Below are 56,139 nucleotides of genomic sequence, written 5' to 3'. Positions count from 1 at the left end.
GATTGTCGTGCTGGCTATCGTCAAACCGTTCTGAGTGCCCGCCGGAATCATCGGGCAGCTGTAAATCGAGAATTGACCGCGGTGGGGCCGTGCCATATTGCGGTTGCATCACCGGCTAGAGGTCGCGCTTCACAGGCGACCGGGTCTGCTTTCTCCAAGCCCAATCGGCCCGCCGGCATCCCAACCAAGACGGAAATACCATCATGCATTTGAAAGAACTGAAACAGCGGACGCCGGCAGAATTGGTCTCGATGGCCGAGGAAATGGGCGTCGAAGGCGCCAGCACCATGCGCCGCCAGGACCTGATGTTCGCGATCCTTAAGGAAGTGGCCGAGGATGGCGAGGAAATCCTCGGCATCGGCACCATCGAAGTGCTTCAGGACGGCTTCGGATTCCTCCGCTCGCCTGAAGCCAATTACCTGGCCGGACCGGACGATATCTACGTTTCGCCCAACCAGGTCCGTAAAATGGGCCTACGTACTGGTGACACCGTCGAAGGCGAGATCCGTGCCCCGCGCGATGGCGAACGCTATTTTGCCCTGACCAAGCTGCTCAAGGTGAATTACGACGATCCTGAAGCCGTCCGCCACCGCACCAATTTCGACAACCTCACCCCGCTATACCCCGATGAGCGACTGAATCTCGACACCAAGGACCCGACGGTCAAGGACAAGTCGGCGCGCGTGATCGATCTCATCAGCCCGCAGGGCAAGGGCCAGCGCGCGCTGATCGTCGCCCCGCCACGGACCGGCAAGACGGTTCTGTTGCAGAACATCGCGAAGGCCATCACCGATAACCATCCCGAAGTGATCCTGCTGGTGCTGCTGGTGGACGAGCGGCCGGAAGAAGTCACTGACATGCAGCGGAGTGTGAAGGGTGAAGTGATTTCCTCCACCTTTGACGAACCAGCTTCGCGCCACGTACAAGTCGCTGAAATGGTTATTGAAAAAGCCAAGCGGCTGGTCGAACACAAGCGCGACGTGGTGATCCTTCTCGATTCGATCACCCGTCTTGGCCGCGCGTATAACACTGTCGTCCCGTCATCGGGCAAGGTGCTGACCGGCGGTGTCGATGCCAATGCGCTCCAGCGGCCCAAGCGCTTCTTCGGCGCGGCGCGCAATATCGAGGAAGGCGGCTCGCTCTCGATCATCGCCACTGCGCTCATCGACACCGGCAGCCGCATGGACGAAGTGATTTTCGAAGAGTTCAAAGGCACCGGCAACAGCGAAATCGTGCTTGATCGCAAGGTGGCCGACAAGCGCATCTTCCCGGCGCTCGATGTCGGCAAGTCCGGCACCCGCAAGGAAGAACTGCTGGTCGATCAGGCGCAGCTCAGCAAGATGTGGGTCCTGCGCCGCATCCTGATGCAGATGGGCACGATCGATTCGATGGAATTCCTGCTCGACAAGATGAAGGATTCCAAGACCAACGAAGATTTCTTCGCGACGATGAACCAGTAGTCGCCTGCCCTGGCGGGCAGCTTGCCGGATGAGAGAGAAGGGACGCCTGCCATGAAAGTCCATATCGAGATCGACTGCACTCCTGAAGAGGCGCGGCAATTCATGGGACTGCCTAATGTCGAGCAGGCCAATGCAATCTATGTCGATACAATTGCGAAGGCGATGCAGGGCGTTTCGAACACCGAGCAGCTCGAGCAATATGCGCAGCAGCTGGCGCCGATGGGGCAAATGGGGCTAAAAATGTTCCAAAGTTTCGTCGAAGGGGCGAGCCGGAATATGACAGGCGGCGCCGCGCCGTCGGAGAAGACTGGTGATGCCGATTAACCTGTTGTAATGATTACAATATTTGCCCTATCTAGCGGCGCACCGCCTGCCGGGATAGGGGTGATTCGCATGACCGGGCCGCAAGTTCAGTCAGCCCTTTCCCTGGTTGCTGGCATGGTCCCGCCGCCGCGCAGGGCTACGCGGGCCAACTTTCATGACGCAGCCGGCGACTTGCTCGACGACGGGTTGGTGCTGTTCTTTCCCGGCCCGCATTCGGTGAGCGGTGAGGACCTGGCGGAATTCCATTGCCATGGAGGTCGTGCGGTCATTGCTGCGGTCGAGCGGGCGCTGGGTAAAGTGCCGGGGTGCAGACGCGCGGAACCGGGCGAGTTTACTCGCCGCGCCTTTGCCAACGGTCGGATCGATCTGGCCGAAGCTGAGGGTTTGGCCGACCTCCTCTCTGCCGAAACCGAGATCCAGCGGCGCAGCGCCATTTCGATGGCCAGCGGTGCGCTTTCACGGCAGGTGGAAGGCTGGCGGGAACGGGTCCTGGTGCTCTCGGCACAGGTCGAAGCTGTGCTAGACTTCGACGACGAAGGTGATGTTTCCGGCCTTCCGCAGCACTTTGCGCTGGAACTGTCTGCGCTGGCGAGGGAACTGCGGGAGGCGCTCGCAGCACCCCATGCGGAGGTATTGAGGGAAGGCTTTCGGGTTGCTCTTGCCGGCCCCCCGAATGCGGGGAAATCGACTTTGTTCAACGCCTTGACCGGCAGCGAGGCTGCGATAACCGCAGACATACCGGGCACTACGCGGGACGTGCTGACCCAGTCGGTTGCGCTTGCTGGCATACCTTTCACCTTCGTCGACATGGCCGGACTGCGCGCGCCGGGAGAAGACCGGATCGAGGCCATCGGAATTGCGCGGGCGGGGGAGGAGGTTAGTCGGGCAGACCTTGTCTTGTGGCTTGGACCGGAAGGGAAGGGGCCCGCTGGTGCCTGGGAAATTGACGCGCAATGTGACCGTCAAGACCATGTCGCAAAACATCGGTCCGACTTTGGCGTTTCAGCACTTACTGGCGAAGGCCTTTCAGACCTTCGTGATGCGCTGCTCAACGCGGCGCAGGCGGCTATGCCCAAACCGGGTACTGCGGCAATCAACGCACGCCAGCGAGTACGGCTTGAGGAAGGGCTTGCCGGACTTGCAACGGCGGCACTGGCTACCGATCCGCTGCTCGTTGCCGAAAGCCTTCGCCTGACGCGAGTTGCCTTCGATGGACTGACAGGGCGCGCGTCAACGGAGGACGTGCTTGACGCGTTGTTCGGGCGATTCTGCATCGGCAAGTGACTGTTCCACGTGGAACAACGTTCAGCACAATCGGTTTTGACCCGCATAGATCCCGGCGTTAGTGACGGGTGATGGAGATGTTTGATGTCATCGTTGTTGGCGGCGGTCATGCCGGATGCGAGGCAGCGGCTGTTGCAGCGCGGATGGGCGCGCGCACCGGGCTGATAACATTCGATGCAAGCAAGCTCGGAGCGATGAGCTGTAACCCGGCGATCGGCGGCCTTGGCAAGGGCCATCTTGTACGCGAGGTCGACGCTTTTGACGGGTTGATTGGCCGCGCGGCGGATGCGGCCGCAATTCATTACCGGATGCTCAATCGCTCCAAGGGCAGCGCGGTGCAGGGGCCGCGCGTGCAAGCCGATCGCCGGTTGTTTCGGGCCTCGGTGCAGGCGATGCTGGCGCAGCAGGACAATCTGTTGATTATCGAGGCCGAGGCCTCCGAGCTGCTCAGCGAGGGAGGCCGAATCGTCGGCCTCCGCCTGAGCGACGGGAGTGAGATCGCGGGGCGCTCGGTTGTCCTTTGCACGGGCACGTTCCTTGGCGGCACGTTGTTCAGAGGCGAGGAGCGATTTGAGGGCGGGCGGATTGGCGAGAACTCTGCGCAGAAGCTGGCGGTTCAGCTCCGCTCCGCAGAATTGCCGATGGCACGGCTCAAGACGGGCACGCCACCACGGCTCGACGGGCGTACGATTGACTGGGCGCGATTGGAGGAGCAACCCTCCGATAGCGAACCCTGGACGATGTCGCCGCTCACCCCGCGACGCGCAAATCCCCAGGTTTTTTGCGCCATTACCCGCACGAACCCCCGAGCGCACGACATCATCGCCGCAAACCTTTACCGCTCACCGCTGTTTACCGGCGCCATCGGAGCGGCAGGTCCGCGCTATTGCCCGTCGATCGAGGACAAGATCCACCGTTTTGCGGACCGCGACGGCCATCAGGTCTTCCTCGAGCCCGAAGGCCTCGACACACATCTGGTATACCCAAACGGCATAAGCACTTCGCTTCCGATCGACGTGCAACTTGCAGTGCTGCACTCGATGGAGGGGTTGGAGCACGTTGTAATGGAAGTGCCCGGCTATGCGGTCGAGTATGATCATATCGATCCGCGCGCGCTTGGCCCGGATCTCCAGCTCAGTGCGATGCCAGGCCTCTACTGTGCCGGGCAGGTCAACGGCACGACCGGCTATGAGGAAGCGGCCGCACAGGGTCTGATGGCGGGTATGCACGCGGCTTGTAACATTCTGGAGCGGGCTCCACCCGCCCTAGATCGTGCCAACAGCTATATGGCGGTGATGATCGACGATCTCACCCTTCATGGGGTCAGCGAACCATACCGGATGCTTACCGCGCGAGCTGAGTACCGGCTGCGACTGCGGGCTAACAATGCCACGACGCGGCTAACGCCATTGGCCGCAGATTCAGGTTGTTTGGGTGCCGAGCGGCAGGATTGGTTCGCTCGACGGGAGGAGGAGCGATCCTCGTGGAACGACGTGCTCGATCAGGCAGTAGCGGCAGGAGAGCTGGCGGATGCTGGGCTAGCGATCAAGCGCGATGCCGGGCGCAAACCTCTGCGTGAATGGCTGACTTTTCCCGAGCTCTCTATGGAGAGCCTCTTGCCCTGGCTCGATCCGGTATATGACCCCACCTCCGAGCTGGCCGGGGAACTGGCGGAGGATGCCGTCTATGCGCCCTATCTCCAGCGGCAAGATGCTGAATTGCGTGATTTACGCAATAGTGAGGCCTTGGTCTTGGGAGAGGGGTTCCCCTTTTCGGAGGTCCCGGGGCTATCGAACGAGATGGTCGAGCGCCTGTCTACGGCCCGCCCGCGCAACCTCGCCGCAGCTGGACGAGTGCGAGGAATAACTCCGGCGGCGCTTGCGGCATTGCTGGTCCATGCGAAACGCCGTAATCGGGTGGCATGATCGATAGCGAAGAAGCGGCTCGTGCATTTTGTGCGGGGCGGTGCGATGATGCCGCGATGGCGCGGCTGGAGCAATTTGCGGCGCTGTTGGCGGAAGAGAATGCAAGGCAGAATCTTGTGTCGGCAGCGAGCCTCGATTCGGTGTGGCAGCGGCATCTGGCTGACAGTCTCCAGCTGCTTGACCACGTTCCACGTGAAACTTGTCGATGGCTGGATCTTGGTTCGGGTGCAGGCATGCCCGGACTGGTGATTGCGCTCGCCCGACCGGAAATTTCGATGGGCTTGGTTGAATCGCGGAGAAAACGGATCGATTGGCTGGAGGGAATCAGGGTCCGATTCGACCTCGTTCGCTGTACCGTTTACGGTTCTCGTCTCGAAAATGTGGATAGCCACAACGCTTCGGTAATCACTGCGCGGGCCTTCGCGCCATTGGGCAAGCTGCTGAACTTATCCGCCCGGTTTTCCACACACTCTACCCGCTGGGTGTTGCCGAAAGGGCGGTCGGGCGCGCAAGAACTGGCTGAGCAGCCCGCGAACGTCCGAAACATGTTCCACGTGGAACAATCCCGGACGGATCCCGAAGCGGGCGTTCTTGTCGGCACAGGGAGGCCACCGCTACCATGATCGTCGTTGCCATAGCTAACCAGAAGGGCGGTGTGGGCAAGACCACCACGGCGATCAATATCGCCACCGCCATGGCCGCGAGCGGCTGGCGGACACTGCTGGCAGACCTGGACCCCCAGGGGAACGCATCGACCGGCATCGGCATTCGCGCCGCCGATCGTGACCTTTCTAGCTATGATGTATTGGTCGATCAGGCTCCACTGGCCGATTGCATCATGCGAACGACCATTCCCGGCCTCGATCTTGTTCCGGCCACTGTCGACCTCAGTGGCGCGGAAATCGAACTGGTGGGAGTAGAGAATCGCACTCACCGGCTGCGCGATGCCTTCGCCCGCCACACCGGGCATGATATCTGTTTCATCGATTGTCCTCCCTCGCTTGGCCTCTTGACCCTGAATGCGCTCTGCGCGTCTGATACCTTGTTGGTGCCGCTGCAATGTGAATTTTTCGCCCTAGAGGGCCTCAGTCAGTTGCTACAAACTGTCGAGCAGGTGCAGCAGCGCTTTAACCCCGATCTTGGAATCGTTGGCATTGCCTTGACGATGTTCGATCGCCGCAACCGATTGACCGATCAAGTGGCGGACGATGTCCGCGAATGTCTCGGCAATCTGGTCTTCGAGGCGGTGATCCCGCGCAACGTGCGCTTGTCCGAAGCGCCAAGTCACGGTCTTCCGGCACTGGTTTACGATCATTCGTGCACCGGAAGTCGCGCATATATGGCCTTGGCGCGTGAACTGATCGGACGGCTCCCGGCACAGAAGGTGGCAGCATGAGCGAAAACGATATGGATACGCCTGCGCAGGCCCATCCGCCACGGCGCAAGCTGGGACGCGGACTGGGTGCGCTGATGGGAGATGCGCGGCGCGAGGAGCCGCTGGTAACCCAGCGTCCTCCATCGAGCCCGGGTGGCCAAGAGGTCGCGAACGGTGGCGTGATCCGCACCGATGGCCTGGCAATGTTGGCCGTCGCCGATATCGAACCGCACCCCGACCAGCCACGGCGCCACTTCGATGAAGAGGCGCTGGCCGAGCTGGCTGCTTCTATCGCCAGCAGGGGCGTAATCCAGCCGGTGATTGTCCGTCCGCAGCCGCGTGGCAAGTATCAGCTGGTTGCGGGGGAGCGCCGCTGGCGTGCCTCACAGAAGGCACAAATCCACGAAATCCCGGCGATCATACGCGATCTGGATGATCGGGAGGTCATGGCGCTCGCGCTGATCGAGAATATCCAGCGCGAAGACCTCAATCCCATCGAGGAAGCCCGCGCGTACCAGCGGTTGGCCCAGTTCGAGGATATGACCCAAGCCGAAATCGGCGCAATGGTGGAAAAATCGCGCAGCCACGTCGCCAATCTGCTGCGATTACTCTCGCTGCCGGGAGGAGTGCTGGACCTGCTCGAAGTGGGCAAGCTCGACATGGGCCATGGGCGCGCGCTCATCGGGCTGGAGAACGCCGAGGAGATCGCCAAGCAGGCTGTTGCCCAGGGACTCTCGGTCCGCGAAGTCGAGAAGTTGGCGCGCAAGAGCCGTAACGGTGGCGAATCGCCTGCACGCAGGCAGGCCCGGCCTTCCCGCGATCCGGCGCAGGACGCGGATATCGCGGCGGTGGAGAACCACCTCGAGGAGTTTCTCGGCCTGCCGGTGAAGATTGTGACAGATGAAGATCCGCGGACCGGTTCGGTCACCGTGCGGTTCCGCACCCTCGATCAATTAGACCTTATTTGCCAGAGACTTACTGGTGGTGGAATTTGATTTCCCGCTAAATAGACGCCGCGCAGGAAGTTGCTCGGCGCAAATTTGGGGATGTTTAAATCAACCTCAGTCCGTAGGCGTCAGCTTGCCGCGCGGGCGGGGTGCAGGGCGGGGTTGGGGACGCGGGCGCGGAGTGGGACGCGACACCGCCTGTTCTACCTCAACCCATTCCTCGGTCACCACTTCGCGGCAAGTGCGGCAATCGTCGCCGCGGCGATGTCCTCGCCGCGAGCTGGCCGCCACCGGCACCATCACTACCTGTTGCGCCTGCGCGAATTCGCCTCCGCCCAACTCGTGGCGGCGCAGATAGGCGTCGCAATAGCGCGCGGCCCAGATCTCGTTGCGGCTGAGTTCGCCGTCCCCGTCGCCATCGAGCACCGAGCCGATTGCTGCTCCGGCCAGTCCGCCAAGCCCCGCGCCGACCACCGTGCCCAACAGCCGGTCGCCATCGGCAATCCGGTTGCCCGCGACGCCGCCGAGCACCGCACCAAGCAAGCCGCCAATCAGCCTGCCGTCCTCATCGCGCTCGTCCTCATAATATCCGCCACCGTCGGCCATGAGGTACTGGCAATCCATCAGCCACTGGTCCCGCTCGGCAGCGGAATAGGCAAGGCGCGGGCCTTCATCACGGTGATGCCTGCCTCGATGGCGCCGATGATGGCTATCACGATCATGGCGTCCGTCGCGATATCCCCACGTGTCGTAATCACCATACCCGGTCCATTCCCCGCGATAATCGACACCGGTGGTGCGACCCTCATCATCAGTATAGGTGCCATCCCATTCGCCGCGCCAGCTTTCGTCTTGCGTCCATTCGCCCTGCCATTCGCCGTCATATTCGCCTTGATGCACTTCCAGCGGCGGCAGTGGATCGGCGACGCCATGATAGCGATCGTCCTGCGCGGCAGCAGGAACCGACGCTGCGAGCACGGCGGAGCCGGCGAGCAGAAGGGCAGAGCGGATCGACATCGGGGTGATTTCCCTCATACAGAGCGGGCGGACGCCCATTAACTCCATATTTACCAAGCAAAGGCGCGGAAAACCAAGCGGGCCGATATTGCTGTCCCGTTACGGGGCAAAGATCGCGCTAGATGCGGCTGGCAAGCAGTGCCGCAAGGGCCTCGATCCCGGTGCGATCCTCGGCATCGAAACGGGCGAGGGTGGGGCTGTCCAGGTCGATCACTGCGATGACCTTGCCATCGCGCAGTACCGGCACGACCAGTTCGGAACGGCTACGCGCGTCGCAGGCGATATGGCCTGGGAAAGCATGGACATCCTCCACCAGCTGGGTCTCCCCGCTCACCGCAGCCGCGCCGCAGACGCCCACACCGAGCGGGATGCGGATGCAGGCGGGGCGGCCTGCGAAGGGGCCGAGCACCAGTTCGCCATCGACCATCCTGTAGAACCCGGTCCAGTTGCAGTCCTGCAGGAAGTCGCCAAGCAGCGCCGCGACATTGGCCATATTGGCCACGGCGTCGGGTTCACCCGCCGTCAACGCATCGGCCGCCTCAAGCAGCGCGGCGTAGAGTTCGGTTTTGGGCGCATCGGCACCCGGGGCAAAGTCGTACATCGCCCAAGACTTAGTGCGCGAATGGATTGCCGCAAGGCTTGCCCTCGCTTATCGTCATGCCATGCGCACTCTCAAGAAGATCCTTATCGCCCTGCTGGTCCTGCTGGTTGTTGGCGGAGCCATTCTGTGGTGGCTGACTCGCCCCGTTCCCTCGCAATATACCCTCGAGGAAACCAGCGGCACCGATCCGGTACTGGCCGAGCCGGACGAACAGCTTATTCCGACCGTCAGCATCGCCAAGCCGATCGGCTGGGGTGAGGATGGTGCGCCGACACCCGCCGAGGGGCTGGAAGTCAACCGCTTCGCCGAAGGGCTGGAGCATCCGCGGGTGATCTACACACTTCCCAACGGCGATGTGCTGGTTACACTTACCAACGCACCCGAACGCCCACTGGCAGGCGGCTGGCTGACCAATCTTGTTGCCGGGTTCCTGTTCGCCGAAGCCGGTGCGGCGGTGCCTTCGCCCAACCAACTGGTGCTGCTGCGCGATGCCGATGAAGACGGTCGCGCCGAAGAGCAACACGTGCTCCGTGAGGCCGATCTCGATTCGCCTTCCGGAATCGCCTGGTTCGACGACAATCTCTATATTGCCAATCACAATGAGGTGTTGCGCTTCGACTATGCGCTGGGCGGCAATGCCGTCACCGCGGAACCAGAAAAGATCGTCGACCTGCCCGCAGCGGGCAACCACTGGATGCGCAACATAATTCTCTCGGAAGACGGCACCCGGCTCTATGTTGCGGTAGGCTCTGCATCCAACATCGGCGAAAGCGGGATGGAGATTGAGGAAGGCCGCGCAGCGATCCACGAAATCAATCTCGAAACCGGCTCGATGCGGCTGTTCGGCGCGGGACTGCGCAATCCCAACGGCATGGCGTGGAACCCGTGGACCGGCGAGCTGTGGACCACGGTGAACGAACGCGACATGCTCGGAAGCGATCTGGTGCCCGATTACATGTCCAACGTGCCGATCGGGGCGCACTACGGTTGGCCCTGGGTCTACTACGGCGATGTTCTGGACGAGCGGGTCGAAGCGCCGATGCCGCGCTTCCTCACCGAATATACGCGGGAACCCGAATATGCGCTGGGTGCCCACGCGGCAGCGCTGGGGCTCGTGTTCACCGAGGAAGGTTCGCGGTTAGGCAGCGCGTTCGGCCAGGGGGCCTTCGTGGCCCGCCATGGATCGTGGAATCGCTTTCCGGCGGCGGGTTATGATGTGGTCTTCGTGGAATTCGACGCGCGCGGGAATCCGGTGGGGCTGCCGCGCAATGTGCTGCAAAGCTTCCTGACCGGCGATGGCGAGACCTTCGGCCGCCCGACGTGGGTCGAATGGGATCGCACCGGGGCGCTGCTGGTGAGCGACGATACCGGCAATATCATCTGGCGGGTGACTGCTCCGGGTGCTGATGGTGCAGCAGCGATCCAGCGGAACGCCGGCGAGCGCCTCCCGCCGCGCAGGCAATTGCAGGGCGACCCCGCCCGGGCTTTCGAGGAAGGCGCCATTTCGCCGCAGGATATCATGTAGTCCTGCATGCGGGCGCGGCGGTCAGAGTCGCTGCCCCGCGCGGCCTGCAAGATCGGTGATGTAATGCCAGGCAATCCGGCCTGATCGTGCGCCGCGCCGCTTGGCCCACTCCAACGCCTCGTGCTCGTCGAGCGCGAGCCCATATTCCCCGGCATAGCCGCGCAGCATGGCGAGATAGTCGTCCTGGCTGGCGTTGTGGAAGCCGAGCGAGAGGCCGAAGCGGTCCGCCAATGCCAGATTGTCGTCCACCGCATCTCGCGGGTTGATCGGATCGTCCTGCTCGGCCGCGTTACGCGGTAGAATAGCGCGACGGTTGGAGGTGACTGCCAGCCTTACATTGGCCGGTCGTGCTTCCACCCCACCGTCGAGCCATGAGCGCAAATGGCGCGGGGTGGCATCGTCGCTCTCGGCAAAGCCCAGATCGTCAATAAAGACGAGGAAATTGCGTTCGATTCCATTGAGTTGGCCGAACAGCGCGGGGAGTGACGCCACGGCGTCCGTTCCCACCTGGACCAGTGCGATGCTTCGGCCTGCCGTCTGCGCTGAGGAGACAGCGGAGCGCAGCAGTGCCGACTTGCCCATCCCGCGCGCGCCCCACAGCAGCATGTCATGCGCCGCTGCGCCCGCCGCCAGCCGCGTGACATTCTGCACGACGCTGGCCTTCTGCCGATCGATCCCGCGCAGCAGGTCCAGCGCGGGGGCTTCGATTTGCGGTACGGCGCGCACACCTTCTCCCGTCCAGACATAGGCGGGAGCAGCGAGCCAGTCCGGCTGTTGCTGGTGCTCAGGTGCGAGTGATTCGAGCGCAGCGGCAATCCGTGCGAGCAGTTGGGCTTGGTCTTCCATCGATGCTGTCATTATAGGCAGCCGCTATGAGCGGCAAGGAACCTCGAATTCTGGCACCCGACGCGGAAGGCGTGGCTGAAGCGGCGGCATTGCTCCGCGCGGGGCAACTCGTGGCGATCCCGACCGAGACGGTTTACGGCCTCGCCGCGCGCGCGGACTCTGCCGAAGCTGTGGCGCGTATCTATCGTGCCAAGGGGCGGCCGGAGTTCAATCCGCTGATCGTCCATGTGGGCTCGCTGGAAATGGCGCAAAGGCTGGCGCAATTCGGTCAGCGCGCCCTCGATCTGGCGGATCGCTACTGGCCCGGCCCGCTCACGCTGGTGCTTCCGGCGCGCGCCGATGGCGGGATTGCCCGGGCAGTCACAGCCGGCCTGCCGACCATCGCCCTGCGCCAGCCTGCGCATCCGGTGGCTGCTCGCATACTCGCTGAGACCGGCGTGCCGCTCGCCGCGCCTTCGGCCAATCGCAGTTACGCCGTCAGCCCGACCAGACCCGCGCATGTGCTGGCCTCCTTCGGTGCCGATTCGCCGCCGGTGGTGGACGGCGGACCGTGCACCGAAGGGCTGGAATCCACGATTGTGGCGTTGCGTCCCGGTGGCGGCTGGCAAATGCTGCGCCCCGGCCCAGTGTCACATGAGGAACTCGGCTTGCTGCTCGGCCCGGAGGAAAAGTCGCGCGGCGCGACTGTCGAAGCGCCGGGACAACTGGCGAAGCACTATTCGCCGGGCAAGCCGGTGATCCTAGATTGCGGGGAACCATTGCCGGATAGTTTCGTCATCGGTTTCGGGGCCGTGACCGGTGATGTGAATCTTTCGGCGGATGGAGATCTCGCCGAAGCGGCGGCGCGTCTCTATGACTGCCTGCACCAGGCGGCTGCATCACCGTGTCCGATAATCTGCGTCGCCCCCATCCCGCACTACGGCATGGGCGATGCGATCAACGATCGCTTGCGTCGCGCTGAGGCCTCTTAATCGGGTTCAACCGGCTCCACAGGAATCGAAGGCAGCAGTTCATCCATTTCCTGCCGGATGGCGACCGCACGGCGGCAGGCTTCATTATCGCCGCCAACGCATTCATCCTCCGCTTCCTCGTAATCGCCCTGCAATTCGCCGAGTCGTTCCTCGCGTTGGCGGATTTCCCGGCCTCGGGCACGGTCCTGCTCATCCTGGCTGGTGGTGGCCCAGTCGGCGGCCTGAACCGCCCCGCGGACCGGCAGGGTTGCGACATCGACCAGCGTCTTGGCAACGCAGCCGCCAAGGGCGAATATGAGCGCCGGTGCAAGCAGGACAGCGGAACGCGGCATGGCAACCTCATGCGATAAGGGGCCGGCGGAACAATCCGCCAACCCCTTTCATGAACCCGCGCGCCTGAGCGGGCAATGAATTTAGGCGGGCCCTCCTTCGCTCGCCGCGTCGCCCGCAGGCCCCGCCGGTTCACAGATCAAGCTGCCCGAACCGACCGAATTGATCGTGCACTCAGCCGATCCGCGCACCCGCACCGTTCCCGATCCGGCGACATTGGCTTCGACGGTTCCATCCGAAGCAAAGGTGGCATTGCCGGAGCCGCCGATATTCACTTCAGCATCTCCGACCTGCAATTCGGCCATATCCGCCGTCCCGCTGCCGCCGATAGTCAGATTCATCCTCTCTGCGGCCCCCGAAGCGCGCACACGGCCACTGCCGCCGAGCACCACCTCGAGTCTGTCGCCATCGATTCCGCTGGCCACCACCTCGCCCGATCCGCCCACGATAAGTTCGGCATCGCTCGCGAGCCCGTCAGTGGTCACGCGTCCTGATCCGCCGATGGCAATGCTGTCCGGTGCGGGCATCGTGATGATGACCGTTGCCACATCGCTGTCGCCCCAGTCTCCCGATTCGCGGCCGATGGCGAGAGTGTGTTCGTCGAGCACGAAGCGCATGCGCTCGGTTGCGGCTGCACTGCCTTCGACAGCGACGGAAAATGTATCGCCGGTGGTGATTACCACGGAGTCCGGCCCGCCCAGCGCCAAGCCGGCAGGCGGGCCGCCTCCCAAGTCGAGCTCCTCGAGTGGAACGCCTTCCGCGCCACCGAAATTGACATTCATGCCATCGCAGCCCGAGAGGCCAATGGCTGCTGCAAGCGCCATTACGGGACCGAGTTTGCCAAAGACCGAGCCTATTCGCATCGAATTCTCCTCCTGTGTATTGTAGGAATAATACACAGACGCTGGAGTTTCAGCAAAGTCGCTGGTCGAGCCGGATTCGGAGTTCGCAGAACCCCGAAGCCCATGAAAAAGGGCCGCTCACACCCCGGTGAACGGCCCTTTTCGGTCAGTTACGGTGGTCAGAACGACTGGGTCAGGCGTCCTCTGCCGTATCGTAATACTGCGGCGCGTGCTCTTTCAGCACGTCGAGAATCTTGTTGAGCGCCGCCGGCTCGTCGGTCTTTTCCATCGCGGCCAGTTCACGCGCAAGGCGGCTGGAAGCGGCTTCGAAGATCTGCCGTTCGGAATAGCTCTGCTCGGGCTGGTCTTCGGGACGGAACAGGTCACGCGTCACCTCGGCAATCGAGACGAGATCGCCCGAATTGATCTTGGCTTCGTATTCCTGCGCGCGGCGGCTCCACATGGTCCGCTTGACGCGCGGCTTGCCCTTCAGCGTTTCCATCGCTTCCTTCAGCGTCTTGTCGCTGGAAAGCTTGCGCATCCCGATGGCTTCGACCTTGTTGGTCGGTACGCGGAGCGTCATCCGCTCCTTTTCGAAACGCAGCACATACAATTCGAGCTGCATTCCGGCAATTTCTTCATTCTGCAGTTCGATCACACGGCCAACGCCGTGCTTGGGATAAACAACGTAATCGCCGACTTCAAAGGCGGTCGCATTCGCGGCCATAGACAGTCCTTTCAATGGGCAGATCGCCGCATGTCACAATACAGGAATAACCTTCCGCTGGCAGGCAGCAGAACGCAATTCCAGGATGGTGGTGGATGCGGAAACCTGCCTTTCTATCCGCCTGTCGCCCGACCCGGAGCGAACAGTTGGGCAAGTATATAACATACTGGGGACACAATTTCTACCCGCGAAACACCAAGCTCGTGTCGGAGCACTAGCGCCCGCGTACTGCGGCAATTTCGGCTCCGAACAGCACTGCATAGGCGGAAAGGTAGAGCCAGGTAAGCAGGACGACAACCGCGCCGAGCGAGCCGTAAGTCGCATTATAATTACCGAAGTTCGCAACGTAATACCCGAACAGGGCTGTAAGCGCCATGATCGCGACAGAGGACACGATGGCACCGGGCAGGACCTGCCGCCAGCCGGGCTGCATCGCCGGTGGAGACCTGCGGTAAAGGAACGCGATGCCCGCCGTGCCTGCCGCACCGAGGATAAGGTAGCTCGCCAATTGGCCGATGAAGCGACCCAACCCGGATAGCTCGGGCAAGATCCCGGCCAGGGCTGCGGTTGCTGCCAGCGCGAGGACCACAAGGCCCATGCCCAGGAGGCCCGCGAGCGTGATCGCCAGCGCGAAGAGGTTTGCGCGCACGAAGCTGCGTTGTCCCTCGTCCTCGTACGCCATGGCGATGGCCGTTACTGCCGAAGCCGCCGCGTTGCGCGCGCCGAAAAGGGCGAGGGCGAGGGCGAGGAGAAGGCCAAGCCCCTTCGTGCTGCCCGACGTTTCGACCACGGCTTCCAGTTGCCCGCCGATCAGTTCGGCAGCAGAGGCGGGCAGGCTTTGCGCCAAATCGGCGATATGCTGCGCCACCAGTTCGGGGTCGGCCACCAGCCCGTAGCCCAGCACTGCCGCGGCCAGCAGGGGGACGATCGCGAGGAAAACGTAGTAGGAAATCCCCGCTGCCAGAATCGAGATATTGTCACGCCCGCCCGCAGTCCAGGCGCGTTTCAGATCATCGGTAAAGCCCATGGCCTGCCAACGCGGCAGGAGGCCAAGGGTTCAAAAATTTCTCGAATTACCTATCGCAAGCGGGAAGCTCAGTCGCCTTCACCCGGCGCTTCGGAGAAATAGGCTTCGAACTTCCCTTCTTCGCCCTTGTGCTCGTCGGCGTCGGCAGGCGGTTCTTTCTTCTCGGTAATGTTCGGCCATTCGGCGGAGAACTTCGTGTTCAGTTCCAGCCACTTTTCCAGCCCGCCTTCGGTATCGGGCAGAATCGCCTCGGCGGGGCATTCGGGCTCGCAGACGCCGCAGTCGATACATTCGCTGGGGTTGATGACGAGCATGTTCTCGCCTTCATAGAAGCAATCCACCGGGCAGACCTCGACGCAATCGGTATATTTGCATTTGATGCAGGCGTCGGTGACGACATAGGTCATGGCGGCGAAAGTCCCTTCTGTTGGTCTGCTGGTCCTATGGCGAATGGATTGCCAGCGTCAAGTTCCCGATAATGCAACCGCGCTTCGCTGGCGGGGCCACGCCGTTCGGGGAGCATATCTACGGCAATCACTTTGACGCTCTGGCCCATCGGCAGAGTGAGCACATCACCGGCGGCCACCGTCAAGCCACTGCGCGTGACCCGCGCGCCGTTGCAGCGCATATGCCCCTCGGCGATCCAGCGCTGCGCCACCGAGCGGCTTTTGGCGAAGCGCAGGCGGCACAGCAGCAGGTCGATCCGCATTGTCGGGGCGAGACCTCAGCGCTTGAACAGGTCGGCCAATCCGGCCAGCGCCTTGCCGGTCGCGGGCCGGTACGCGGGCGGGCGAGGATCGCGCGGTTCGCGACGCTCGGGCGGCGGTCCTCGCCGTTCTCCGCCCTGCGGCTTGGCATCACTTTGCGACTTGCCTTTGCCGTGGGGTTTCCGGTCGCCGCGAGGCTGCCTCGGCTTTTCGCCGGTGGATTGCTCCCCACGGGGCTTGTCGGTCTTCGGTCTTTCCCTGCGCGGCGGGCGAGCAGGGCGTGCCTGGGCGCTGTCCTTGCGCGGGGCGCGCCAGGTCCACGGTAGCGGGCGCGGCGGGCCGTAGACGCCTTCGGGCATTTCCTCCGCCTGCCCGGGACGGAAGCCAGCGTCCTTCATCAGGCTGCGGAAAGAGTCCGGCGACAGGCCCATGCTGGTCGGCAGAGCCAGATCGACCGGGAAGCCCTTCGCGCCTGTGTCCCGCGCCGATTTCGCGCGGCTTTCGTGCGCAGCGCGGAACAGTCGCTCGGCCATGTCGAGCCGGATCGCCTGGGTCCCAGCGCGGCGGTAGCCTGCGTGCGGGCGCTCGCTGGCTTCGATCACCGCGACCATCCCCGGCTGCACATCGCGCCGGTCCAGCGCCAGCGCGTGCAGCAACAGGCGCGGCGCGGGCTTGAGCAGCGCGGGCACGTAGACGTCGAGCGAGCCGATCGAGACGCCGAGCTTGCGCAGGAACGGGCGTTTTTCTTTGGGCACATGCGCCAGACCAGCATCCTCGCGCTTCACGGTGCCGTTGCGCGCCACAAGGGTGAGTAGCAGCGCGCGCACTTCGCTCCCGGCTTCGGGATCCTCCGCCGCCTCTTCCAGGGCCTTCAGCGGGGCGAGCGGGGCCAATTGCGCTTCGAGCCAGACCGCCAAGGCTTCGGTCATCCGCGCCAGCGCCGCCGGATCGAGCTGGCCCAGTTCCTTTGCCATCACGATTCGCGGCGCAGTAACGCTCTTGCCCTTTTCCAGCGTGGCGACTTTCTGCTCGCCGCGCATGACTGCGCCATCGGCAATCGTCAGTTCGCCCAGCGCATCGGCGATCAGGCTGTTGGCCTTGATCGCGAGCAGCGCGGGCATGTGCTTTTCCGCCGCCGCCAGCATCAGCTTGCGGTCTTCCTGGCTGGCATCGGCATCGACCACGAAGCGGAATCCCTCGAGATGGCCGATCGCCTGGCCTTCGACCGTCACCCGGCCATCCTGTTCCAAATTCACGCGCAAGAGCCCGGCATCCTTTCCCATTCCCTTCATCAATACAGCGGTTCGCCGATTGACGAAACGTTCGGTCAGCTTCTGGTGCAGCGCATCGGACAACCGCGCCTCTGCCGCGCGGGCGCGGGCGGCCATTTCGTCGCGCGCCAGCACCCAGTCGGGCCGCTGGCAGATATAGGCCCAGCTGCGAATCGCCAAGAGCCGCCCTTGCAATGTGTCGATATCGCCTGAAGTGTTGCCAAGTTCTGCCACCCGCGCGGAAACATAATCCGCGCCGATATGGCCGTGGCGCATGTCCTCCCACAATCGCGCGACGAAGCGGGCATGGTTGTCTGCGCCCAATTGGCGGAAATCGGGCAACTGGCAGACTTCCCAGAAGCGCTGCACCTGCCCCGGTGTCGTGACGCCATCGACGATCTCTGGCTGCTCGGCCAGCCGCTTGAGCACCGTAAGATCGATGGCTTCGGGGGCCGGCACCAGTCCGTCCCGCTGCGGTCTTGCTTCCAGATCGGCTACCAGCCGCTCCAGCGAGTCGAAGCGTGGAGCGGGATTGCGCCAGAACAGGTGGGTGAGCGGAGCGAAGCGGTGCTGCTCGATCGCATAGACCTCTTCCTCGGTGAACTCGAGCGGTGCGCCCCCGCGCCCTGCACCCGATACCGTGCCGAAAGTGCCATCGGTCTGGTGCCGCCCCGCGCGCCCGGCGATTTGCGCCATTTCCGCCGGAGTCAGCCGCCGCTGGCGCACTCCGTCGAACTTCGACAGCCCGGCGAAGGCCACGTGATGGACATCGAGATTGAGCCCCATGCCGATGGCATCGGTAGCGACGATGTAATCGACCTCGCCCGACTGGAACAGTTCAACCTGCCGGTTGCGCGTCTGCGGACTGAGCGCCCCCATCACCACCGCCGCCCCGCCGCGGAAACGGCGCAGCAATTCGGCGACCTGGTACACCTGCTCCACCGAGAAGGCGACGATGGCGCTGCGCGGCGGCAGGCGTGAGAGTTTGCAGGCCCCGGCGTGGCTGAGCGTGGAGAAGCGCGGTCTCCCTTCGATCTGCGCGCGCGGCAGCAGCTTGCGCACCATCGGTTCGAGCGTGGCGGAGCCGAGCAGCATCGTCTCATCCCGCCCGCGCGCGTGCAGCAGCCGGTCGGTGAAGATGTGCCCGCGCTCGCGGCCGGCGGCGAGTTGCGCTTCGTCCAGCGCGACGAATGCACGCCCGCCCCCATCTGGCGGCATGGCCTCGGCGGTGCAGAGAAAATAGCGTGCGTTCGGCGGCTCGATCCGCTCCTCGCCGGTAATCAGTGCGCAGGCCGCCTCGCCCTTGATCGCGCAGACCTTGTCATAGACTTCGCGCGCCAGCAGCCGCAGCGGAAAGCCGATCGCGCCGGAGGCATGGCCACACATCCGCTCGATGGCGAGATGGGTCTTGCCGGTGTTCGTCGGGCCAAGCACGGCGCGGACATTCCTGTCCGAGGGAGAGCTGTCGGGGGAAGACTGGATCACGATAGCTGATTCATGGGGCTTCACCGCCCCATGCGCAACTGTATGCGACTGCGCGGAGGGATTCGCTGGCGGTTCCCGCAGGTCGTCGCGCGCAGGACTCGATTGGTCGCCATTAAGCGCATATTTACTTTGACCGGGCAGGAATACGGGCAATTACGCTGACCAGGACAGGGTCGCGCCGTTCCTGAGGCTTAAGGGAACTCTCGCGCGCGGCTGCAAGGAGGGCGCGTTTGTTCAAGGATCGCCAGTGCGGGGAAGACGGCTTTGCCGGAGGGGACTTTCCGCCTGCCGCGCTTTCGCACGCCCAGGCGATTGAACCAGCGGCGGAATCTTCCGGGCCTCACATTTCAGGAAAACGGCGGATTACCCGGGTATCTTCGGTTTCCAGCCGGCTTGGCGAATGGCGCAGCCGCGCCTCCTCCGCGTTGTCTTCGATAGATATCGCTCCGGACCTTGCCCGCGACATCGGCTCGCGCCGCTGGCTGCGCGGAGTGGCGACGCTGATCGGGCTTTCGGCGCTGGCCATCGGTGCCTGGCCGGGATTCTCGCCCGTAGAAGCCGCACCCGCGATGCGGATCGACGACCATGTGCGAGACGAATTCCGCAGCCAGATGATCATGCCGCTGGCCTTGGGCGCGGATAGCGGACGGCGCATGGGTGCGACCTTTGCCGTGGCTGAGCTCGAAAGCGCGCCTGAAAGGCCAAGCCTCGCGCTGGTTGCGACGCTGGCACAAGGGGACGGGTTCGACCGGATGCTCCAGCGCGCGGGCGTGGGGGGTGACGAAGCGAACCAGATCGCCAGGATGATCGCTTCGGCAGTGCCCATTTCGGACATCGATCCGGGCACGCAAGTCGATATCACGCTTGGCCGCCGCACATCTGCGAACACGCCGCGCCCCGTCGATGCACTGTCGTTCCGCGCCCGGTTCGATCTGCAACTAGTGGTGGAACGGCAGGGCGGGCGGCTGGTGCTCGATCCGCGCCCGATCATGGTCGATGCCACTCCGCTCAGAGTGCGCGGCACGGTGGGGGACAGCCTCTACCGCTCCGCCCGCGCCGTCGGCGCGCCGCCCAGCGCGGTGCAACAGTTCCTGCGCACAGTCGGGCAGGAGTTCGATATCGACAACGACATCGTCGCGGGTGACGAGTTCGACATGATCATCGACTATCGCCGTGCCGCCACCGGCGAAATCGAAGTCGGCGACCTGCTCTATGCCGCCGTGATCCGCAATGACCGCCCGCAGGTGCAGCTGATGCGTTTCGGGCGCGAGGGGCAGTTCTTCGATGCGCGCGGCGAAGGCACCCGGCGAGAAGGGCTGATCGCTCCGGTCTCCGGCGCGATCAGTTCGCGCTACGGCATGCGCCGCCATCCGATCCTCGGCTACCGGCGGATGCATTCGGGCCTCGATTTCCGCGCCAGCCACGGCACCCCCATCTACGCTGCCACCGATGGCACGGTGAACTATGCCGGGCGCAACGGCGGCTACGGCAATTTCGTGCGCATCCGCCACGAGGGCAATCTGTCGACCGGCTATGCCCATATGAGCCGCATCGCGGTGCGCAACGGCGAACAGGTGCGGCGCGGGCAGGTGATCGGTTATGTAGGCTCCACCGGCCTCTCGACTGGCCCGCACCTGCATTACGAAATGTATCGCAACGGACAGACGATCGATCCTTCGACCGTGCGCTTCGTCACCCGCGCGCAGCTCAGCCCTGAGCAGATGGCGAATTTCCGGCAGCAATTGCTGCGGCTGCAAATGGTCGAAGCGGGCGCGGCTCTGGCCGACCTGCCGCCCGATCCGTCGATGAACGAAGCGCCGGTGCGCGAGATCGACCGGATCGAGAACCGCCAGCGCGTCGACTGACTTTCTAGCGCAACATTGCCCGCCGCCGCCTTTTGCGGCAGGACTTGCGCGCATGAACCGAAGCTATCCCAACACCCGCCTCCGACGCACCCGCGCCCATAGCTGGAGCCGCGCGATGGTGCGCGAAACGCTGCTGACGCCTGCCGATCTGATCTGGCCGCTGTTCGTCACCGATGGAAGCGGCGTCGAGGAGCCGGTTGCCAGCCTGCCGGGCGTCTCGCGCTGGTCGGTGGACCTAATAGTGGTGCGGGCGAAAGAGGCCGTGGGGCTGGGGATTCCCTGCATTGCCCTGTTCCCCAACACGCAAGGGAATCTGCGCAGCGATGACGGGGCCGAAGCGCTCAATCCCGACAACCTGATGTGCCGCGCGATCCGTGCGATCAAGCAGGCCTGCGGCAACGATCTGGGCGTACTCACCGACGTGGCTCTCGATCCCTATACCAGCCACGGGCAGGACGGTCTGCTCGACGCGCACGGTTATGTGGCGAACGACGATACCGTGGCCATGCTGGTCGACCAGGCGGTCAACCAGGCCGAAGCGGGCGCGGATATCATTGCCCCCTCGGACATGATGGACGGACGGGTCAGGGCGATCCGCATGGCGCTGGAAATGGGCGGGCACCACAATGTCCAGATCATGGCCTATGCCGCCAAATACGCCTCCGCTTTCTATGGCCCGTTCCGCGATGCGGTGGGATCGGGCGGGCTGCTCAAGGGCGACAAGAAGACCTACCAGATGGACCCGGCCAATGGCGAGGAAGCGCTGGCCGAAGTGGCGCTGGATATTGCCGAGGGTGCGGATAGCGTGATGGTGAAGCCCGGTCTCGCCTATCTCGACATCGTCTGGCGAGTGAAGCAACGCTTCGAAGTCCCCGTTTATGCCTATCAGGTGAGCGGCGAATATGCACTGATCGAAGCGGGCGCGGCGGCGGGTGTCGCGGACCGGAACGCGCTGCTGATGGAAAAGCTGATCGGCTTCAAGCGCGCTGGATGTTCAGGGGTGCTGACCTACCACGCGCCCGTCGCGGCGCGACTGCTGAATGGCTGAATTCCGCCACGAGACGCAGCGCCTGATCCTGCGCGACTGGCGCCCGGAAGACTGGGCGGAGCAGTGGCGCGTGACCGATACGCCCAATGTCATGCGCTGGCTTGGCGGGTTGCTGGGTGAAGAGGGGCGCGCTGCGCAGATTGCGCGGATCGAGACATGCCAGGCGGCCAACGGCTTCTGTTTCTGGCTGGTCGAACGCAAGGCCGACGGTGGCCACTTGTCGCACGAAATGCTCGGGATGTGCGGATTGAAGCGAGCCGATGCGCCGGGGAGCACCGTCACCGGCATGATGGAAGTCGGCTGGCGCTTTCGCGAGGATTCCTGGGGCCAGGGCTTTGCAAAGGAAGCGGCGAGCGCCGCGCTGGACCTGGCGTTCAGCCGCTTCGGCGCGGATGACGTCGTCGCTTTGACCGTTGCAGGGAATACGCCGAGCTGGGGCCTGATGAAGAAGCTGGGAATGCAGCGTCGGCCCGAACTCGACTACATCGATGTGCGTTACAGCGAGGAACTCAACCCTACGATCGTCCACACGATAACGGCTGGCGAATGGGGGCGAAACCGGCAATGACCGAAGCGACGGGCGGCTCGCGCCGCTGGCTGTTCACGGTGACGATCTTTGCAGGCAGCTTCCTGCTGTTCCTGGTGCAGCCAATGGTGGCGCGCATGGCGCTGCCACGGCTCGGCGGTGCGCCCAATGTGTGGAACAGCGCGATGCTTGTCTATCAGGCGCTGCTGCTGGGCGGCTATGCCTATGCGCACTTCATCGGCCGGTTCGCGCTGGCGCGGCAGGGCACGATTCACGTGGCGGTGCTGGTGCTGGGCTTGCTGACCCTGCCGCTGGCGCTGGCCGATATTTCCGCTCCCGCCGCGGGCTGGGAAGCGCTGTGGGTACCCTGGCTGTTCCTGCTGACCGTTGGCCCGGCCTTTTTCGCCATATCCGCGCAGGCTCCGCTGGTGCAGCGCTGGTTCGCCGCGCACCCGCAGGCCGATAATCCCTATCCCCTCTATGCCGCGTCGAACCTTGGCAGCTTTGCCGGCCTGCTGGCCTATCCGCTGTTCGCCGAGCCTTTGTTCGCAATCGGCCAGCAGAGCCTTTACTGGGCGAGCGGCTATGCGCTGCTGATCGTTCTGGTGATCGCCGTCGTTCTGGCGCGGCGCGGGGTCGAAGCGCAAACGGAACCACGCCTTGACGTCATGGAGCAGACACATCGGAGCAGCTGGAAAACCGTGCTGCTGTGGCTGGCGCTTTCCGCTGTCCCTTCAGGGTTGATGCTCTCGACAACCACTTTCCTCACCGCCGATATCATGGCCATGCCGCTGCTGTGGGTGATCCCGCTCGGCTTGTACCTGCTCAGTTTTGCGATCGCTTTTGCCGAACGGCGCAAGCTGGCCGTGCTGTTCACCTTCCTTGCGCCCCTGGTGCTGCTGGTCGATGGAAGCATCTCGATGTTCGCAGCGGGCCGGGCTGACCTGCTGGCCGCCGCCGCCAGCGTGATGCTGCTGTTCGTGGTTGCGATAGCCCTTCATGCGCGGCTCTACGAAATGCGCCCTCCGGCTACCGAATTGACCCGCTTCTACCTTGTCATGTCCGCCGGGGGAGCACTGGGCGGACTTTTCACCGCTTTGATTGCTCCACTTGTGTTCGACTGGACGTGGGAGCATCCCCTGTTGATCCTCGGTGCGGCAGCGCTTTTGCCGCTCGCTGCGTGGAAGCGGACCATTGGCGTACGCTTCAGCGATCCCCGACTGATGCGCCCGGTACTAATGGCGATTGCCGTGCTCGTGTTCGTGTTCGCGCTGCGGCTTTACCAGTCGAGCCTGGCCAAGGCAGATCTATCCCCGGCGCAATGGGGCGGGCTGGCGGGCCTGCTGGTGCTGGCCATGCTCCTGACTGCGCGGCGCTGGTCGTTCGTATTGGGAAGTACGCTGCTCCTGCTGGCGCTCGGCGGGCTGGGAAACCTGCAAACCAGTTTCAGCGGCCAGCGCGAGCGCAGCTATTTCGGAATCTATTCGATCCGCGAAGAACCTGATGGAGATCGCCTGCTGATGCACGGCACCACAGTCCACGGGGCGCAGCGCATTGGCCAAACCGAATCGCGGGAGCCGACGGCCTATTACGGACGAACTTCTGGCGTGGGTAGGGCGCTAACGCAGGCTCCGGAGATGTTTGGTGCGGCTGCCCGCATCGGAGTTGTGGGATTGGGTGTCGGTACGCTCGCCTGCTACCGGGAGGAAGGCCAGGACTGGACTTTTTTCGAGATCGATCCCGAAGTGCTGCATTTGTCGCAACGCGGCCAGTTCACCTATCTGTCGCAATGCGCACCCGATAGTCCGGTAGTGATCGGGGATGCGCGGCTGGAACTGGAAGCGATGCCGCGCGCCGGTTTCGATGTGCTGGTGATCGATGCTTTCAGCTCTGATGCGATCCCGCTGCATCTGCTCACGAATGAGGCGATGGGCATCTATCTCGATGCATTGGCCCGGGATGGTCTGCTGGTGATGCACATCTCCAACAATTACATCCATCTCCAGCCGGTGGTCGCGCAACTGGCGCAAACACGCGGGCTCAATGCGCGGCTGCTGGTGGATGCCGCCCGCGATCATGAGGAGCTGTTCCCTTCAACCTGGGTGGTGCTTTCGCGCGATCCGGGGCAGCTTGCGCAATTGCAGGCCGCATCCGATGTCGCATGGGAAGAACTCGATCCACCACGGGGTCCGGTCTGGACCGATGACTATGCTTCTATCCTGCCCTATCTCAACTGGAGGAACTTCCTGTGATGGATCCGCGCTTTCCCGGTGCCACGATCATGGCCTTCGAAGGAAAATACCCGCAGATCGACGATAGCGCCTTCATTGCCCCCGGCGCGCGGATCATCGGCGATGTCACGATCGGCACGCAGGCGAGCGTGTGGTACAATTGCGTGCTGCGCGGGGATATCCACCGGATCGTGATCGGCGCGCGCAGCAATGTGCAGGACGGCAGCGTGTTCCACGTCGAAGGCCCGCGCCCCGATACCGATGGCGAACCCAGCATCGTCGGCAAGGATTGCGTGATCGGCCATATGGCGGTGGTCCACGGTGCGCAACTGGAAGACCGGGCCTTTGTGGGCATGGGTGCCATTGCGATGGATGGATCGCGGATCGCCAGCGGCGGAATGCTCGGCGCGGGGGCCTTGCTCAGCCCTGGGAAGGTGATCGGCCCGGGCGAGATCTGGATCGGCCGCCCGGCGAAATACTTCCGCACGCAGGACGAAGCGCAGATCGCCAAGATCCGCTTCCAGACCGAACGCTATTGCCGGCTCGCGGCCAAGCATCTGGCCGAAATCCGTGGCCAGACCGAAAGCTGACCTTCCATCTGCCGCCGCCTTGCTGGCGCTTGCGGATGGCGAGGGGCGGCTGGCCGTGCGAGTTACGCCAGGGGCGCGGAGCGAAGGCCTTGCCATCGTCGACGGCAGCGTGGTCGCCAAGGTCCGGGCCAAGCCGCAGGACGGCGAAGCGAATGCGGCAGTGATTGCGCTGCTGGCAAGGGCGCTCGATTGCGCGGCCTCCCGCATCACGTTGTTGCGCGGCGCAACTTCTCGCGAAAAGCTGTTCCGGGTCTAGCGATCGGGCTCGTCCCACGCGGGCGGTTCACCCTGTCCCTTGCGCAGCCGCAAGGCCAGGCCCAGCGCAACGCCCACACCGATGGCCACGGTCAGATCGGTGAATACCGTCAGCACCAGTGTCAGCACCATCAGTACGCGGTCTTCCATTGGCGCCTGCCAGTACTCGCGCCATTTGTGCGGTTCGGTCATGTTCCATGCGGTGAGGATCAGCAGGGCGGCTAGCGCGGGCATCACCATGTAGCCTGCCAGCGGACCGGCCAGCAGCAGCACGACCAGGATGGTCAGTGCATGGACAATCCCCGCCACCGGTGTCTTCCCGCCGGCGCGGACATTGGTGGCGGTGCGGGCGATGGCGCCGGTCGCGGGCAGCCCGCCGAACAGCGCCGAGCCGATGTTGGCCCAGCCCTGCGCCATGACTTCGGCATTCGGGCGGTGCTGGCCGCCGATCATCCGGTCGGCCACCATTGCCGAAAGCAGCGATTCCACTGCCGCGAGGAAGGCGATGACGAAAGCGCTCGGCAGCAGTTCGATCAGCCGTGCGGTGGTCACTTCGGGGAACGAGGGCATGGGTAAGCCGCGCGGCAGTTCGCCGAACCGGGAGACGATGGAGTCGATCTCGATCCCGGCAAGGGCGACCAGTGCCGAGACAAGCGCTACCGCAATGATCGGCCCCGGAACGCGCGGCCAGATCCGCCGGATCGCCACGATCAGTACCAGCGTTACCCCGCCCGCCAGAAGTGCGGCCCAGTTCAGTGTGTCGCGTGCTGCCCACAGCGCCGCCAGCTTGTCGATGAAATCGGCAGGCAAGGCTTTTGCCGAAAGGCCGAGAAAGTCCTTGAGCTGGCTTGCGCCGATGATCACGCCGATGCCGATGGTAAAGCCGTTGACCACCGCCTGCGGGACATAGGCGACCAGATTGCCCGCCTTCAGCAGCCCCGCAATCACCAGGATCGCCCCTGCCATCAAGGTCGCCAGCACCAGCCCGTCATAGCCGTGCTGGGTAATCACCCCGAATACCACCACGATGAAGGCTCCGGTCGGCCCGCCGATCTGCACCCGGCTGCCGCCCAGTGCGGAGATCAGCAGCCCGCCGACTATCGCCGTCACCAGCCCCGTGGCCGGGTCCGCGCCCGAAGCGATGGCGATGGCGATGCTGAGCGGGATCGCCACCATCGCCACGGTCACGCCTGCCAGCACATCGGCGGCGAACAGCGCGGCGCTGTAATCGCGCATGGTGGTGATCAGCTTGGGCGTCATCGACGCGGTGTCTATGCCTTCGCCAGTGCATCCACAATCGGAAGCTGGGCGAATGGCGCGCGCGTCAATCCTTCACCAGCGCTCGCAGTGCCTCGATCCGGTCGGCTTCGTGCGCGGGCTTGTCCCAGCGAATGCGGTGGATACGAGGGAAGCGCATGGCGAGGCCGCTCTTGTGGCGCTTGCTTTCGTGGACCGAATCGAATGCGACTTCGAACACCAGCGACTTGTCGGTCTCGCGCACCGGGCCGAACCGGTTGACGGTGTTCTGCCGCACGTGTCGGTCGAGCAGTTTCAGTTCTTCGTCGGTGAACCCCGAATAGGCCTTGCCCACCGGCAGCAGTTCGGCGCCTGCATCAGGATCGCCATCCCAGCAGCCGAAGGTGTAGTCCGAATAGAAACTCGACCGCTTGCCGCTGCCGCGCTGGGCATACATCAGCACGCAATCGACCAGCAGCGGATCGCGCTTCCACTTGTACCACAGCCCGGTGCGCCGACCAGCGATATAGGGCGAATCGCGGCGCTTGAGCATCAGCCCTTCGATGGCCTCGTCGCGCGCACCCGCCCGGATTTCTGCAAGCTGCGCAAAATCGCGCGATTGAACCAATTGTGAGAGGTCGAAATGGCTTTCCGGCAGGCGCTGCATCAGCGTTTCGAGCCGGGTGCGGCGCTCGGTCCAGGGTTGCGCGCGCACATCTTCGTCATCCACGCTGAGCACATCGTACAGCCGGACGAAGGCGGGGGCTTCAGCGAGCATCTTCTTCGACACCGTCTTGCGCCCCAACCGCTGTTGCAGGGCATTGAAACTGGCCGCACCGCCTGCCTCCCCGCCTTGCGCCGTGCCGCGCACCAGCAATTCTCCATCGAGTACGGCGGGGATGGCCAGCGCGGGCAGAAGCTCGGGAAAAGTCATCGAAATATCGTCGCCCGACCGCGAATAGAGCCGCGTCTCGCCCGCTACGTGCACCAGTTGCACGCGGATTCCGTCCCACTTCCACTCGGCGGCATAGTCGGCCAGATCGACCACCACGTTCTCCAGCGGATGCGCCAGCATGAAGGGGCGGAACAGCGGCAACTGGGCAGTATCGGGCGGCGGCGCTCCGTCTGCACCCCAGGCGAACAGTTCGGCATAGGGCGGGGCCAGCGCGTGCCAGTATTCCTCCACTTCGTCCGGCGAAACATCGAAGGCTTGAGCGAAAGCCACCTTGGCGAGCCGGGTGGAAATGCCGATCCGCATTGCCCCGGTCGCCAGCTTCAGCAGAGCATAGCGGCCCGAGGCATCGAGCCGGTCGAGCAGGCGCGGCAATTCGCTGAGCACCGAGACGCGCGTCATCGCGGTCAATGCCGTCACGGCCTCGCCCACGCTCGGCGGCGGCGCGACGTCACCCAGCGGTTCGGGCCAGAGGAAGCTGGCCGTCTCCGCCGTATCGCCAACGAAATCGCGGCTGAGGCTCCACAGCACCGGATCGACCCGCTCCTTCAACAGGTTGCGGATGGTGGAGCTTTTGACGGCAGGGAAATCCAATCCATCAGTCAGCGCCGCCAAGGCCCAGCCGCGATCGGGATCGGGCGTGGCGCGCAGGTACTCCGCGATCAGCCGCAGCTTCTCGTTGCGGGAGCGCGTGTAGACGAGCGCATCGAGGAGGGCGGCGAAGTCCTCCACTCAATCATCCTCGTCCTCGTACCCCACCAGCGCCAGCGCCCGGGCGCGGCGCTGGTGGAGCTGGTGCCAGCGCAGCAGCGCTTCCTCGCGGCCGTGGGTGATCCAGGTTTCCTGCGGGTTCACTTCCTCGATCGTGCGCGTGAGTTCGTTCCAGTCGGCATGGTCCGAAATCACCAGCGGCAGCTCGACATTGCGCTGGCGGGCGCGCTGGCGCACGCGCATCCAGCCGCTCGCCATCGCGGTGATCGGATCAGGCAGGCGCCGGCTCCAGCGGTCGTTCAGTGCCGAGGGTGGGCAGATGACTACGGCCCCGCGCATCGCGTCCTTGGGATAGTCGGCCACCAGCCGCAATTCGCCCAGCGCCACGCCGAAGTCCTCGTAAAGACGACACATCTTCTCCATCGCGCCGTGGAGATAGATCGGATCATGATGGCCCGCGGCGCGCAGTTCGGCGATCACGCGCTGCGCCTTGCCCAGCGCATAGGCACCCACGAGAACGCAGCGATCAGGATGCGCGGCGAGACGATCGAGCAGCTTCGCCATCTCCTCGCCAATCGGCGGGTGGGTGAAAAGCGGCAGGCCGAAGGTCGCCTCGGTGATGAAAATGTCGCAAGGCGTCACTTCGAACGGAGCGCAGGTCGGATCGGCGCGGCGCTTGTAATCGCCGGTGATGACGACTCTCTCGCCTGCATGCTCGAGCAGGATCTGCGCGCTGCCGAGCACGTGGCCTGCCGGGATATAGGTCGCATCGACCCCGCCGGGGAGGCGGACGGTTTCGCCATATTCCACCGGGATGGCACCTTCGCGCGTATTGTACCGCAGTTCCATGATCGCCAGCGTTGCCGGGGTGGCTACGGCCTCGCCATGCCCGCCGCGCGCGTGATCGGCATGGCCGTGGGTCACGAGCGCGCGCTCGACTGCCCGCGACGGGTCGATCCACGCATCGGCGGGCACAATATGCACGCCGTGGGGTTCGGGGCGAATCCAGGAGAAGGGCGCGGCCATTGTGCTGATAATCCGCCGCTTGCCGCTGCGTTCCGCCTATCGCGATCCGCGCGCCCGCTCGATCGCCTCGTCGTGCATCAGGATCTGGTTGCGCGGATCGACCAGCACCTGCGCTCGCATATCGGGCAGCGTGATCTGCGCGCGTCCTCCGGGCATTTCCACCCGCCGTACCTGTCCGGCAATGCTGACTTCGACCGGCATCTCGAATGCGCGCTCTGCCGTCGTCTGCCATTCCAGCGTCAGCACATTGCCCTCGCGGCTCTGCTCCAGTCGCGGCAATTCGGCCTGATAGAAATAGGTATCGAAGAACCAGTTGAGATCATCCCCGGTCGCATCCTCCAGGATCACCCGGAAATCGTCGGTGGAGCGCAGCACCGGGGCGATCTGGCCGGGCACCGGAGTGTCGGTGCCATAGGTCAGCCGGGTCAGCGCGGGGAACAGCACCTCGTCCCCCACAAGGTAGCGCAGCGAATGCATCACCCACGCGCCCTTATAGTAGATATCGAAGCCCCAGCCCTCCGCCTGATCGTTATAATCGGGCAATTGCCCCTCGGGCGATACCAGCGGGACATTGTTGCGGATCTCCTGCCGGAACCGCCACATCTCGGCGTCATAGAGCATCTCGCCGCGCGCCCATTCGAGATAGAGCGGCTGCATCCACTGGCCGATGCCTTCATGCAGCCACATGTGGTTGATGCTGGCGTTGGTCAGCTGGTTGGCGAACCATTCATGCGCGAATTCGTGCTGCAACAGCCAGTCGTAGCCGAGCGGATCGGGCCGATAGCCGTTGCCGTAGGCGTTGATGGTCTGGTGTTCCATGCCCAGATGCGGAGTCTCGGCCACGCCGGCCTTTTCGTCGCCGAAAGGGTAAGGCCCAATTCTCTCCTCGAAGAAATCGAGATAGGTCGCCATTTCCGCCACCAGTCGCCGCGCCTGTGCCTTGCTGCCGGGCAAGTGCCAGAAACGGATCGGGACCACGTTGCCGAAGCGGCTCTGGTAATCCTGCTCGGCCAGTTGGTACGGGCCGATTTGCAAGGTGATCCCGTAGTTGGACGGGTTGCGCGCACTCCAGTGATAGGTCGTCGTGCCATCGGTGTTGGCCACGGTTTCCACCAATACACCATTTCCTGCGGCGACAAGGCCATCGGGTACCGTCACCTCCATGTCGATGCTGCCAATTCGGCTGGAGGAGTGATCGATGCACGGCCAGAACATGTCGCACCCTTCACCCTGCACGGCAGTGGCAATCCACGGTTCGCCCGCAGGCGTCTGCGCCCAGACGAAGCCGCCATCCCACGGCGGATTGGCGGCGACATGCGGATGGCCGCCGTAGATGATATCCACTTCCACCATTTCACCGGTCTGGCGAGCGGAGGGCAGGTCGATCGTCAGCAGACCATCGCGATTGCGAAACCTGTCTTGCGGCAAGTCTTCGCGGTCCACGAACACTTGCACGACGTCATAGCGGGGATCGAGATCGAACTGGAGCTGATCCAGATCACCTGTCAGGAGCACCTGATAGCGATTGTGCGATGCCAGGTAGCGAGTTTCGGGAAGCACCTGCATGACCATTTCGACGTGCTCGATCCGCATAGCAGCGCGAGGGCCTTCGAGGGGCAGATCGCTTTGCGCGGTGCGCTCGTGCAGGGGGCCGCTGTAGGGGAGCGCAGGTACGGCTTCCACGGCGTGCTGGGCCGAAACAGGAGCGGCGAGGGCACAGGCCCCCGCCGCCATCGCGAACAATGCAATCTTTGGCGTCATAATGCGAGACTAGCCCGCGCCATGCGCTACGCCTAGCGGGATTTAGGGCCTAAGCCTCAGCCCTCGTCACTCTCGCTCTCGGCAGTGCCGTCCGCAGCCGGAGCTTCGGGAGCCTTCTTCGCCGACGCCTTCTTCTTCGTCGAAACCTTGCTCTTGGGTGGCGCGGGCGTGAGTTCGAAGGCGAGCGCATCTTCCTTCACGCTCACATGCACTTCGCCGCCGTGCGCCAGCTTGCCGAACAGCAGTTCTTCCGCCAGCGGCTGCTTGACCTTCTCCTGGATCAGCCGTGCCATCGGCCGGGCACCCATCAGCTTGTCGTAACCGCGCTTGCCCAGCCATTCGCGCGCATCGCTGTCGAACTGGATGTGCACGTTCTGGTCGGCCAGTTGCAATTCGAGCTGGAGGATGAACTTGTCCACCACCCGGCTGACGGTTTCCTGCCCGAGGTAGCCGAAAGGCACGATCGCATCCAAGCGGTTGCGGAATTCCGGAGTGAACATCTTCTTCACCGCTTCTTCCGAAGCTTCGGTCTTCTGCCCCGATCCGAAACCGATGCCCTGCTTGGCCGCGTCGGACGCGCCGGCATTGGTCGTCATGATCAGTACGACATTGCGGAAATCCACTGTCTTGCCGTGGTGATCGGTGAGGCGGCCGTTATCCATTACCTGCAACAGGATGTTGAACAGATCCGGATGCGCCTTCTCGATTTCGTCGAGCAGCAGCACGCAGTGCGGGTGCTGGTCGATGGCATCGGTGAGCAGCCCTCCCTGATCGTAGCCGACATAGCCCGGAGGGGCGCCGATCAGCCGCGAGATGGAATGGCGTTCCATGTATTCGGACATGTCGAACCGCTTGAGTTCGATCCCCATGATTTCCGCCAGCTGCCTTGCGACTTCGGTCTTGCCCACGCCGGTGGGGCCGGAGAACAGGAACGAGCCGATCGGCTTGTCCGGATCGCGAAGGCCTGCGCGGCTGAGCTTCATTGCCACCGAGAGCTTCTCGATCGCCGGATCCTGCCCGAAGACAACGCGCTTCAGATCCTTTTCCAGGCTGGCGAGCGCGGCCTTGTCGTCCTTGCTTACGGACTTCGGTGGGATGCGCGCCATTGTCGCCACCACCTTCTCGATTTCCTTCGAGGTGATGGTCTTCTTCCGGCGGCTTGGCGGCACCAGCATCTGCATCGCGCCGACTTCGTCGATCACGTCGATCGCCTTGTCGGGCAGCTTGCGATCGTTGATGTAGCGCGCGCTCATTTCCACTGCGGTCTTGATCGCATCGGGAGTGTACTTGACCTTGTGATGCTCTTCGAACGCGGTGCGCAGGCCGCGCAGGATCTTGATCGTATCCTCCACCGTCGGCTCGTTCACATCGATCTTCTGGAACCGCCGCAGCAGTGCGCGATCCTTTTCGAAATGATTGCGGAATTCCTTGTAGGTGGTTGAACCGATGCAGCGGATCGCCCCGCTGGACAGCGCGGGCTTGAGCAGGTTGCTTGCATCCATCGCTCCGCCGCTGGTTGCCCCGGCGCCGATCACGGTGTGGATTTCGTCAATGAAAAGAATGGCATCAGGCAACTTTTCGAGCTCGTTGACAACCTGCTTCAGCCGTTCCTCGAAATCGCCGCGATAGCGGGTGCCTGCCAGCAGCGCGCCCATGTCGAGCGAATAGATCACTGCCGGTTCGAGCACTTCGGGCACGTCGCCTTCGACGATCTTGCGCGCCAGCCCTTCGGCAATCGCGGTCTTGCCGACGCCGGGATCGCCGACATAGAGCGGGTTGTTCTTGCTGCGGCGGCAGAGGATCTGGATCGTCCGGTCCACTTCCGGACCGCGCCCGATAAGGGGATCGATCTTCCCGTCCAGCGCCTTCTGGTTCAGGTTGACGCAGAACTGGTCGAGCGCGGAATCCTTTTTGTTCTTCTCGGGCTTTTCCTCGCCGCGCGCCTGCGTTTCTTCCTCGGCGCCTTCGGGACTGCGGCTTTCCAGCTGGCGACCACCCTTGCCAATGCCGTGGCTGATGAAACTCACCGCATCGAGCCGGCTCATGTCCTGCTGCTGGAGGAAATAGACGGCATAGGAATCGCGTTCGGAGAACAGCGCCACCAGCACGTTAGCACCGGTCACCATGTCCTTGCCCGAGGACTGGACGTGCAGGATCGCGCGCTGGATCACCCGCTGGAAACCGGCAGTGGGCTGCGGATCGGCGTCCTCGTCGGTCTTGAGCGACTGGTATTCTTGATCGAGATACTGGCGCACTACCCCGGTCAGTTCCTCCGTATCGACGCCGCAAGCGTTCATCACCGCCGCAGCATCGCTATCGTCCACCAGGGCCAGCAGCAGGTGCTCCAGCGTTGCGTACTCATGTGCGCGGTCGATCGCGTGCTGGATCGCGGTGTGGAGGGTCTTTTCGAGGTTCTGGGCGAAACTGGGCATTCTGGGTCCTTAGATACGGCTTACGCCGACTGCGGGGCTGGGCAAGAGGCTGCGCCTGCCATGGTTAACGCCGGGCTAACGAGCCGGGCATATGACCCCCGAGGCAAGGAGCCCCGGAGCATGTGCTGAATATGGTGCGCTTTGGCGCAATTTCGAGAGGGATGAAGGACCATGCCCGGCCCATCAGTCGGTCTCTCTGGGCTGGAACAGCGATTCCGCCAATTTGCGATGGTTCGCCGCCCTGGCGTGGTGCGCCTTCACCCGCGCGATTTCCGCTTCGAGCTGGGCGACACGCGCGAGCAATTCGTCCTGCGAATAGGTGTCGAGGCTTTCACTTGCGAGAAGGCTCGCCGCGTCGGAACGGATCCGGGGAAGGTCGTCATCTTCCATTGCGGTGCAGCATCACAAGGCATGGCCTTGCTGTCAATGGTGCGCGTGACTAGGGACGGGGGAGAAGCGGGGGTATTGCAGGGGTGACACGCAAGTGACTGGGGCAGGCAGAGCAGTCAGCGAATTGCCGGAGCTTATGGCTGCGGTCGAAATCGGCGCGCCCGGGGGGCCGGAGGTCCTGCGGCTGGTGCAGCGCAAGGTGCCGCAGCCGGGGCCGGGCGAAGTGCTGATCAAGGTGAGCCACGCGGGGGTCAACCGCCCCGATTGCCTGCAACGCAGGGGGATCTACCCGCCGCCTCCCGGGGCATCGGACCTGCCGGGGCTGGAGATCGCGGGCGAAGTGGTGGCGCTGGGCGCTGGCGTCGATGCCAGCACTCTCGGCGGCGAACTGGGCAAGTGCGTCTGCGCGCTGGTGACCGGCGGCGGCTACGCGGAATACTGTCTGGCTCGACCCGAGCATTGCCTGCCGGTTCCTGCGGACATGTCGATGGCGGAAGCGGCGGCTCTGCCCGAAACGCTGTTTACCGTTTGGCACAATGTCTTCCAGCGCGGCTTTGCCCGCGATGGCGAGGTGCTGCTGGTCCATGGCGGCACGAGCGGGATCGGGACCATGGCGATCACGCTGGCCAAGCTTTTCGAGATGACGGTGATTACCACCTCCGGATCGGACGAGAAGTGCGCCGCTGCGCTGGCAATGGGTGCGGATCATGCGATCAATTACCGCACCGAGGATTTTTCCGCCCGGGTGCTCGAACTGACGGGCGCGCGCGGCGCTGACGTCATTCTCGATGTGGTGGCGGGCAGCTACACCCAGCGCAACCTCGATTGCTTGGCAGAAGACGGCCGGCTGGTGGTAATCGCCACGCTCGGCGGCCCCAAGTCCGAGATCAATCTCATCAAACTGATGGTGAAGCGCCAAAGCATTACCGGATCGACGATGCGCGCCCGCAGTGACGTGTTCAAGGGCCTGGTGGCGGACGAACTATTCCGCGAAGTCTGGCCGCTGGTGGAAGACGGCGAGTTGCGCCCGGTGATGGACCGGATCTACCCGCTCGCCGAAGCCTTCGCCGCCCATGCGCGGATGGAAGCGGGCGAGCACGTCGGCAAGATTGTGCTGAAGGTGGGAGAGGAATGAGCATGACCACAAATTCGCGCCACGATCCAGTGAGCCGGGATACGCTCGAAGCCGCCATCGACTCCTATCTCGATGGGCTGGAAGCGCGCGATGTGTCGCGGGTCGACTGGGCCGAGCATGTCGTGTTCACTGAAAACAACGTCCAGCTCGCGCTGGGGGACGGGTTGTGGAACACCGTCGGGAAAGTGCGCCGCGACTATCGCCTCACCGCGGTCGATACCGTGACCGGGCAGGCCTGCTGGTTCGGCCATGTCGAGGAAGGCCCGGATGCATCGGTCATGTGCCTGCGCCTCGCGCTGCGGGGTGGGAAGATCGCCGAGGTCGAGACGATCATCTGCCGCCCGCACGAGCTCGGTCCCTTCCCGCAGGTGGACGATGCGCGCCGCCCGCGCCCCCTGCTGCTCGCAGACGTGCCGGAAAGCGAGCGCGTGGGCCGTGCGCGGATGATTTCGCTGGCGGATGGATACTTCGATACGCTGCAACTGAATGACGGCACGCTTTTGACCGAATTTACGGACGATTGCGACCGGATCGAGAACGGGCTGCAAACCACCAACACCCGGATCGAAGGCTATCCCATCGCCGCGATGGGCACCGCCGATCAGTTCCGGCTAGGCCAGTACAAGTACGATGACCGGGTGCGCGATCGCCGCCACCCGCTGGTCGACGAACAGAAGGGCCTGGTGCTCTCGGCCGGGTTTATTGACCACGCCGGCCACCTGACCGACATCACCTGGATCGACGGCAGCCGCCACAAGAGCATCTTCCACTTCCCGCATAGCTTCGTGCTGCTCGAACTGTTCAAGATCACCGGCGGCAAGATTGCGGCGGTGGAGGCCTGCTTCGTAACCGTGCCGTACAACATGGTTTCGCCGTGGCTCGCGCCGCAGCCCTACGTGGTGCGCTGACCCCCAAGGCTGACGCCCAACCTTCACACTGTCACCCAATTGCCGCCGAACTGCGATTCGGCTGTCACAAACATCGGGCATGAACGCGAAGCCAGAAGATGGTTTCACGAAAGCAGGCCAGCATGTTCGGCGGATATCTCGAAGGCGAGCTCGGTAATCTCAGCGATGGCTTCAACAGCGGCGGCGTTGCGGCCATGGCGGACTTCGAACGCCGCAAGCCGGTCATTCCCGAACCCAACCATGAGCAGCGGCGCAAGTACCGCACTGTCTGGATCTCCGACGTCCATCTCGGCACCAAGGGCTGCAATGCAGAACTGCTGATCGACTTCCTCGACAATGTGGACAGCGAAACACTCTATCTGGCGGGCGACATCATCGACGGCTGGCGGCTGAAGAAGAAGTTCTACTGGCCAGCCGAACACAACGATATCGTCTGGCGGCTGCTCAAGCGCGCCAAGCGGGGCACCCGCATCGTTTACATCCCCGGCAATCATGACGAAATGTTCCGCCAGTTCACTGGCTTGAACTTCGGCGGCATCGAAATTCGCCGTGCGGCTTTCCACGATACGGCGGACGGACGGCGGCTGATGGTGCTGCACGGTGACGAATTCGATGCGGTGATGCTCTCGCACCGTTGGCTCGCCTTCGTCGGGGACGCGGCCTACCATTTCGTGATGGGGCTGAACCTGTGGGTCAATGCAGTGCGCCGCGCGCTGGACCTGCCCTACTGGTCGCTCAGCAAGATGGCCAAGCACAAGGTCAAGAACGCGGTCGAATTCATCGGCAAGTACGAGGAAGTGGTCGCCCGCGCCGCCGGGGAGCGCGGGGTGGACGGGGTGGTCTGCGGCCACATTCACACCGCCGAACACCGGCTGTTCGATCATCACGGCAAGACCATCGAATACTGGAACGACGGCGACTGGGTAGAAGGCTGCAACGCCCTGGTCGAACATGCCGACGGGCGGATGGAAATCCTCCACTGGCCCGACGAAGTTGCCAAGCGCGAAACCGAAGTTACCAAGCAAACCCTTGCAGTGGCTGAAGCCGCATGAGGATCGCTATCGTCACCGACGCATGGCATCCGCAAGTCAACGGGGTAGTGCGAACGCTGACTGCGGTGATGGGCGAGCTGCTTCGCCGTGGGCATGTGGTGCAGGTGATTGCGCCCGATCAGTTCCGCTCCCTCCCCGCACCTTCCTACCCGGAAATCCGGCTAGCGCTGGCAGGAGCAGGCGCGGTGGGGCGAAAGATTTCGGCCTTCGCCCCCGATTGCATCCACATCGCCACCGAAGGCCCGCTCGGCTGGGCAGCGCGGCGGCATTGCCTGCGCTCCAAGCATCCTTTCACCACCGCCTACCACACCCAGTTTCCCGACTATCTCGCTCGCCGCACCGGACTTCCGGCGCCCCTGTTCTGGCCCGCGATCCGCGATTTCCACCGCCCGGCAGAACGGATCATGGTGTCCACGCCGACCATCCGCGAGGAGTTGCGCGCGCAGGGTCTCGACCGGCTGCATCACTGGAGCCGCGGGGTGGATACGGCCACCTTCCATCCCGATCACGTGCCGCCGGACCTCTATTTTAACCTGCCGCGCCCGATCCAGCTCTATGTAGGACGGATCGCGGTGGAAAAGAATGTCGAAGCTTTTCTGGCCAACACCCACCCCGGATCGAAGGTGGTGGTGGGAGACGGGCCGGCGCTGGCGAAATTGCAGGCGCGCTTTCCCGACGGACACTTTCTCGGGCGGCAAAGCGGCGCGGCGCTGGCGGCGTGTTATGCCGGGACGGACGTGTTCGTCTTCCCAAGCCGCACCGACACCTTCGGGCTGGTAATGATCGAGGCGCTTGCTTGCGGCACCCCGGTAGCCGCCTATCCGGTCGCTGGTCCGCGCGATGTGCTACAGGCGGGCAGCGGAGCGATGGCGGAGAGACTTGAGGATGCCATTGCGCAGGCGCTCACTTTCGATCGGGCGCAATGCCTTGCGCATGGTCGCGCCTACAGTTGGCAGGCGAGCGCCGACCAGTTCCTCGCGGGGCTGGAAACCGTCGGGCCGCCCGCCGCCGACGTCGGAGCAAAGCTCGCTACCGCCTAACGCTTGCCCTTGGGCGCCAAAGAGACTACATCATCGCCGACGAGGCCGTCCCGCAAGGGGCGGCCCTATTTATTTCGGAGAACGATTGTGGCCGACCAGCCCAAGCCCCTGATGCCGCACGCCACCGCCAGTTGGCTGGTGGACAATACTGCGCTGAGCTTCACCCAGATTGCCGAATTCTGCGGCCTCCACATACTGGAAGTGCAGGCGATGGCGGACGATCTGGCCAGTTCGAAATACACCGGCCGCGATCCAGTGCATTCGGGCGAGCTGAACCATGCGGAAATCGAACGCGGTCAGGCGGATCCGAATTACAAGCTGGTGATGCAGAAGGCCCCGGTCGATGTCAGCCGCACCAAGGGCCCGCGCTATACGCCGGTGAGCAAGCGGCAGGACAAGCCGGACGGTATCGCCTGGATCATCCGCAACCACCCGGAAATCTCCGACGCGCAGATCGGTCGCCTGATCGGCACCACTCGCAACACCATCAACGCGATCCGTGAACGTAGCCACTGGAACATCGCGAATATCCAGGCGAAAGATCCGGTGACGCTGGGCCTGTGTTCGCAGCGCGAACTCGACGCGGCAGTGGCCAAGGCGGTCAAGCGCGCGGGGCCGGTGGAAGAAGTCGAAGGCGAAATCGCTCCCGCTCCCGCCGATCCGCGCGGGGACAAGGAACGGCTGATCGAGGAACTTCGCCGCGAGCGCGACGAATCGGTGCAGGCCGCTGCGCGCGCTGCGCAGGAAGCCGAAGCCGAAGCGTGGCTGGTGGCCAAGCGCGAAGCCGAAGCCAATCCCCCGCGCGAGCCCGGACCCGAAGATTTCTGATTTCCGAACGCAAGAGGGGCGGCCTGCATAGGACCGCCCCTTCCTTTCCGCAGACCGGATATATGGCGGTTCAGCCCGCCAGCGGAATCTTGCTTTCCTGGGTAAGCTGGAGATCGGGCTTGCCTGATGCCGCTTTTGCACCAAGCGGGGCGAAGCGACCATCGACATTTGCGCCTTGTTCGATCGTCAGCGTTTCATAGGATACGTCGCCCTCGATCCGGGCGCTCTTGAGCACCACAAGCGTCCGCGCCTCGATCTTGCCCGTCACGGCGCCGGAAAGCCGGGCGCTCTCGGCAGTAATCTCGCCTTCGATCCGGCTCGATTCGCCCTGCACCAGCGAGGCACAGCGGATGTCGCCGATCACCGTGCCGTCGACATGCAGGTCAACCGTCGCCTCGATATCGCCGCGGATGGTGACATCGCGGCCGATCACCGAAAAGGTGCTGCCGCCGTTAGCCACCGCGCGTACGGCCTTCGCGGGCAATTGATGGAGATTCGGCGCGGGCTTCTTCGAGAACATGGGGAGCACTTTCCAGGAACGGGCGCGGGTTCACGGCGCGACCATTGATGCGCACTTCGAAATGCAGGTGCGGGCCGGTGGAGCGACCAGTGTTACCGATGGCGCCGATCACGCTGCCCGCTTCGACCTGCGCACCGACGCGAGTGGTGAAGCGCGACATATGGGCATAACGGGTAATCATCCCCGAACCGTGGCTGATTTCAACGACGTTGCCATAACCCGACTTGACGCCGACGAAGCTTACACGCCCATCGGCGGCGGCGTGAATGGGGGAACCATGCGGAGCGCTGAAATCGAGCCCGCTGTGCATCGCAGCAGATCCGTTGAACGGGTCACGGCGATAGCCGAATCCCGATGACATCGAATTCATGTCGGCTGGCATCACCTGCGGGATCGATTCGAGGCCACGCTCCAGTGCACTCATCCGCGCAAGGCTGAGGCCGAGCCGTTCGAAACGCGGATCGAGCGAACCGTCGGCTTCGGAGGCAAGTGCTTCGAACGGACCACCCATCGCGGTCTCGGCTGAGGCGGTGATTGAGCGCGGGTCGAGACCAAGGGTACGGATCGCCCGTTCCGCGCGGGCGGCGCGGCGGTCGGCAAACAAAGTGAGGCGCTCAACAAAGGCGAGCTGGCGCGCTTCGATCTCAGCGAGACCGACAGCGGCGGGGAAGGTTTCCCGAAGCATCGAAATCAGTTCCGCACTTTCGCCGCTGGAATCGCTGACGGTATCGCTCTCTTCGCTAATCAGATCCTCGGGTAGGTTTTCAACCATGCCTTCGAGATAGTCCTGACGCGCCTTGAGCTGAGCAGTGGTGGCTTCGAGGCCGTTGGAATATGCGTCGAACCGGACCTGCGCTTCGGCTACCTGCGCCTCGCGCTCCAGCAGGGATGCGTGTTCGGCGCTCGCGCGATACTGGCTGAATGCTGCACCACCCACGGAGACCGCCCAGCCGAGCACGGCAACCAGAGCCAGTGCCGCAGCAATCATCTGCATCCGGGTGGTAATAGTGATAAAACGGACCTGTCCCTGCGAGCGCATGAAAAACTCACGCTCGGGAAACCAGTTCCGCAGACGATCAAGCAGACCGCCAACGGTTGAATTTTGCAAGACGACCCCGTCCGTTGTTACGACTTATTGTGACATCGGCATAGCGCAACCTCCCGCAACGTCGAGTCACGGGCCCTATGCATGGGGCGAGTCGAAAAGCGAATGCGATGAGTCGTTGCCACAGGGCGAAATAATCTGATTCCGGCGGGAACCAATTTGGTGTGGAACGATTCGATGCGCCCCTCGCTGCACAGGTAGTAGGTGCGATTCTTCCCCAAACGCGCAAAGCAATGCTAGGGACAACGAATGAACGAGAATGTGAAGATTACCCCCGTGAGCGAGATGTCACCTGCAGAGCTTGTTGCGAAGCTCGCACGCGCCGGTCGCGCCGCCCAGCGGATGCTGGCGCGCGCCAGCGATGGCGAGAAGGCGGCGGCATTACGCGCTGCGGCTGCGGCGATTCGCGATGAGCAGGGTAGTATTCTCGAGGCGAATGCACGCGACGTGGCTGCTGGTGAGGCCAATGATCTATCGAGTGCACTGCTCGACCGGCTCCGCCTCGATCCTGCTCGGCTGGAAGCCATTGCAGGGGCTATCGAGAACGTCGCTGCCCTGCCCGATCCGGTGGGGGAAGAGATTGATCGCTCAGTAGCACCCGCCGGCATGGAACTGGTGCGTCGGCGCATTCCTATCGGGCTGATCGGAATTATCTACGAAAGCCGCCCCAATGTCACCGCTGACGCTGCCGCGCTGTGCCTGCGATCGGGCAATGCGGCGCTGCTGCGCGGCGGCAGTGAGGCGGTGCATTCGAACCGCGCCTTGCATGCTGCTTTCGTGCGGGGGGTGGAAAGTGCAGGTCTGCCTGCCGAGGCAATCCAGTTGCTGCCGACGCAGGACCGCGAAGCTGTCGGAGCGATGCTGAAGGCGGCGGGTTTGATTGACATGATCGTACCGCGGGGCGGCAAGGGACTGGTCGCACGGGTGCAGGCCGATGCCCGCGTGCCGGTGCTCGCCCACCTCGACGGGATTTGCCACACCTACATCCACGCCGCCGCCGATCCGGAAATGGCGCGGACCGTGGCAGTCAACGCCAAGATGCGCCGTACCGGCATTTGTGGAGCGATGGAGACCTTGCTGATCGATGCCGCTTTTCCCGCAGCAGGCGGAGTGATCGCAGCGCTCGCCGCATCGGGCTGCGAACTGCGCGGCGATTTGCGCGCCCAGGCCATCGATCCGCGCGTAAAACCCGCCACTGCCGAGGATTGGGACACCGAATATCTCGATGCGGTGCTGTCGGTCGCGGTAGTGGACGGACTTGAAGCGGCGATGGCGCATATCGCCGCACATTCCTCCGGCCACACCGAATCCATTATCACCGCCGACGAAGCGGCAGCACAGCGTTTCCTCGCCGAAGTCGACAGCGCCATCGTGATGCACAACGCCTCCAGCCAGTTTGCCGACGGTGGCGAATTCGGGCTGGGCGCGGAAATCGGCATCGCCACCGGGCGACTGCACGCGCGCGGGCCGGTGGCGCTGGAAGGGCTGACGACTTACAAGTGGCAAGTGCTTGGCACCGGCCAGGCGCGGGCCTGAGCCGCCTCCCGTTTGCGCAGGAATGGTCCCATAACAGGCCTGCTGGGCGGCAGCTTCAACCCCGCCCATGCAGGACACCGGCGGATCACCCTGTTCACGATTGCCGCGCTGGGACTGGACGAGGCGTGGTGGCTGGTCTCTCCCGGCAATCCGCTCAAGCCCAAGGCTGGCATGGCCCCGCTTTCCTCTCGTGTGCGGTCGGCTCGCGCGAAAAGCCGCAACGCCCCGATCCGCGTCACCGCAATAGAGGCGGAACTGGGTACAAGCTTCACCATCGATACGTTACGCGCCTTGAAGCGCCGCTACCCCAAACGCCGGTTCGTCTGGCTGATGGGCTCCGACAATCTGGTGCAGTTCCACCGCTGGAAGGCCTGGCGGGCTATCGCCAGGGAAATGCCCATTGCCGTTATCGCCCGCCCGGGGTATGACCGCAGCGCTATTGCGAGCCCCGCAATGGCCTGGCTGCGGAATTTCCGGTTGTCCGCAGCCGGATTGCACAACCGAAGCGAATGGAGCGCACCCGCGCTGATAGAGCTGCGTTTCGATCCCGATCCGCGTTCGGCCACCGAGATACGCCGGGCGGATCCTCACTGGGCAGGCCGGTATTCCACCGCTGCGCTTTGGGATGAAGTGACGCATTCCCCGATCATCGACAGATCCGAAGGGCGCGCGGCATGAAGCCGGGCTCCCGAAGTCCCCTCTTCGGGGTGGAACCCTGTCGCCATTCCAACCGTTCAGGAGCATGAGCCATCGCGATGATCCCAGAAAGCAATGCAGCGCCAGACGGCGCGAATGTGCAAGGGCCAGCCACCGCAGCAGCATCGACCTTTTCCATGTCTGATACCGAAAACCCAATTGTCGCCGAACCCGGTTCGCTTCACGAACTGATTCTCCAGCAGCTTGACGACGATCAGGCGCAGGAACTCGTCTCCATCCCGCTCGCGGGCAAGAGCTCGATTGCCGATCACATGATCGTCGCCTCGGGTCGTTCCACGCGGCAGGTTGCGGCTATGGCGCAGAAGCTGGCGGAAAAGATCAAGCAAGCCGGCCAATCGAGCCCGCGCATCGAAGGCCTGCCCGCTGCCGACTGGGTGCTGATCGATGCCGGCGATGTCGTCGTCCACCTGTTCCGCCCCGAAGTGCGCAGCTTCTACAATCTCGAGCGGATGTGGGGCTTCGGCGAGGACGGCATGACCCGGCAGATGGGGACGGCTTGACCAAGTCCCCCTCCCGCTGGCGGGAGGGGTTAGGGGTGGGAACGACCACACCCCACGATTCAGGCCCACCCCCGGCCCCTCCCGCCAGCGGGAGGGGAGCTTGTCGCCAACGGGACCGCTCCTCATGCTCCTCCATGTCATCGCGCGCGGGAAGATTGCCCGGTCTCCGGAGGCCGAACTGGTCGAACGCTATGCGAAGCGGATTGCGTGGCCGCTCAAGCTGACTGAGTTGCCCGAAGCGGGCGGACGCATCCCCGAACCGTTGACGCCCTACAGGACAGTGCTGCTCGACGAAAAGGGCCAGAACCTCGGCTCTGAGGACTTCGCACACATCCTCGAACGCTGGCGTGACAGCGGCGTGCGCGAATGTCGCATGGTCATCGGCGCGGCGGACGGGCACAGCCAGTCCGAGCGCGAATCCGCCGATCTGCTGCTCTCCTTCGGCAGGGCCACCTGGCCGCACCTGCTTGCCCGCGCCATGCTGATGGAGCAATTGTTCCGCACCACCAGCCTGCTTGCCGGGCACCCCTATCATCGGGCAGGATAGCGGCCATGGCGCACCGCACGCTCCTTCTCGGACTATCGGCGCTTGCCTTCGCGGCGGCCGCATTCGGGCAGCGCGCACCAGAGTTCAACGATGCAGCTGAGACGCGCGCCGCATTGAACGCCGCGCTTGCAGAACGCCGCGCTGCTGAAGCGCGCAGCGAACGGCTCGAAGCCGAAGCCGCGCAGGCCGAAGATGCTGCCGAACGGGCGGCCCGCGAAAGCGCCGCGCTCGCTGCCCGAATCCAGCAGGCCGAAGCCGGGATCGCAGCAGCCCGCGCACGGATCTCGCTGGTCACCCGCGAACGTGCCGAATTGCGCGAGACTTTGGGCCGTGAGCAGCGCCCGCTGGTCCGCCTGACTGCGGCGCTCCAGCAATTCTCCCGCCGACCGGTGGCGCTATCGGTGCTGCGACCGGGTGAAGTGCAAGATGTGGTTTACCTGCGCGCCATGCTGCACAATGCCGTGCCACAGGTGCAGGCGAATACGGCAGGATTGCGCGGCCAGATCGCCCGTGCCGCGCAACTTCGGATCGAAGCGGCGCAGACGGCAGAGGCCTTGCGCGCCGAGGAAGTGACACTGGGTGTGCGGCGCGCGGAACTGGCGGAAATCGAAAGCCGCGAAAGGCTTGCCGCGCGCGCCGCCGGGAGCGAGGCCAACCGTGAAGCCGAACGCGCACTGGCCTTATCCGAACAGGTGACCGATCTCGACGGGCTCGTCGACGAACTCGACCGCGCCGCCGCCTTGCGCCAGCGGCTGGCGGCATTGCCCGGACCGCGCCCGCGCCCTGTCGCCCCTGCTTCGGCGCGCGTGGAGGAGACTGCGCCCGCTGCAACGGCCAGCGCCGCCGCCAGCACCGCCCCTGCACCCTACATCCTGCCCGTTACGGGGCGCACGTTGGCGGGCTTCGGCGCGCCGCAGGACTCCGGGCCGAGCCAGGGGCTGACACTCGCTCCGATCGCAGGTGCTCAGGTGGTGGCCCCCGCTGCCGGACGGATCGCCTTTGCCGGGCCGTACCGGGGCTATGGCCAGATCGTGATTATCGAACACGGCGAGGGCTGGACCAGCCTGGTCACCGGCCTCGCTCGCAGCGATGTGCGGGTCGGGCTCGAAGTGGTCGGCGGTGCGCCGTTGGGCGTCGCCGGGCCTGATCGACCGAGTATTTCGCTCGAACTGCGCCGCGATGGCGAGCCGGTGAATCCCTTGCAGTTCGCCAATTAGCCGAAGTTTCGTCCACCGGCTCAAGTCCGGGGTGACGATGAAGGCAATTGTACCGCCTTTCACCTCATCTGGCGTTAAGCCCTGTCATGCGATAGACACGCCCCCGGGACATTCGGAACAGGAATCCGATTCATATGAAATTCGCCGCCACGATCCGCGCTGCTGCCCTGTGCACTGCCGTTGCCCTGCTGCCCGCCACCACGGCCGGTTTCGCGCAGGTGGAAGGCCGCGCCTCGCCCGAATTCGCGCGGCTGTTCGCCACCTACCAGCGGATCAAGGCGAGCTATGTGGAGCCGGTCGAGGACGAAGTGCTGATTCGCGGGGCGATCGACGGGATGCTCGGCGCTCTCGATCCGCATTCGGCCTACATCGACGGAGCCGCGCTGGAACGGCTCAACACCATGATCGACGGCAATTACCAGGGCCTTGGTATTTCGGTGCAGATGGAAGACGGCGCAGTGAAGGTCGTCTCGCCGTTCCGCGGCAGCCCCGCCGACCAGGCCGGGATCAAGGCAGGCGATTACATTACGCACATCAACGGCGAGCTGATATTCGGGCTGGAGATCGATCAGGCAGTCGCGCAGATGCGCGGCCCTGCGGGGAGCGACATCGAATTGACGATCTTCCGCCCCGGTCGCGAAGACGCATTCGAAGTTACGGTTACACGCGGCGTGATCGAACTGGAGCCGGTGACCTGGAGCCTGCTCGAAGGCAACATCGGTCACATTCAGGTCAACGAATTCTCCGCCGATGTCGGTGCCGACGTGCGGCAGGGGCTGGCCGAACTGGAGCAGCAGGCGAGTGGGCAGCTTGCCGGGCTGGTGCTCGACATGCGCCGCAATCCGGGAGGGTCCCTTGACGAGGCGGTGGCGCTCAGCGACCTGTTCCTCGATGAAGGCCAGATCGTATCGCAGCGCGGGCGCAATCCGCGCGATACCATCGTTTACGATTCGGAGACGGTCTATCGCGGCGATGTTGCCGAAGGACTGCCGATCATTGTGCTGATCGACGAAGGCTCGGCCTCGGCGAGCGAGATCGTCGCGGGCGCACTGCAGGATCACCGCCGCGCGCTGGTGATGGGCGAACGCAGCTTCGGCAAGGGCTCTGTCCAGACATTGCTGCCGCTTACCCGCGATTCGGCGCTCAAGCTGACCACCGCGCGCTATTACACGCCTTCGGGCCGCTCGGTGCAGGAAGGGGGCATCGCGCCCGACATCCGGGTGCCGCAATTGTCCGATCCCGACGCCGAGCGCCGCCAGCGGTTCGCTCTGCGCGAAAGCGACCTTCGCGGGCACCTGATCAACGAAATCGGGGTCGAGGACGAGGCGCTTATGCGCGACCGGCTCGACGATCCGCGCTTCCAGCTTACTTCCGCCGAACTGGAGGAAATGGGCGTGACCGATTTCCAGCTCGACTATGCAGTGCGGACGCTGCGGCGGACCGGCGGGACCGTCGTGGCGCGGCGCTGAACGCGCGAGGTCTTGCTTCGACAAATGCCGGGTGAAGGGCTAGGGAAGCCTGATGGCTGATATGCTTCCTCCTTCGGACAAGCTCGCCCAGCGGCTGGCGCTGGCGATTCCCGCGTTGTTGCTCGCCGGGGCCTACATTTCCCAATATGGCTTCGGCCTGTTTCCCTGCGAAATGTGCTGGTGGCAGCGCTACCCCCACTTTGCCGCCGTGGGGTTCGCCTTCCTCTCCACCATGGCACCACCCCGCAAGCTGTGGATCGCCATTGCTGCGGGCGGCATTTTCACTTCCGGGCTGATTGGCGGCTTCCATGCAGGGGTCGAATACGGCTGGTGGCAGGGGATCACCGGTTGCACCGGCAGCGATCCGTTTTCCTTCGAAGTGGTCCGCTGCGATCAGGCGGCGTGGACCTTGGCCGGTATTTCCCTCGCCGGGTTCAACGCGCTCTTCTCCATCGGCGGGGCAATGGCCATATGGATGCTGTTGCTGGCAAAGGAGAAAATCCGGTGAGCATGGTGAAAGACCGTTCGGAAATGATCCGCGTCGATCAGGCGGGCGAATTCGGCGCGACGCGCATCTATGCCGGGCAACTGGCGGTGATGGGTGATCGCGGGCCGCACTCGGCGGAAATTCGCGGCATGGCGGAACAGGAAGCGGTTCACCGGGCGGAATTCGACGCGCTGATGGCGCGGCGCGGAGTGCGGCCGACTGCGCTCCAGCCATTATGGAATGCCGCCGGATTTGCGCTGGGTGCAGGCACGGCGCTGCTTGGACCCGAAGCGGCGATGGCCTGCACGGCCGCTGTCGAGACCGAAATCGACCGGCACTATTCTCAGCAGCTGGACGAACTTGAACGCGATGGCGACGACCCCGAACTGGCCGAAATGATCGCCCGCTTTCGCGAAGACGAGATCGAGCACCGCGATGCGGCCTTCGCCGCCGGGGCGGAACGCGCGCCCGCCTATCCACTGCTCTCCGCCGCAATCCGGCTGGGTTGCCGCGCTGCGATCCGGATTTCGCAGAAAATCTGAAACGCAGCCCTTCATCGCGCGTTCAATTGGGGAAGCGCTGAATGCCCGAACGTGCTATTCCGAGGATCATGATGAACCACTCGCTCACCCTTGCCCCCGCCGCTGCGCTGCTTGGCGCGCTTTGGTCCATGCCAGCCGCCGCGCAGGATGATGGTGGAGACCGGGTGAACCAGGTCATCATTTTCGGCGAGGACGAATGTCCGCAGTCGGACGAGAATACCATTACGGTCTGCGCCCGGCTCGATGAGAGCGAGCGCTACCGCATCCCTCCGCGCCTGCGCCAGAGCGGCTCGCCCGAGAACGAGAGCTGGACCCGCCGGGTCGAAAGCTTCGAAGCTGTTGGCGCTTTCGGCCCGCTGAGCTGCACCCCGGCGGGTGCTGGCGGCGATCTGGGCTGTACAATGGAAATGATCGAGCAGGCCTATGCCGAGCGTGCGGCAGGCAGCGACGTGCGGATGGCCGAATTGATCGCGCAGGCTCGCGGGGAGCGACTGGCCGAGATCGACGACGATGCCGCCGCCTATCAGGCGCGGGTGGAAGAGTTGGAGCGGATCGAATTCGAACGCCGCGCCGCCGCGCAGGGTGAACTGCTGCCGGGCGAAAGCGCGGTGCCGGTGGAGATCGTCGATCCCTCGGCGATCCCCGCCACGCCCCCGGCGATTGTTACCGAGGACGACTGAGCCGCTATTCGCCGCCAGGATATCGGGTGAAAGAAGGCAGATTGTCGAGCGTTTCCATATAGCTCCGCCGATCGGCGGTCTGGATCTGCGCCTGCACCGCCACGGATTCGGGTGCATCCAGCGTGACCGACTGGATGTCGACAATCCCCGGCAGCACCTCCTCGTTGACGAAGAACAGCGGCGTGCCGCAGTTGCCGCAGAACATCCGCGTGGCTCCCGAAGGCGCGGTGTAACGCACCGGCACTCCCTGTGTTATCAGGAACCCGGTGTTCGGCATTGCGAGCCAAGCGACTACGGGGGCACCAGCCGCCATCTGGCAATCGCGGCAATGGCACAGCGCATGGTGCGCGTGCTCGCCCTCAGCCTCGTACCGTATCGCGCCGCAGCGGCATCCGCCTTCGATCATGTCCTGCTCCCCTTTACTGCGAATCAATAGGAACATATAACGAACAAAAAATCAGGTCAAAGCAATATCCGGCGCGTCTTCCTGCTTCATCCCGACGACATGATAGCCCGCATCGACATGATGTACTTCGCCCGTCACCCCGGAAGACAGTTCGGAGCAGAAGTACAGCCCCGCCCCTCCAACATCCTCGATGGTGACATTGCGCCGCAGCGGCGCGTTCAGCTCGTTCCATTTGAGGATATAGCGGAAATCGCCGATCCCGCTCGCCGCCAGCGTCTTGATCGGCCCGGCGCTGATCGCGTTGACGCGGATACCCTCCGGCCCAAGGTCGTTGGCAAGGTACTGCACGCTCGTTTCCAGCGCCGCCTTGGCCACCCCCATCACGTTGTAATGCGGCACAACTTTCTCCGCACCGTAGTAGGTGAGGGTGACGATGCTGCCACCTTCACTCATCAATGGCCGCGCGCGCTTGGCGGCGGCGACCAGCGAATAAGCGGAAATGTTCATCGTCATCAGGAAATTGTCGAGGCTGGTGTCGACATATTTCCCCCGCAATTCGTTCTTGTCCGAAAAGCCGATCGCGTGGACGAGGAAATCCAGCTTGCCCCAGCGCGCTTCGATTTCGGCAAAAGCGGTGTCCATCGCCTCCATGTCGGAAACGTCGCATTCGATCAGGAAGTCGCTGCCAACCTGCTCCGCCAGCGGGCCGACTCGCTTTTTCAGCGCTTCGCCCTGGTAGGAGAACGCCATCTCCGCGCCCGCCCAATGCAGCTTCTGCGCGATACCCCAGGCCAGCGACTTGTCGTTCGCCAATCCCATGATCAGGCCCTTCTTGCCCGCCATCAGCCCTGTCATGCGATCGTGTCCTCCTCGTCAAGTTTGGCGGCTTCCCGGCGCGCCCGGTCGTCGGCGAGGCCGATCCGGTTACGCGCTTCTTCCGGCGTTTCCGCCAGCGCCGCATTCAATTCCGCCCCGGCGACCATCCCTAATCCCACTAGCCAGAAAAAGAAAAGCGCGATCATGAATCCGGCGAGCGAACCGTAGGTCAGATCGTAGGTGAACAGGCTGCGCAGCACGGGCGGCAGCGCCACCGTCACCAGCACCCACCACACCGTCACCAGCAGCGCGCCCGGCCATTTGGGGTAGCGCTTGGTGCGATACTTGGCCGGAGTGAGCGAGACGAACAGCAGGAACAGCGAGGCATAGAGCCCGATCGCCGGGATAATGCGCGATAATTGCAGTTGACCCAACATCCGGGTCAGTTCGGGGATATAGGCAGCGATCACTTCCTGCGCCGCGCCGATCAGCACCTGTGCAATTAGCGACAGCATCAGCAGCAGCACCGCGCCGATGATGATTCCGCTGGTGAACAGCCGATATTTCCAGAACGCCTGCGTGGGCCTGGTGCCGTAGGCGCGGCGGAGAATATCGCGGATCGTTTCGATCAGGCTGCCCACGGTCCACAGACCAACCGCGCCGCCGATCCACAGCAGCCAGCCGCTGCGCGATTCGACCACGTTGCGCGCTACCGGGCCGATTACCTCGGCCACCACCGGCGGTAGCGTGAGAAGGAGCGTTGTGATCGTCGAAGCACGGTCGGCATCGGCCCAGAGCGTGGAGAACACCGCAGCAGCGAGGATGAAGAAGGGAAAGATCGCCAGCACTGACATGTAGGCCAGATTGCCCGCATGGATCATGCCGTCGTTGAAGCATCCGATGACCACTCGCTTCAGCACTTCGAAAAAGCGGGTGCCGGGGCCGACGTGCCGCGACAGGCCGGTTCGGGCGGGCGCCATGCGCGCGGCCTGTGCCCGTGCTTCGGGCGAATAGTCGGCCGGCGGCGGCCCTGAGTGCGGCTCCTCTTCGTGCAGTCCGGGGGGTGCCATAGCGGGGCCTTCTACCAGCGTATGGCGGGCTGTCGAGCGATGCGGCCTGCCAAGTCGGGATTAACGCATTGGCGCGGCGTGCGTTTCAGCCGCCCATTCCGGCACGCGGATCGCCGGCATCGCTCCAGCCTTCGAGCTTGGACGCCAGTTCGGAGATGTCCTCCGGCAGGTGGATTTCCAGCGTCACCAGTTGGTCGCCGCGCGTGCCGCCCTTCTTGCTGAAACCCTTGCCCTTGAGGCGCAAGACCTTGCCCGAACTCGATCCGGGCGCGACGGTGAGCATCACCGGACCATCGACGGTGGGCACTTTCACCTTGCCGCCGTTGACGGCCTCGGAAAGCGTGATCGGCAGGTCGAGCCGGACATCGTCGCCTTCGCGCCAGAAATGCGGGTGCGGTTGCACTTCGATGGTGACGATCCCGTCTCCCGCGCCGCCCGGCCCCTGCTGACCCTTGCCCTTCAGGCGCATCTGCGTGCCGTCCTCGACGCCTTCGGGGAGCGACAGGTCGATGGTCTTGCCGTCGGCCAGGGTGATGCGCTGCTTGGCGCGGGTTGCGGCATCGGTGAAGGGGACGCTCAACCGGTAGCGGATATCCGCGCCTTTCTGCGGTGGCGGTGGCGGGGGCTGGCGGAAACCGCCTGCCCCTGCTCCAAAGCCGCCACCGGGGCGTGCGCCACGCGCACCGGGGCCGCCGCGCCCGAACAGGCCTTCGAACAGGTCACCGATGTCGAGATCTTCGTTGCCGAAGCCCTGGAAATCGCGTTGCGAGTAACCGTTCGGCCCGCCGCCCGCGCGCTGGCCGCCGAAACCGCCAAACGGCATGGCCGGATTGCCATCGGCATCGATCTCGCCTCGGTCGAACCGCGCGCGCTTGTCCTTGTCTGAAAGCAGGTCATAGGCTTGCGTCACCTTGGAAAAACGTTCGGTAGCTGCAGGATTGTCCTTGTTGCGGTCCGGGTGCAATTCCTTGGCCAGCTTGCGATAGGCGGACTTGATGTCTGCCTCGCTTGCCGAACGGCTGACGCCGAGGGTGGAATAGGGGTCGCTCATGGTGTGTTAGCTAGGTAATGCGGAATGTTTAAGCAAGTGATGCCTTTCCTACGAGCGACCGTGGTTCTAGGGCGAAAAGCATGACACCTGCCGAACCCGACCAGACGCTCTCGGCTATTCCGGAAGTCGAAGGCTTTTCTGTCCCAGGACTGTGCTCCATGTGCTCCATAATTGCCTGCCCGCATGACTGATCCGCAGGACACCATCCCCGCCGGTGACCCCTTCGCAACCTTCGATGCGTGGTTCGCCGAGGCGCAGAGGAGCGAGCCCAACGATCCCAACGCGATGGCGCTGGCCACGGCCACGCCTGCGGGTGTGCCTTCGGTGCGGATGGTGCTGCTGAAGGGCCACGACCACCGCAGTTTCGTGTTCTACACCAATGCGCAGAGCCGCAAGGGCGAGGAAATCCGCGCCAACATGCAGGCCGCGCTTCTGTTCCACTGGAAGAGCCTGCGCCGCCAGATCCGCATCGAAGGACCGCTGGTGGAAGTAAGCACAGCCGAAGCCGACGCCTATTTCCACTCACGCCCTTTCGTCAGCCAGGTGGGATCGGCGGCCAGCGACCAGTCGCGCCCGCTCGATAGCCGTGAGACCTACATGGAGCGGGTTGAGTCGCTGCGGGCGCAGTACGAAGCAGCAGGCGAAGTCCCGCGCCCGCAGCACTGGACGGGCTTCCGCCTGATGCCCACGGCGATCGAGTTCTGGCATGACCGCGCCAATCGCCTGCACGAGCGGCGGCGTTTCACCGGTTCGGAGGACAACTGGGAAAGCACGCTGCTTTACCCATGAGCCAGTCCCGCGCCTCGCTTACCCGCTCTGCCGCGCTTGCCTCGATTGCGATGGCGCTGTTCCTTGGCGCGCTGAAAGGCTGGGCGGTGTGGCAGACTTCATCCACTGCCATGCTCGGCAGCCTTGCCGATACCTCGCTCGACTTCATCGCCAGTCTCGCCACGCTGGTCGGCGTCTCCATCGCCGCCCAGCCCGCCGATCACGAACATCGCTTCGGCCACGGCAAGGCGGAAGCGCTGGCGGCGATCTTCCAGGTGATCCTGATCGTGATCTCGGCCAGTGCGATTGCCTTTCGCGCGGTGCTGCGGCTGGTCGAAGGCGGGGAAACGGCGGCGGCAGAGCAGGGGATTGCCGTCTCGGTGATCGCCATTGTCGCCACGCTCGCGCTGGTGGCATGGCAGAAGCACGTGGTGCGCAAGACCGGCTCAATCGCCATCGGCACCGACTCGGTGCACTACCAGTCGGACCTGTTCCTCAATCTGGCGGTGATTGCGGCGCTGGTGCTCGACCAGTATCTCGGATGGTCGCAGGCCGATCCGCTGTTCGGCCTCGCCATCGCCTTCTGGCTGCTGTGGAATGCCTGGTCGGCTTCGAGCGAGGCGCTCGATCACCTGATGGACCGCCAGTGGCCGGAGGAAAAGCGCCGCGCCTTTGTCGAACGTGCTGCCACGCACCCCGAACTGGCGCGGATGCACGATCTGCGCACCCGCACCAGCGGCACGGTGGATTTCGCGCAGTTCCATGTCGATATGCCCGCCGCGATGACCGTGGGCGAAGCGCATGACATTATCGAGCGGGTCGAGGCCGACCTGATGGCGGCCTTTCCGGGCACCGACATCCTGATCCACATCGATCCCGAAGGACATGTGGACGAGCCCGGAAACCCGCTGGTCGAGGCGGACGAGTTCGGAAAGCTGGAGGACAAGCCATGACTGCGCGCAAATCCTGGCCCTATTGGCACGTCGATGCCTTCGCCACGCAGGCCTACGCGGGCAATCAGGCGGCGGTGGTGATCGTCGAGGACTGGCCGAGCGACGACACGATGCGCGCCGTGGCGGCGGAGAATATGTTCGCCGAAACCGCGTTCCTGATCGAAACTCCCGGCGGTGAGGCTGACTATGCGCTGCGCTGGTTTACGCCCACTCTCGAGGTAGCGCTGTGTGGTCATGCGACGCTGGCATCGGGGCACGCCATCTTGTCAGGCAATCCGACGCGTGAGGCGGTGACCTTTTCGACCCGCAAGGCAGGCGTGCTCGAAGTGCGGCGTGCGGACGGAAAGTACGAACTGGCGCTGCCCGCTATCCCCACCGCGCCCGCACCCTTCACCGAAGCGGTGGCGCTGCTGGGGGCCGAGCCGCTAGAGGTATGGCGTGATCCGACTGGCGGCTACAATGTGTTCCTCTATCCCGATGCCGCCGCGATTCTCGCGCTTGCGCCCGACCTGCGTGGGCTCGCAAAATTGGGCGATCAACAGTTCATCTGCACTGCTCCGGGCAATCAGACCGACGTCATCAGCCGCAACTTCGTCCCTGGCGGCGGCGTGGATGAAGACCCCTTCACTGGCTCCGCCCACGCCGTGCTGACCCCGTTCTGGGCCGCACGGCTGGGGCGGGAGAGCTACACCGCGTTCCAGGCTTCCGAACGGGGCGGATACGCCACATGTAAGCTGAGCGGCGACCGCGCGATCCTCGGCGGCGACTGCGTGACGATGGTGGAGGGGCGCTTCTATCCCGAGGGATAGAGCGCGAAAATGTCCGCAAGCTCGGCCATCAGCGCCGGCCGGTCGGCGTTCTCGGTCTTGCCCAGCCGCACCACGGTGAGTTGCTGCTCAGGGGAAACGATCACGAACTGGCCCAGATGGCCCATCAGGGCGAAGGCGCTTTCCGGCCCCTGCGCCGCGAACAGGTTGTCGCGATCGGTATCGCTGTCACGGTTGAGCCAGAGCTGGGCGCCGTAATCGGGACTCGCCGGGCTGGAGCTGCGCATGAAATCGATCCACGCGCGGGGCACCACCTGCGTCCCTTCGGCGCTTCGCCCGTCGCGCAGGAATTCGCCGAACCGCGCCCAGTCGCGCGCCGTGGCCCAGAAGCTGCTGCCGCCCACCAGCGTGCCCGCCGCGTCGTATTCGCCGACCAGCGAGGCCATGCCCAGCGGCACCGCGATCCGCGCATCGACGAAGTCCGCCATCGCCTGCTGTCGCTCCTCGGCGCCGGAGTCGGGCGCGATCAGATCGGTGGCGATGTCCGAGAGGATCACGCTGGTCGGGGTCGAGTAATCGAAATTGCTGCCCGGATCGTGCTCGAGCGGTTGCGCCTCGGCCCAGGCAGACATGTCGTCGCGCCCGTCCATGAACATCATCCGCACTTCGGCGGAGGTGTAGACCGGATCGGCCTGCTCGTCGTGGCGCAGGCCGGAGCGCATTTGCAACAGGTGCCGCAAGGTGATCTCGCCGCGCGGATCGCCGCTGCGCTGCCAGGATGCAACAGGGGCGGGATCGTCAAGCGCGAGGCGACCGTCGGCCACCATCATGCCGATGATCACTGCGGTCAGGGTCTTGGACATCGACCACCCGATGTGCCGGGTGTCCGGACCGAACCCTTCGGCATAACGTTCGGCCACCACTTCGCCGCGATACATCACCACCACCGCGCGGGTTTCGCCCAGCCCTTCGGTGGTGAACAACTCGTCTACCGCTCGCGCCAGCGCTTCGCGCGAAACGCCGGGTTCCACCACTACGGTTTCGAGCACTTCATCGGGCAGGGGCGGCAAGGGCGGCGGGCCGTCCTGCGAACAGGCGGAAATCGCCAGCGCCAGTGCCAAAATCAGTGCAGGGGCACTTGGCGGCAGGCGGAAGACACGGCTAGGGGATGGCAGGCGCGACATGGGCGCGCATCCTTTCTGTCAGGCGCAGGTGAATGGCAACCGCAAAACGGGCAAAATCGAGCTGGCTTGGCTTGCTGGTGAAACTGCTGCTGATCGTGGCGCTGGCCGCAGGGCTGGTTGTCTTCTTCTTCGGCGAGGCGCTGGCGGGATTCGGCCAGGCGGGAACGGGCTATGCCGCGAAATCGGTTTGTTCGTGCCGCCATCTGGCCGGGCGCGGGATGGAATCTTGCGAGTCGGACCTGCCGTCCAACATGTGGGCAGTGTGGTTGACCGAAGACGAGACTGCGCAGTCGGTTACGGCGACCGTCCCCCTGATTGCCAGCACAGAGGCGCGGTTCATGGACGGCCCCGGCTGCGTGCTGGAGTCGTGGGACGAGTAGCAGTCAGACCGCGGCTTCGGTCGAATCGATCCAGCCGCCGGCCACCACTTGCTCCCCCGCATAGATCACTGCGGCCTGCCCCGGCGCGACGCCGAATTCGGGATTGGCGAAGCGCAGGGTGATCGCCGCGCCGTTGCCCGGCACCCCATCAAGCGTGACCGGCACCGGCTTGGCGAGCGAGCGGACCTTGGCGGTAAGCGGCGCGTCCGGCAGCGGGCCGATGCGATTGGTCTCCACCACCCGCGCCGCGCTCACCGCAAGCAAGCGCTTCGGCCCGACGCGCACTTCGGCCCGCTCCGGGTCCAGCCCGACCACGTAAAGCGGCTCCGGCTGGCCGCCGATCTCCAGCCCGCGCCGTTGGCCGACGGTGAAATGGATGATCCCCTGATGCCGCCCCAGCTCGGCGCCGGTTTCGGCATGGACGATGGCCCCCGCGCGCGCGCTTTCGGGGCGGATCGCCTTGACGATCTTGGCATAGTCGCCGTCGGGCACGAAACAGATGTCCTGGCTGTCGGGCTTGGCTGCCACTTCCAGCCCGAAACTCTCGGCGATCGCTCGCACATCGCTCTTGGGCATGCCGCCCAGCGGAAAGCGCAGGTAGTCGAGCTGCGCTTCGGTGGTGGCGTAGAGGAAATAGGACTGGTCCCGCGCCGGATCGAGCGCGCGATGCAGTTCCGGCCCCGCCTCGCCCATTACGCGGCGTACATAATGCCCGGTGGCGAGGCAATCGGCTCCCAGTTCGCGTGCCATGCGGAACAGGTCGGTGAACTTGGG

Annotated in this window: 58 protein-coding genes (2 of these 58 cut by a window edge); 34 read left to right on the top strand and 24 right to left on the bottom strand. The window is 64.1% G+C overall.

Annotated features, from left to right (window positions below; all coding sequences use genetic code 11):
- The 8 genes from JY451_06395 to JY451_06360 all read left to right on the top strand — a co-directional run.
- Positions 1-34: the final stretch of a CopD family protein gene (locus JY451_06395; protein ID QZH76175.1), read on the top strand. It extends 410 nt beyond the left edge of the window; the window shows 34 of its 444 coding nt (coding positions 411-444); its start codon lies off the left edge, out of view; it ends in the stop codon at positions 32-34.
- Between the two features lie 169 nt (positions 35-203).
- Positions 204-1,460 carry a transcription termination factor Rho gene (gene rho / locus JY451_06390; GenBank protein QZH76174.1) on the top strand — a complete coding sequence of 419 codons (1,257 nt, stop codon included), beginning with the start codon at positions 204-206 and terminating at the stop codon, positions 1,458-1,460.
- A gap of 51 nt (positions 1,461-1,511) precedes the next feature.
- Positions 1,512-1,784 (top strand): hypothetical protein, encoded by a 273-nt coding sequence (locus JY451_06385; GenBank protein ID QZH76173.1) that lies wholly within the window; start codon positions 1,512-1,514, stop codon positions 1,782-1,784.
- Between the two features lie 9 nt (positions 1,785-1,793).
- Entirely contained in the window at positions 1,794-3,068 is a 1,275-nt protein-coding gene (gene mnmE, locus JY451_06380) for a tRNA uridine-5-carboxymethylaminomethyl(34) synthesis GTPase MnmE (protein QZH76172.1), read from the top strand.
- 71 nt (positions 3,069-3,139) lie between these two features.
- Entirely contained in the window at positions 3,140-4,993 is a 1,854-nt protein-coding gene (mnmG, locus tag JY451_06375; protein QZH76171.1) for a tRNA uridine-5-carboxymethylaminomethyl(34) synthesis enzyme MnmG, read from the top strand.
- A complete protein-coding gene (gene rsmG, locus JY451_06370; protein QZH76170.1) occupies positions 4,990-5,616 on the top strand; it encodes a 16S rRNA (guanine(527)-N(7))-methyltransferase RsmG in 627 nt (208 codons plus the stop codon). The genes mnmG and rsmG overlap by 4 nt, the downstream gene beginning before the upstream one ends.
- Positions 5,613-6,389 (top strand): ParA family protein, encoded by a 777-nt coding sequence (locus tag JY451_06365; protein ID QZH76169.1) that lies wholly within the window; start codon positions 5,613-5,615, stop codon positions 6,387-6,389. The genes rsmG and JY451_06365 overlap by 4 nt, the downstream gene beginning before the upstream one ends.
- Complete coding sequence (locus JY451_06360) at positions 6,386-7,363, top strand: ParB/RepB/Spo0J family partition protein (protein QZH76168.1); 978 nt, start codon at positions 6,386-6,388, stop codon at positions 7,361-7,363. The genes JY451_06365 and JY451_06360 overlap by 4 nt, the downstream gene beginning before the upstream one ends.
- A gap of 66 nt (positions 7,364-7,429) precedes the next feature.
- Here the strand turns inward: JY451_06360 and JY451_06355 are convergent, their stop codons facing one another.
- On the bottom strand, positions 7,430-8,371 hold the full coding sequence (locus JY451_06355) for a glycine zipper 2TM domain-containing protein (protein QZH76167.1): 942 nt from the start codon (positions 8,369-8,371) through the stop codon (positions 7,430-7,432).
- Between the two features lie 79 nt (positions 8,372-8,450).
- Complete coding sequence (locus JY451_06350) at positions 8,451-8,933, bottom strand: GAF domain-containing protein (protein QZH76166.1); 483 nt, start codon at positions 8,931-8,933, stop codon at positions 8,451-8,453.
- 61 nt (positions 8,934-8,994) lie between these two features.
- On the opposite strand from JY451_06350, the gene JY451_06345 reads away from it, so the two are divergent.
- On the top strand, positions 8,995-10,458 hold the full coding sequence (locus tag JY451_06345) for a sorbosone dehydrogenase family protein (protein ID QZH76165.1): 1,464 nt from the start codon (positions 8,995-8,997) through the stop codon (positions 10,456-10,458).
- 21 nt (positions 10,459-10,479) lie between these two features.
- Here JY451_06345 and JY451_06340 read toward each other — a convergent pair whose 3' ends face one another.
- Entirely contained in the window at positions 10,480-11,304 is an 825-nt protein-coding gene (locus JY451_06340; GenBank protein ID QZH76164.1) for an ATP-binding protein, read from the bottom strand.
- Between the two features lie 26 nt (positions 11,305-11,330).
- On the opposite strand from JY451_06340, the gene JY451_06335 reads away from it, so the two are divergent.
- Positions 11,331-12,275, top strand: a complete 945-nt coding sequence (locus JY451_06335; GenBank protein ID QZH76163.1) for a threonylcarbamoyl-AMP synthase — start codon at positions 11,331-11,333, stop codon at positions 12,273-12,275.
- Here the strand turns inward: JY451_06335 and JY451_06330 are convergent.
- From JY451_06330 to JY451_06300, 7 genes are all read right to left on the bottom strand, one after another.
- Positions 12,272-12,607: a hypothetical protein gene (locus JY451_06330; protein ID QZH76162.1), complete on the bottom strand. Its 336-nt coding sequence runs from the start codon at positions 12,605-12,607 to the stop codon at positions 12,272-12,274. The genes JY451_06335 and JY451_06330 overlap by 4 nt on opposite strands.
- Before the next feature lie 81 nt (positions 12,608-12,688).
- The gene (locus JY451_06325; GenBank protein QZH76161.1) at positions 12,689-13,387 is read right to left on the bottom strand and encodes a DUF2807 domain-containing protein; all 699 of its coding nucleotides are present in this window, start codon (positions 13,385-13,387) and stop codon (positions 12,689-12,691) included.
- 253 nt (positions 13,388-13,640) lie between these two features.
- Positions 13,641-14,174 (bottom strand): CarD family transcriptional regulator, encoded by a 534-nt coding sequence (locus JY451_06320; protein ID QZH76160.1) that lies wholly within the window; start codon positions 14,172-14,174, stop codon positions 13,641-13,643.
- Positions 14,175-14,388: 214 nt separating this feature from the next.
- Positions 14,389-15,201: a YihY/virulence factor BrkB family protein gene (locus JY451_06315; protein QZH76159.1), complete on the bottom strand. Its 813-nt coding sequence runs from the start codon at positions 15,199-15,201 to the stop codon at positions 14,389-14,391.
- A gap of 68 nt (positions 15,202-15,269) precedes the next feature.
- A complete protein-coding gene (locus tag JY451_06310; protein ID QZH76158.1) occupies positions 15,270-15,608 on the bottom strand; it encodes a ferredoxin family protein in 339 nt (112 codons plus the stop codon).
- On the bottom strand, positions 15,605-15,910 hold the full coding sequence (locus tag JY451_06305) for an RNA-binding S4 domain-containing protein (protein ID QZH76157.1): 306 nt from the start codon (positions 15,908-15,910) through the stop codon (positions 15,605-15,607). Before JY451_06305 ends, JY451_06310 begins: the two co-directional genes overlap by 4 nt.
- Before the next feature lie 15 nt (positions 15,911-15,925).
- Positions 15,926-18,565 (bottom strand): helicase, encoded by a 2,640-nt coding sequence (locus JY451_06300; protein QZH76607.1) that lies wholly within the window; start codon positions 18,563-18,565, stop codon positions 15,926-15,928.
- A gap of 329 nt (positions 18,566-18,894) precedes the next feature.
- Here JY451_06300 and JY451_06295 point away from each other — a divergent pair, with 329 nt between their 5' ends.
- The 6 genes from JY451_06295 to JY451_06270 are packed head-to-tail and all read left to right on the top strand — an operon-like array spanning position 18,895 to position 25,180.
- Positions 18,895-20,529: a M23 family metallopeptidase gene (locus tag JY451_06295; protein QZH76156.1), complete on the top strand. Its 1,635-nt coding sequence runs from the start codon at positions 18,895-18,897 to the stop codon at positions 20,527-20,529.
- Between the two features lie 52 nt (positions 20,530-20,581).
- Positions 20,582-21,577 (top strand): porphobilinogen synthase, encoded by a 996-nt coding sequence (gene hemB, locus JY451_06290; protein ID QZH76155.1) that lies wholly within the window; start codon positions 20,582-20,584, stop codon positions 21,575-21,577.
- Positions 21,570-22,145, top strand: a complete 576-nt coding sequence (locus tag JY451_06285) for a GNAT family N-acetyltransferase (protein ID QZH76154.1) — start codon at positions 21,570-21,572, stop codon at positions 22,143-22,145. Before hemB ends, JY451_06285 begins: the two co-directional genes overlap by 8 nt.
- Positions 22,142-24,355 (top strand): fused MFS/spermidine synthase, encoded by a 2,214-nt coding sequence (locus tag JY451_06280; GenBank protein QZH76153.1) that lies wholly within the window; start codon positions 22,142-22,144, stop codon positions 24,353-24,355. Before JY451_06285 ends, JY451_06280 begins: the two co-directional genes overlap by 4 nt.
- Positions 24,355-24,924, top strand: a complete 570-nt coding sequence (locus tag JY451_06275) for a gamma carbonic anhydrase family protein (protein ID QZH76152.1) — start codon at positions 24,355-24,357, stop codon at positions 24,922-24,924. The genes JY451_06280 and JY451_06275 overlap by 1 nt, the downstream gene beginning before the upstream one ends.
- Entirely contained in the window at positions 24,905-25,180 is a 276-nt protein-coding gene (locus JY451_06270; protein QZH76151.1) for a DUF167 domain-containing protein, read from the top strand. The genes JY451_06275 and JY451_06270 overlap by 20 nt, the downstream gene beginning before the upstream one ends.
- On the opposite strand, the gene JY451_06265 is transcribed toward JY451_06270, so the two are convergent.
- From JY451_06265 to JY451_06240, 6 genes are all read right to left on the bottom strand, one after another.
- Positions 25,177-26,439 carry a hypothetical protein gene (locus tag JY451_06265; protein ID QZH76150.1) on the bottom strand — a complete coding sequence of 421 codons (1,263 nt, stop codon included), beginning with the start codon at positions 26,437-26,439 and terminating at the stop codon, positions 25,177-25,179. The genes JY451_06270 and JY451_06265 overlap by 4 nt on opposite strands.
- A gap of 64 nt (positions 26,440-26,503) precedes the next feature.
- Positions 26,504-28,099: a cisplatin damage response ATP-dependent DNA ligase gene (locus JY451_06260; GenBank protein ID QZH76149.1), complete on the bottom strand. Its 1,596-nt coding sequence runs from the start codon at positions 28,097-28,099 to the stop codon at positions 26,504-26,506.
- A complete protein-coding gene (locus tag JY451_06255) occupies positions 28,100-29,104 on the bottom strand; it encodes a ligase-associated DNA damage response exonuclease (GenBank protein QZH76148.1) in 1,005 nt (334 codons plus the stop codon).
- 36 nt (positions 29,105-29,140) lie between these two features.
- Positions 29,141-30,865, bottom strand: coding sequence for a M1 family metallopeptidase (locus JY451_06250; protein ID QZH76147.1), 1,725 nt, complete (start codon positions 30,863-30,865; stop codon positions 29,141-29,143).
- A gap of 56 nt (positions 30,866-30,921) precedes the next feature.
- A complete protein-coding gene (clpA, locus tag JY451_06245) occupies positions 30,922-33,297 on the bottom strand; it encodes an ATP-dependent Clp protease ATP-binding subunit ClpA (GenBank protein QZH76146.1) in 2,376 nt (791 codons plus the stop codon).
- 183 nt (positions 33,298-33,480) lie between these two features.
- On the bottom strand, positions 33,481-33,687 hold the full coding sequence (locus JY451_06240; GenBank protein ID QZH76145.1) for a DUF1192 domain-containing protein: 207 nt from the start codon (positions 33,685-33,687) through the stop codon (positions 33,481-33,483).
- 136 nt (positions 33,688-33,823) lie between these two features.
- Between JY451_06240 and JY451_06235 the strand changes: the two genes are divergently transcribed.
- From JY451_06235 to JY451_06215, 5 genes are all read left to right on the top strand, one after another.
- Complete coding sequence (locus tag JY451_06235; GenBank protein ID QZH76144.1) at positions 33,824-34,822, top strand: NAD(P)H-quinone oxidoreductase; 999 nt, start codon at positions 33,824-33,826, stop codon at positions 34,820-34,822.
- Positions 34,819-35,730 (top strand): hypothetical protein, encoded by a 912-nt coding sequence (locus JY451_06230; protein ID QZH76143.1) that lies wholly within the window; start codon positions 34,819-34,821, stop codon positions 35,728-35,730. The genes JY451_06235 and JY451_06230 overlap by 4 nt, the downstream gene beginning before the upstream one ends.
- A gap of 122 nt (positions 35,731-35,852) precedes the next feature.
- Positions 35,853-36,782: a UDP-2,3-diacylglucosamine diphosphatase gene (locus JY451_06225; protein QZH76606.1), complete on the top strand. Its 930-nt coding sequence runs from the start codon at positions 35,853-35,855 to the stop codon at positions 36,780-36,782.
- Positions 36,779-37,822 (top strand): glycosyltransferase family 1 protein, encoded by a 1,044-nt coding sequence (locus tag JY451_06220; protein ID QZH76142.1) that lies wholly within the window; start codon positions 36,779-36,781, stop codon positions 37,820-37,822. Before JY451_06225 ends, JY451_06220 begins: the two co-directional genes overlap by 4 nt.
- A 111-nt stretch (positions 37,823-37,933) precedes the next feature.
- Positions 37,934-38,650 (top strand): DUF1013 domain-containing protein, encoded by a 717-nt coding sequence (locus tag JY451_06215; protein QZH76605.1) that lies wholly within the window; start codon positions 37,934-37,936, stop codon positions 38,648-38,650.
- Positions 38,651-38,720: 70 nt separating this feature from the next.
- Here JY451_06215 and JY451_06210 read toward each other — a convergent pair whose 3' ends face one another.
- Positions 38,721-39,170 carry a polymer-forming cytoskeletal protein gene (locus tag JY451_06210; protein ID QZH76141.1) on the bottom strand — a complete coding sequence of 150 codons (450 nt, stop codon included), beginning with the start codon at positions 39,168-39,170 and terminating at the stop codon, positions 38,721-38,723.
- Entirely contained in the window at positions 39,103-40,209 is a 1,107-nt protein-coding gene (locus JY451_06205) for a M23 family metallopeptidase (protein ID QZH76140.1), read from the bottom strand. Before JY451_06205 ends, JY451_06210 begins: the two co-directional genes overlap by 68 nt.
- 315 nt (positions 40,210-40,524) lie before the next feature.
- On the opposite strand from JY451_06205, the gene JY451_06200 reads away from it, so the two are divergent.
- From JY451_06200 to JY451_06160, 9 genes are all read left to right on the top strand, one after another.
- The gene (locus JY451_06200; protein QZH76139.1) at positions 40,525-41,811 is read left to right on the top strand and encodes a glutamate-5-semialdehyde dehydrogenase; all 1,287 of its coding nucleotides are present in this window, start codon (positions 40,525-40,527) and stop codon (positions 41,809-41,811) included.
- A gap of 12 nt (positions 41,812-41,823) precedes the next feature.
- The gene (locus JY451_06195; GenBank protein QZH76138.1) at positions 41,824-42,489 is read left to right on the top strand and encodes a nicotinate-nucleotide adenylyltransferase; all 666 of its coding nucleotides are present in this window, start codon (positions 41,824-41,826) and stop codon (positions 42,487-42,489) included.
- A gap of 155 nt (positions 42,490-42,644) precedes the next feature.
- Entirely contained in the window at positions 42,645-43,028 is a 384-nt protein-coding gene (gene rsfS, locus JY451_06190) for a ribosome silencing factor (GenBank protein QZH76137.1), read from the top strand.
- A 124-nt stretch (positions 43,029-43,152) separates the two neighbouring features.
- A complete protein-coding gene (locus JY451_06185; GenBank protein QZH76136.1) occupies positions 43,153-43,575 on the top strand; it encodes a 23S rRNA (pseudouridine(1915)-N(3))-methyltransferase RlmH in 423 nt (140 codons plus the stop codon).
- A 5-nt stretch (positions 43,576-43,580) separates the two neighbouring features.
- Entirely contained in the window at positions 43,581-44,792 is a 1,212-nt protein-coding gene (locus JY451_06180) for a peptidoglycan DD-metalloendopeptidase family protein (protein QZH76135.1), read from the top strand.
- Positions 44,793-44,926: 134 nt separating this feature from the next.
- The gene (locus JY451_06175; protein ID QZH76134.1) at positions 44,927-46,261 is read left to right on the top strand and encodes a S41 family peptidase; all 1,335 of its coding nucleotides are present in this window, start codon (positions 44,927-44,929) and stop codon (positions 46,259-46,261) included.
- A gap of 61 nt (positions 46,262-46,322) precedes the next feature.
- Positions 46,323-46,769 (top strand): disulfide bond formation protein B, encoded by a 447-nt coding sequence (locus JY451_06170; protein QZH76604.1) that lies wholly within the window; start codon positions 46,323-46,325, stop codon positions 46,767-46,769.
- Positions 46,770-46,771: 2 nt separating this feature from the next.
- The gene (locus JY451_06165; protein ID QZH76603.1) at positions 46,772-47,290 is read left to right on the top strand and encodes a demethoxyubiquinone hydroxylase family protein; all 519 of its coding nucleotides are present in this window, start codon (positions 46,772-46,774) and stop codon (positions 47,288-47,290) included.
- A 41-nt stretch (positions 47,291-47,331) separates the two neighbouring features.
- Entirely contained in the window at positions 47,332-47,970 is a 639-nt protein-coding gene (locus JY451_06160; protein ID QZH76133.1) for a hypothetical protein, read from the top strand.
- A gap of 4 nt (positions 47,971-47,974) precedes the next feature.
- Here the strand turns inward: JY451_06160 and JY451_06155 are convergent, their stop codons facing one another.
- The 4 genes from JY451_06155 to JY451_06140 all read right to left on the bottom strand — a co-directional run bounded on the left by JY451_06155 (position 47,975) and on the right by JY451_06140 (position 51,313).
- Positions 47,975-48,412: a GFA family protein gene (locus tag JY451_06155; protein ID QZH76132.1), complete on the bottom strand. Its 438-nt coding sequence runs from the start codon at positions 48,410-48,412 to the stop codon at positions 47,975-47,977.
- A gap of 15 nt (positions 48,413-48,427) precedes the next feature.
- A complete protein-coding gene (gene fabI / locus JY451_06150) occupies positions 48,428-49,231 on the bottom strand; it encodes an enoyl-ACP reductase FabI (GenBank protein ID QZH76131.1) in 804 nt (267 codons plus the stop codon).
- A complete protein-coding gene (locus JY451_06145) occupies positions 49,228-50,262 on the bottom strand; it encodes a YihY/virulence factor BrkB family protein (protein QZH76130.1) in 1,035 nt (344 codons plus the stop codon). Before JY451_06145 ends, fabI begins: the two co-directional genes overlap by 4 nt.
- Positions 50,263-50,347: 85 nt before the next feature.
- The gene (locus JY451_06140; GenBank protein QZH76129.1) at positions 50,348-51,313 is read right to left on the bottom strand and encodes a DnaJ domain-containing protein; all 966 of its coding nucleotides are present in this window, start codon (positions 51,311-51,313) and stop codon (positions 50,348-50,350) included.
- 183 nt (positions 51,314-51,496) lie between these two features.
- Between JY451_06140 and pdxH the strand changes: the two genes are divergently transcribed.
- Genes pdxH through JY451_06125 form a run of 3 tightly spaced genes read left to right on the top strand, consistent with a single transcriptional unit; the run spans position 51,497 to position 53,843 of the window.
- Complete coding sequence (pdxH, locus tag JY451_06135; GenBank protein ID QZH76128.1) at positions 51,497-52,102, top strand: pyridoxamine 5'-phosphate oxidase; 606 nt, start codon at positions 51,497-51,499, stop codon at positions 52,100-52,102.
- The gene (locus JY451_06130) at positions 52,099-53,034 is read left to right on the top strand and encodes a cation diffusion facilitator family transporter (protein ID QZH76127.1); all 936 of its coding nucleotides are present in this window, start codon (positions 52,099-52,101) and stop codon (positions 53,032-53,034) included. Before pdxH ends, JY451_06130 begins: the two co-directional genes overlap by 4 nt.
- Positions 53,031-53,843, top strand: a complete 813-nt coding sequence (locus tag JY451_06125) for a PhzF family phenazine biosynthesis protein (protein ID QZH76126.1) — start codon at positions 53,031-53,033, stop codon at positions 53,841-53,843. Before JY451_06130 ends, JY451_06125 begins: the two co-directional genes overlap by 4 nt.
- Here the strand turns inward: JY451_06125 and JY451_06120 are convergent.
- A complete protein-coding gene (locus JY451_06120; protein ID QZH76602.1) occupies positions 53,828-54,949 on the bottom strand; it encodes a serine hydrolase in 1,122 nt (373 codons plus the stop codon). The genes JY451_06125 and JY451_06120 overlap by 16 nt on opposite strands.
- 68 nt (positions 54,950-55,017) lie before the next feature.
- Here JY451_06120 and JY451_06115 point away from each other — a divergent pair, with 68 nt between their 5' ends.
- On the top strand, positions 55,018-55,365 hold the full coding sequence (locus tag JY451_06115) for a hypothetical protein (GenBank protein ID QZH76125.1): 348 nt from the start codon (positions 55,018-55,020) through the stop codon (positions 55,363-55,365).
- A gap of 3 nt (positions 55,366-55,368) precedes the next feature.
- Here the strand turns inward: JY451_06115 and mnmA are convergent, their stop codons facing one another.
- Positions 55,369-56,139, bottom strand: the 3' portion of a protein-coding gene (gene mnmA, locus JY451_06110) for a tRNA 2-thiouridine(34) synthase MnmA (protein ID QZH76124.1). It continues 396 nt past the right edge of the window; the window shows 771 of its 1,167 coding nt (coding positions 397-1,167); the start codon falls outside the window, past its right edge — the gene reads right to left on this strand; the stop codon is at positions 55,369-55,371.

It is taken from the genome of Erythrobacter sp. (genome assembly GCA_019739335.1).
Taxonomy (GTDB): domain Bacteria; phylum Pseudomonadota; class Alphaproteobacteria; order Sphingomonadales; family Sphingomonadaceae; genus Alteraurantiacibacter.
The sequence above is the reverse complement of the archived record's forward strand: the minus strand, read 5'-3'. Positions and strand labels throughout refer to the sequence as shown.

Bases quoted from the DNA above. Each gene is read 5' to 3' on its own strand.
- rho (QZH76174.1), top strand. From the start codon at position 204: ATGCATTTGAAAGAACTGAAACAGCGGACGCCGGCAGAATTGGTCTCG.
- JY451_06385 (QZH76173.1), top strand. From the start codon at position 1,512: ATGAAAGTCCATATCGAGATCGACTGCACTCCTGAAGAGGCGCGGCAA.
- mnmE (QZH76172.1), top strand. From the start codon at position 1,794: ATGATTACAATATTTGCCCTATCTAGCGGCGCACCGCCTGCCGGGATA.
- mnmG (QZH76171.1), top strand. From the start codon at position 3,140: ATGGAGATGTTTGATGTCATCGTTGTTGGCGGCGGTCATGCCGGATGC.
- rsmG (QZH76170.1), top strand. From the start codon at position 4,990: ATGATCGATAGCGAAGAAGCGGCTCGTGCATTTTGTGCGGGGCGGTGC.
- JY451_06365 (QZH76169.1), top strand. From the start codon at position 5,613: ATGATCGTCGTTGCCATAGCTAACCAGAAGGGCGGTGTGGGCAAGACC.
- JY451_06360 (QZH76168.1), top strand. From the start codon at position 6,386: ATGAGCGAAAACGATATGGATACGCCTGCGCAGGCCCATCCGCCACGG.
- JY451_06355 (QZH76167.1), bottom strand. From the start codon at position 8,371: ATGGGCGTCCGCCCGCTCTGTATGAGGGAAATCACCCCGATGTCGATC.
- JY451_06350 (QZH76166.1), bottom strand. From the start codon at position 8,933: ATGTACGACTTTGCCCCGGGTGCCGATGCGCCCAAAACCGAACTCTAC.
- JY451_06345 (QZH76165.1), top strand. From the start codon at position 8,995: ATGCGCACTCTCAAGAAGATCCTTATCGCCCTGCTGGTCCTGCTGGTT.
- JY451_06340 (QZH76164.1), bottom strand. From the start codon at position 11,304: ATGGAAGACCAAGCCCAACTGCTCGCACGGATTGCCGCTGCGCTCGAA.
- JY451_06335 (QZH76163.1), top strand. From the start codon at position 11,331: ATGAGCGGCAAGGAACCTCGAATTCTGGCACCCGACGCGGAAGGCGTG.
- JY451_06330 (QZH76162.1), bottom strand. From the start codon at position 12,607: ATGCCGCGTTCCGCTGTCCTGCTTGCACCGGCGCTCATATTCGCCCTT.
- JY451_06325 (QZH76161.1), bottom strand. From the start codon at position 13,387: ATGAATGTCAATTTCGGTGGCGCGGAAGGCGTTCCACTCGAGGAGCTC.
- JY451_06320 (QZH76160.1), bottom strand. From the start codon at position 14,174: ATGGCCGCGAATGCGACCGCCTTTGAAGTCGGCGATTACGTTGTTTAT.
- JY451_06315 (QZH76159.1), bottom strand. From the start codon at position 15,201: ATGGGCTTTACCGATGATCTGAAACGCGCCTGGACTGCGGGCGGGCGT.
- JY451_06310 (QZH76158.1), bottom strand. From the start codon at position 15,608: ATGACCTATGTCGTCACCGACGCCTGCATCAAATGCAAATATACCGAT.
- JY451_06305 (QZH76157.1), bottom strand. From the start codon at position 15,910: ATGCGGATCGACCTGCTGCTGTGCCGCCTGCGCTTCGCCAAAAGCCGC.
- JY451_06300 (QZH76607.1), bottom strand. From the start codon at position 18,565: ATGTGTGGCCATGCCTCCGGCGCGATCGGCTTTCCGCTGCGGCTGCTG.
- hemB (QZH76155.1), top strand. From the start codon at position 20,582: ATGAACCGAAGCTATCCCAACACCCGCCTCCGACGCACCCGCGCCCAT.
- JY451_06285 (QZH76154.1), top strand. From the start codon at position 21,570: ATGGCTGAATTCCGCCACGAGACGCAGCGCCTGATCCTGCGCGACTGG.
- JY451_06280 (QZH76153.1), top strand. From the start codon at position 22,142: ATGACCGAAGCGACGGGCGGCTCGCGCCGCTGGCTGTTCACGGTGACG.
- JY451_06275 (QZH76152.1), top strand. From the start codon at position 24,355: ATGGATCCGCGCTTTCCCGGTGCCACGATCATGGCCTTCGAAGGAAAA.
- JY451_06265 (QZH76150.1), bottom strand. From the start codon at position 26,439: ATGACGCCCAAGCTGATCACCACCATGCGCGATTACAGCGCCGCGCTG.
- JY451_06255 (QZH76148.1), bottom strand. From the start codon at position 29,104: ATGGCCGCGCCCTTCTCCTGGATTCGCCCCGAACCCCACGGCGTGCAT.
- JY451_06250 (QZH76147.1), bottom strand. From the start codon at position 30,865: ATGACGCCAAAGATTGCATTGTTCGCGATGGCGGCGGGGGCCTGTGCC.
- clpA (QZH76146.1), bottom strand. From the start codon at position 33,297: ATGCCCAGTTTCGCCCAGAACCTCGAAAAGACCCTCCACACCGCGATC.
- JY451_06240 (QZH76145.1), bottom strand. From the start codon at position 33,687: ATGGAAGATGACGACCTTCCCCGGATCCGTTCCGACGCGGCGAGCCTT.
- JY451_06235 (QZH76144.1), top strand. From the start codon at position 33,824: ATGGCTGCGGTCGAAATCGGCGCGCCCGGGGGGCCGGAGGTCCTGCGG.
- JY451_06230 (QZH76143.1), top strand. From the start codon at position 34,819: ATGAGCATGACCACAAATTCGCGCCACGATCCAGTGAGCCGGGATACG.
- JY451_06225 (QZH76606.1), top strand. From the start codon at position 35,853: ATGTTCGGCGGATATCTCGAAGGCGAGCTCGGTAATCTCAGCGATGGC.
- JY451_06220 (QZH76142.1), top strand. From the start codon at position 36,779: ATGAGGATCGCTATCGTCACCGACGCATGGCATCCGCAAGTCAACGGG.
- JY451_06215 (QZH76605.1), top strand. From the start codon at position 37,934: ATGCCGCACGCCACCGCCAGTTGGCTGGTGGACAATACTGCGCTGAGC.
- JY451_06210 (QZH76141.1), bottom strand. From the start codon at position 39,170: ATGTTCTCGAAGAAGCCCGCGCCGAATCTCCATCAATTGCCCGCGAAG.
- JY451_06205 (QZH76140.1), bottom strand. From the start codon at position 40,209: ATGCGCTCGCAGGGACAGGTCCGTTTTATCACTATTACCACCCGGATG.
- JY451_06200 (QZH76139.1), top strand. From the start codon at position 40,525: ATGAACGAGAATGTGAAGATTACCCCCGTGAGCGAGATGTCACCTGCA.
- rsfS (QZH76137.1), top strand. From the start codon at position 42,645: ATGTCTGATACCGAAAACCCAATTGTCGCCGAACCCGGTTCGCTTCAC.
- JY451_06185 (QZH76136.1), top strand. From the start codon at position 43,153: ATGCTCCTCCATGTCATCGCGCGCGGGAAGATTGCCCGGTCTCCGGAG.
- JY451_06180 (QZH76135.1), top strand. From the start codon at position 43,581: ATGGCGCACCGCACGCTCCTTCTCGGACTATCGGCGCTTGCCTTCGCG.
- JY451_06175 (QZH76134.1), top strand. From the start codon at position 44,927: ATGAAATTCGCCGCCACGATCCGCGCTGCTGCCCTGTGCACTGCCGTT.
- JY451_06170 (QZH76604.1), top strand. From the start codon at position 46,323: ATGCTTCCTCCTTCGGACAAGCTCGCCCAGCGGCTGGCGCTGGCGATT.
- JY451_06165 (QZH76603.1), top strand. From the start codon at position 46,772: ATGGTGAAAGACCGTTCGGAAATGATCCGCGTCGATCAGGCGGGCGAA.
- JY451_06160 (QZH76133.1), top strand. From the start codon at position 47,332: ATGCCCGAACGTGCTATTCCGAGGATCATGATGAACCACTCGCTCACC.
- JY451_06155 (QZH76132.1), bottom strand. From the start codon at position 48,412: ATGTTCCTATTGATTCGCAGTAAAGGGGAGCAGGACATGATCGAAGGC.
- fabI (QZH76131.1), bottom strand. From the start codon at position 49,231: ATGACAGGGCTGATGGCGGGCAAGAAGGGCCTGATCATGGGATTGGCG.
- JY451_06145 (QZH76130.1), bottom strand. From the start codon at position 50,262: ATGGCACCCCCCGGACTGCACGAAGAGGAGCCGCACTCAGGGCCGCCG.
- JY451_06140 (QZH76129.1), bottom strand. From the start codon at position 51,313: ATGAGCGACCCCTATTCCACCCTCGGCGTCAGCCGTTCGGCAAGCGAG.
- pdxH (QZH76128.1), top strand. From the start codon at position 51,497: ATGACTGATCCGCAGGACACCATCCCCGCCGGTGACCCCTTCGCAACC.
- JY451_06130 (QZH76127.1), top strand. From the start codon at position 52,099: ATGAGCCAGTCCCGCGCCTCGCTTACCCGCTCTGCCGCGCTTGCCTCG.
- JY451_06125 (QZH76126.1), top strand. From the start codon at position 53,031: ATGACTGCGCGCAAATCCTGGCCCTATTGGCACGTCGATGCCTTCGCC.
- JY451_06115 (QZH76125.1), top strand. From the start codon at position 55,018: ATGGCAACCGCAAAACGGGCAAAATCGAGCTGGCTTGGCTTGCTGGTG.